Origin of the sequence: Shinella agrisoli (assembly GCF_046557955.1) — a bacterium.
In the GTDB taxonomy this organism is placed as follows: Bacteria; Pseudomonadota; Alphaproteobacteria; order Rhizobiales; family Rhizobiaceae; genus Shinella.
In genome coordinates this window covers 108,405-151,266 of the sequence record NZ_JBJIEP010000017.1, presented here as the reverse complement: position 1 = coordinate 151,266, position 42,862 = coordinate 108,405, and the positions used below count along the sequence as shown (strand labels likewise).

The 42,862-nt window shown below is 62.4% G+C and carries 49 protein-coding genes and 1 pseudogene (1 of these 50 running past the window's edge); 12 read left to right on the top strand and 38 right to left on the bottom strand.

Annotated elements, in window-relative coordinates:
- From ACIIOY_RS18625 to ACIIOY_RS18605, 5 genes and pseudogenes are all read right to left on the bottom strand, one after another.
- Positions 1 to 524, bottom strand: a pseudogene (locus ACIIOY_RS18625) (hypothetical protein); the annotation flags it as partial.
- Complete coding sequence (locus tag ACIIOY_RS18620) at positions 521 to 4,993, bottom strand: phage tail protein (protein WP_411036170.1); 4,473 nt, start codon at positions 4,991 to 4,993, stop codon at positions 521 to 523. The pseudogene ACIIOY_RS18625 and the gene ACIIOY_RS18620, both read right to left, overlap by 4 nt.
- A gap of 16 nt (positions 4,994 to 5,009) precedes the next feature.
- On the bottom strand, positions 5,010 to 5,453 hold the full coding sequence (locus ACIIOY_RS18615; RefSeq protein WP_411036169.1) for a GNAT family N-acetyltransferase: 444 nt from the start codon (positions 5,451 to 5,453) through the stop codon (positions 5,010 to 5,012).
- Positions 5,450 to 6,088 (bottom strand): hypothetical protein, encoded by a 639-nt coding sequence (locus ACIIOY_RS18610; RefSeq protein ID WP_411036168.1) that lies wholly within the window; start codon positions 6,086 to 6,088, stop codon positions 5,450 to 5,452. Before ACIIOY_RS18610 ends, ACIIOY_RS18615 begins: the two co-directional genes overlap by 4 nt.
- The gene (locus tag ACIIOY_RS18605; RefSeq protein WP_411036167.1) at positions 6,088 to 6,330 is read right to left on the bottom strand and encodes a hypothetical protein; all 243 of its coding nucleotides are present in this window, start codon (positions 6,328 to 6,330) and stop codon (positions 6,088 to 6,090) included. Before ACIIOY_RS18605 ends, ACIIOY_RS18610 begins: the two co-directional genes overlap by 1 nt.
- Before the next feature lie 75 nt (positions 6,331 to 6,405).
- Here ACIIOY_RS18605 and ACIIOY_RS18600 point away from each other — a divergent pair, with 75 nt between their 5' ends.
- Positions 6,406 to 7,059 (top strand): hypothetical protein, encoded by a 654-nt coding sequence (locus ACIIOY_RS18600; protein WP_411036166.1) that lies wholly within the window; start codon positions 6,406 to 6,408, stop codon positions 7,057 to 7,059.
- Here the strand turns inward: ACIIOY_RS18600 and ACIIOY_RS18595 are convergent.
- From ACIIOY_RS18595 to ACIIOY_RS18585, 3 genes are read right to left on the bottom strand one after another with little or no spacing between them, the layout of a single operon-like run.
- Positions 7,016 to 7,264: a hypothetical protein gene (locus ACIIOY_RS18595; protein WP_411036165.1), complete on the bottom strand. Its 249-nt coding sequence runs from the start codon at positions 7,262 to 7,264 to the stop codon at positions 7,016 to 7,018. The two genes, ACIIOY_RS18600 and ACIIOY_RS18595, sit on opposite strands and share 44 nt — an antisense overlap.
- A gap of 9 nt (positions 7,265 to 7,273) precedes the next feature.
- Positions 7,274 to 7,882, bottom strand: coding sequence for a hypothetical protein (locus ACIIOY_RS18590; RefSeq protein ID WP_411036164.1), 609 nt, complete (start codon positions 7,880 to 7,882; stop codon positions 7,274 to 7,276).
- Positions 7,883 to 7,920: 38 nt separating this feature from the next.
- Complete coding sequence (locus tag ACIIOY_RS18585) at positions 7,921 to 10,605, bottom strand: tape measure protein (RefSeq protein WP_411036163.1); 2,685 nt, start codon at positions 10,603 to 10,605, stop codon at positions 7,921 to 7,923.
- Between ACIIOY_RS18585 and ACIIOY_RS18580 the strand changes: the two genes are divergently transcribed.
- Positions 10,592 to 11,062, top strand: a complete 471-nt coding sequence (locus tag ACIIOY_RS18580; protein WP_411036162.1) for a hypothetical protein — start codon at positions 10,592 to 10,594, stop codon at positions 11,060 to 11,062. The genes ACIIOY_RS18585 and ACIIOY_RS18580 overlap by 14 nt on opposite strands.
- Here the strand turns inward: ACIIOY_RS18580 and ACIIOY_RS18575 are convergent.
- From ACIIOY_RS18575 to ACIIOY_RS18505, 15 genes are all read right to left on the bottom strand, one after another.
- Complete coding sequence (locus ACIIOY_RS18575) at positions 11,059 to 11,214, bottom strand: hypothetical protein (protein WP_411036161.1); 156 nt, start codon at positions 11,212 to 11,214, stop codon at positions 11,059 to 11,061. The two genes, ACIIOY_RS18580 and ACIIOY_RS18575, sit on opposite strands and share 4 nt — an antisense overlap.
- Complete coding sequence (locus ACIIOY_RS18570) at positions 11,211 to 11,627, bottom strand: gene transfer agent family protein (protein WP_411036160.1); 417 nt, start codon at positions 11,625 to 11,627, stop codon at positions 11,211 to 11,213. Before ACIIOY_RS18570 ends, ACIIOY_RS18575 begins: the two co-directional genes overlap by 4 nt.
- Positions 11,627 to 12,073, bottom strand: coding sequence for a phage tail tube protein (locus ACIIOY_RS18565; RefSeq protein WP_411036159.1), 447 nt, complete (start codon positions 12,071 to 12,073; stop codon positions 11,627 to 11,629). The genes ACIIOY_RS18570 and ACIIOY_RS18565 overlap by 1 nt, the downstream gene beginning before the upstream one ends.
- A 71-nt stretch (positions 12,074 to 12,144) precedes the next feature.
- Positions 12,145 to 12,612 (bottom strand): HK97 gp10 family phage protein, encoded by a 468-nt coding sequence (locus ACIIOY_RS18560; RefSeq protein WP_411036158.1) that lies wholly within the window; start codon positions 12,610 to 12,612, stop codon positions 12,145 to 12,147.
- On the bottom strand, positions 12,581 to 12,784 hold the full coding sequence (locus ACIIOY_RS18555) for a hypothetical protein (RefSeq protein WP_411036157.1): 204 nt from the start codon (positions 12,782 to 12,784) through the stop codon (positions 12,581 to 12,583). Before ACIIOY_RS18555 ends, ACIIOY_RS18560 begins: the two co-directional genes overlap by 32 nt.
- A 4-nt stretch (positions 12,785 to 12,788) precedes the next feature.
- On the bottom strand, positions 12,789 to 13,190 hold the full coding sequence (locus ACIIOY_RS18550) for a DUF3168 domain-containing protein (RefSeq protein ID WP_411036156.1): 402 nt from the start codon (positions 13,188 to 13,190) through the stop codon (positions 12,789 to 12,791).
- Positions 13,187 to 13,528, bottom strand: coding sequence for a head-tail adaptor protein (locus tag ACIIOY_RS18545; RefSeq protein ID WP_411036155.1), 342 nt, complete (start codon positions 13,526 to 13,528; stop codon positions 13,187 to 13,189). The genes ACIIOY_RS18550 and ACIIOY_RS18545 overlap by 4 nt, the downstream gene beginning before the upstream one ends.
- The gene (locus tag ACIIOY_RS18540; RefSeq protein WP_411036154.1) at positions 13,525 to 14,046 is read right to left on the bottom strand and encodes a head-tail connector protein; all 522 of its coding nucleotides are present in this window, start codon (positions 14,044 to 14,046) and stop codon (positions 13,525 to 13,527) included. Before ACIIOY_RS18540 ends, ACIIOY_RS18545 begins: the two co-directional genes overlap by 4 nt.
- 18 nt (positions 14,047 to 14,064) lie before the next feature.
- The gene (locus ACIIOY_RS18535; protein ID WP_411036153.1) at positions 14,065 to 15,243 is read right to left on the bottom strand and encodes a phage major capsid protein; all 1,179 of its coding nucleotides are present in this window, start codon (positions 15,241 to 15,243) and stop codon (positions 14,065 to 14,067) included.
- 27 nt (positions 15,244 to 15,270) lie between these two features.
- Positions 15,271 to 15,921 carry an HK97 family phage prohead protease gene (locus ACIIOY_RS18530; protein WP_411036152.1) on the bottom strand — a complete coding sequence of 217 codons (651 nt, stop codon included), beginning with the start codon at positions 15,919 to 15,921 and terminating at the stop codon, positions 15,271 to 15,273.
- On the bottom strand, positions 15,890 to 17,071 hold the full coding sequence (locus ACIIOY_RS18525; protein WP_411036151.1) for a phage portal protein: 1,182 nt from the start codon (positions 17,069 to 17,071) through the stop codon (positions 15,890 to 15,892). The genes ACIIOY_RS18530 and ACIIOY_RS18525 overlap by 32 nt, the downstream gene beginning before the upstream one ends.
- Positions 17,068 to 18,840 carry a terminase large subunit gene (locus tag ACIIOY_RS18520; RefSeq protein ID WP_411036150.1) on the bottom strand — a complete coding sequence of 591 codons (1,773 nt, stop codon included), beginning with the start codon at positions 18,838 to 18,840 and terminating at the stop codon, positions 17,068 to 17,070. The genes ACIIOY_RS18525 and ACIIOY_RS18520 overlap by 4 nt, the downstream gene beginning before the upstream one ends.
- Entirely contained in the window at positions 18,812 to 19,216 is a 405-nt protein-coding gene (locus ACIIOY_RS18515; protein ID WP_411036149.1) for a hypothetical protein, read from the bottom strand. The genes ACIIOY_RS18520 and ACIIOY_RS18515 overlap by 29 nt, the downstream gene beginning before the upstream one ends.
- Before the next feature lie 112 nt (positions 19,217 to 19,328).
- Positions 19,329 to 19,619 carry a hypothetical protein gene (locus ACIIOY_RS18510; protein ID WP_411036148.1) on the bottom strand — a complete coding sequence of 97 codons (291 nt, stop codon included), beginning with the start codon at positions 19,617 to 19,619 and terminating at the stop codon, positions 19,329 to 19,331.
- A 336-nt stretch (positions 19,620 to 19,955) separates the two neighbouring features.
- Positions 19,956 to 20,093 carry a hypothetical protein gene (locus ACIIOY_RS18505; protein ID WP_411036147.1) on the bottom strand — a complete coding sequence of 46 codons (138 nt, stop codon included), beginning with the start codon at positions 20,091 to 20,093 and terminating at the stop codon, positions 19,956 to 19,958.
- 230 nt (positions 20,094 to 20,323) lie between these two features.
- Between ACIIOY_RS18505 and ACIIOY_RS18500 the strand changes: the two genes are divergently transcribed.
- Positions 20,324 to 20,530, top strand: coding sequence for a hypothetical protein (locus tag ACIIOY_RS18500; protein WP_411036146.1), 207 nt, complete (start codon positions 20,324 to 20,326; stop codon positions 20,528 to 20,530).
- 336 nt (positions 20,531 to 20,866) lie between these two features.
- Here the strand turns inward: ACIIOY_RS18500 and ACIIOY_RS18495 are convergent, their stop codons facing one another.
- The 11 genes from ACIIOY_RS18495 to ACIIOY_RS18445 form a co-directional block, all read right to left on the bottom strand.
- The gene (locus ACIIOY_RS18495) at positions 20,867 to 22,339 is read right to left on the bottom strand and encodes a P-loop ATPase, Sll1717 family (RefSeq protein ID WP_411036145.1); all 1,473 of its coding nucleotides are present in this window, start codon (positions 22,337 to 22,339) and stop codon (positions 20,867 to 20,869) included.
- Positions 22,340 to 23,039: 700 nt separating this feature from the next.
- Positions 23,040 to 24,182 carry a hypothetical protein gene (locus ACIIOY_RS18490; protein ID WP_411036144.1) on the bottom strand — a complete coding sequence of 381 codons (1,143 nt, stop codon included), beginning with the start codon at positions 24,180 to 24,182 and terminating at the stop codon, positions 23,040 to 23,042.
- Between the two features lie 213 nt (positions 24,183 to 24,395).
- The gene (locus ACIIOY_RS18485) at positions 24,396 to 24,821 is read right to left on the bottom strand and encodes a hypothetical protein (RefSeq protein ID WP_411036143.1); all 426 of its coding nucleotides are present in this window, start codon (positions 24,819 to 24,821) and stop codon (positions 24,396 to 24,398) included.
- A 221-nt stretch (positions 24,822 to 25,042) separates the two neighbouring features.
- The gene (locus ACIIOY_RS18480) at positions 25,043 to 27,103 is read right to left on the bottom strand and encodes an AAA family ATPase (RefSeq protein WP_411036142.1); all 2,061 of its coding nucleotides are present in this window, start codon (positions 27,101 to 27,103) and stop codon (positions 25,043 to 25,045) included.
- 237 nt (positions 27,104 to 27,340) lie between these two features.
- On the bottom strand, positions 27,341 to 27,787 hold the full coding sequence (locus ACIIOY_RS18475; RefSeq protein ID WP_411036141.1) for a hypothetical protein: 447 nt from the start codon (positions 27,785 to 27,787) through the stop codon (positions 27,341 to 27,343).
- A 103-nt stretch (positions 27,788 to 27,890) separates the two neighbouring features.
- Positions 27,891 to 28,079, bottom strand: a complete 189-nt coding sequence (locus ACIIOY_RS18470; protein ID WP_411036140.1) for a hypothetical protein — start codon at positions 28,077 to 28,079, stop codon at positions 27,891 to 27,893.
- Positions 28,076 to 28,261, bottom strand: coding sequence for a hypothetical protein (locus tag ACIIOY_RS18465; protein ID WP_411036139.1), 186 nt, complete (start codon positions 28,259 to 28,261; stop codon positions 28,076 to 28,078). Before ACIIOY_RS18465 ends, ACIIOY_RS18470 begins: the two co-directional genes overlap by 4 nt.
- A complete protein-coding gene (locus ACIIOY_RS18460) occupies positions 28,258 to 28,467 on the bottom strand; it encodes a helix-turn-helix transcriptional regulator (RefSeq protein WP_411036138.1) in 210 nt (69 codons plus the stop codon). The genes ACIIOY_RS18465 and ACIIOY_RS18460 overlap by 4 nt, the downstream gene beginning before the upstream one ends.
- Positions 28,468 to 28,736: 269 nt before the next feature.
- Positions 28,737 to 29,909 (bottom strand): tyrosine-type recombinase/integrase, encoded by a 1,173-nt coding sequence (locus ACIIOY_RS18455; RefSeq protein WP_411036137.1) that lies wholly within the window; start codon positions 29,907 to 29,909, stop codon positions 28,737 to 28,739.
- Between the two features lie 239 nt (positions 29,910 to 30,148).
- Positions 30,149 to 30,340: a hypothetical protein gene (locus tag ACIIOY_RS18450; protein ID WP_411036136.1), complete on the bottom strand. Its 192-nt coding sequence runs from the start codon at positions 30,338 to 30,340 to the stop codon at positions 30,149 to 30,151.
- Positions 30,341 to 30,410: 70 nt separating this feature from the next.
- Complete coding sequence (locus ACIIOY_RS18445; protein ID WP_411036135.1) at positions 30,411 to 30,623, bottom strand: hypothetical protein; 213 nt, start codon at positions 30,621 to 30,623, stop codon at positions 30,411 to 30,413.
- Between the two features lie 224 nt (positions 30,624 to 30,847).
- Between ACIIOY_RS18445 and ACIIOY_RS18440 the strand changes: the two genes are divergently transcribed.
- The 6 genes from ACIIOY_RS18440 to ACIIOY_RS18415 all read left to right on the top strand — a co-directional run bounded on the left by ACIIOY_RS18440 (position 30,848) and on the right by ACIIOY_RS18415 (position 36,149).
- Complete coding sequence (locus tag ACIIOY_RS18440; RefSeq protein ID WP_411036134.1) at positions 30,848 to 32,113, top strand: class I SAM-dependent methyltransferase; 1,266 nt, start codon at positions 30,848 to 30,850, stop codon at positions 32,111 to 32,113.
- 128 nt (positions 32,114 to 32,241) lie between these two features.
- Complete coding sequence (locus ACIIOY_RS18435) at positions 32,242 to 33,282, top strand: cysteine synthase A (RefSeq protein ID WP_411036133.1); 1,041 nt, start codon at positions 32,242 to 32,244, stop codon at positions 33,280 to 33,282.
- A gap of 5 nt (positions 33,283 to 33,287) precedes the next feature.
- Positions 33,288 to 34,028, top strand: coding sequence for an alanyl-tRNA editing protein (locus ACIIOY_RS18430; RefSeq protein WP_411036132.1), 741 nt, complete (start codon positions 33,288 to 33,290; stop codon positions 34,026 to 34,028).
- 13 nt (positions 34,029 to 34,041) lie between these two features.
- On the top strand, positions 34,042 to 34,896 hold the full coding sequence (sseA, locus tag ACIIOY_RS18425; protein ID WP_411036131.1) for a 3-mercaptopyruvate sulfurtransferase: 855 nt from the start codon (positions 34,042 to 34,044) through the stop codon (positions 34,894 to 34,896).
- Positions 34,897 to 34,899: 3 nt separating this feature from the next.
- Positions 34,900 to 35,499, top strand: coding sequence for a GNAT family N-acetyltransferase (locus ACIIOY_RS18420; protein WP_411036130.1), 600 nt, complete (start codon positions 34,900 to 34,902; stop codon positions 35,497 to 35,499).
- Positions 35,500 to 35,588: 89 nt separating this feature from the next.
- Positions 35,589 to 36,149 (top strand): OmpA family protein, encoded by a 561-nt coding sequence (locus tag ACIIOY_RS18415; protein WP_411036129.1) that lies wholly within the window; start codon positions 35,589 to 35,591, stop codon positions 36,147 to 36,149.
- Positions 36,150 to 36,341: 192 nt separating this feature from the next.
- Here ACIIOY_RS18415 and ald read toward each other — a convergent pair whose 3' ends face one another.
- Entirely contained in the window at positions 36,342 to 37,460 is a 1,119-nt protein-coding gene (gene ald, locus ACIIOY_RS18410; protein WP_411036128.1) for an alanine dehydrogenase, read from the bottom strand.
- Between the two features lie 164 nt (positions 37,461 to 37,624).
- On the opposite strand from ald, the gene ACIIOY_RS18405 reads away from it, so the two are divergent.
- A complete protein-coding gene (locus ACIIOY_RS18405; protein ID WP_411036127.1) occupies positions 37,625 to 38,086 on the top strand; it encodes an Lrp/AsnC family transcriptional regulator in 462 nt (153 codons plus the stop codon).
- Here the strand turns inward: ACIIOY_RS18405 and ACIIOY_RS18400 are convergent.
- The 3 genes from ACIIOY_RS18400 to ilvA all read right to left on the bottom strand — a co-directional run bounded on the left by ACIIOY_RS18400 (position 38,083) and on the right by ilvA (position 41,113).
- Positions 38,083 to 39,330, bottom strand: coding sequence for a GGDEF domain-containing protein (locus ACIIOY_RS18400; RefSeq protein WP_411036126.1), 1,248 nt, complete (start codon positions 39,328 to 39,330; stop codon positions 38,083 to 38,085). The genes ACIIOY_RS18405 and ACIIOY_RS18400 overlap by 4 nt on opposite strands.
- A 160-nt stretch (positions 39,331 to 39,490) precedes the next feature.
- Positions 39,491 to 39,805, bottom strand: coding sequence for an HlyU family transcriptional regulator (locus ACIIOY_RS18395; protein ID WP_411036125.1), 315 nt, complete (start codon positions 39,803 to 39,805; stop codon positions 39,491 to 39,493).
- A 60-nt stretch (positions 39,806 to 39,865) separates the two neighbouring features.
- Positions 39,866 to 41,113, bottom strand: a complete 1,248-nt coding sequence (gene ilvA / locus ACIIOY_RS18390) for a threonine ammonia-lyase (protein WP_411036124.1) — start codon at positions 41,111 to 41,113, stop codon at positions 39,866 to 39,868.
- Between the two features lie 133 nt (positions 41,114 to 41,246).
- Here ilvA and ACIIOY_RS18385 point away from each other — a divergent pair, with 133 nt between their 5' ends.
- Both ACIIOY_RS18385 and ACIIOY_RS18380 read left to right on the top strand, forming a co-directional pair.
- The gene (locus tag ACIIOY_RS18385) at positions 41,247 to 42,701 is read left to right on the top strand and encodes a TrkH family potassium uptake protein (protein ID WP_411036123.1); all 1,455 of its coding nucleotides are present in this window, start codon (positions 41,247 to 41,249) and stop codon (positions 42,699 to 42,701) included.
- 69 nt (positions 42,702 to 42,770) lie between these two features.
- On the top strand, positions 42,771 to 42,862 hold the start of the coding sequence (locus ACIIOY_RS18380; RefSeq protein ID WP_411036122.1) for a hypothetical protein. 487 nt of this gene lie beyond the right edge of the window; the window shows 92 of its 579 coding nt (coding positions 1-92); it begins with the start codon at positions 42,771 to 42,773; the stop codon falls past the right edge of the window.

Genomic DNA, 42,862 nt, shown 5'->3' with positions numbered 1-42,862 from the left:
CGGCTGCCGAACGACATGGTGACGAGGTTGTTCCAGTTGTAGTCCTGGCACCACATGCCGACGGTGTTTTCGTGGATGCCGAAATAGCCGCCGCGCGCGCCGTTCGGCCCCGTCGTGCCGGTGCGCGCCTCGTACTGTTTGCGGACCTCGAATAGACCGGTCGCCCTGTTCTTCAGCTTGATGTCGAACATCGGCATCTGATACCGAACGCCCGGGAAGCGCGAGGCGCGGAACCAGTAGTTGGTATTCCCGACCGCGCCGCCCGAACCGTACGAATAGATGGCGCGGTCGAAGTTGCCGAAGCCGGTTCCGGGCGGGTCGAAAAACCACTCCTCGGAGGAACTGCCGAACGCGCGCTGGTAGCAGAATTCCGTGTAGGGCGTTTCGACCTGCTTTTCCCATTTCGTCGAGTAGTAGAACTTCTCGCGCTCGGCGTCCGGCGTGGTCCGGGCAGCGTAGCCGTCCTTCGTGATCTTCACGCAGGGCGTGTCGGTGTAGTCGTAGCCGATGAGAACGTTCTTCATGTCCATATCTCGATGGTTCCGGCTTCGACGTCGATCTTCATCTTGCCGTTCGCGCCCCGAAGGACGCCGGCGGTGACCGTGCCGAAACGGGCGAAAGTGCCCTTCAGCTCGCCGTTCTCGACGACGAAGGGGACCAGCTTGGTTGCGCCGTCGATCACGGCGAAGCGGGCGGCATCAATGATGACCTGGACGGGAAGCGCTGTGTTGGTCGGCACGTCGAGATAAATCCCGCCCTCCCGATAGTTGCCGGTCGTGCCGGCGCGCGCCATCCAGGCGATCCTGGCGTAACCGCCCGGCCCGCTGACAACCTCCATCTTGGAACGCGCGGAGGCGCTGAGGTCGCCCACGCTCGTCTGCAATCCCGTGATCGCCGTCGCCTGGGCCGAAATCGTGTTCCCCTGCGACGTGACGGTTCCCGCCAGTGAGTTGAGCGCCGAGACGCTGGCCTTGTCCGGAAGCGCATTGTTGATCGACGTGATGGCCGAGCTATGCGACGAGATCGTATTGCCCTGCGACGTGACGGTTGCAGCAAGGCTGTTGAGCGCGGAAGCATCCGCCTTGTTCGGCAGCGCGGCGTTGATCGAGGAGATCGCGGACGTGTTGGCGGAGATGTTGTTTTCCGCCGTCGTGACGCGCCCTTCAAGAGCCGTGACGGACGAGGTCGAGGCCTTTCCCGGCAAGGTGTTGTTGATGGTAGTTATCGCCGATGTGTTCGCCGAGATGGCGTCGCCTTGCGAACTGACCGTACTGGCAAGGGCGTTGAGGGCCGATGTGGACGCCTTGTCCGGAAGCGTGTTGTTGATGGCGGTGATGGCGCTCGTATTGGACGCGATGCCCGCCTCGGTATTCGTCACCCGTCCCTCAAGCGCTGCGAGGGCGGACGTCGAGGCCTTGCCGGGTAGCGCATTATTGATCGAGGTGATCGCCGAGGCATGGGACGCTATCGTGTCGCCCTGGGAACTCACGGTCCCCGCGAGCGAGTTGAGCGCTGCGACAGAAGCCTTGCCCGGCAGCTCGCCGTTGATCGACGTGATCGCAGAGGTATTCGCGGCGATGTTCCCCTCGGCCGCGGTCACCCGGCTCGTCAGGCCGTTCAATGCCGTCGAGGTAGCGAGCCCGGGAATGATCGCCTGGACCTGCGTGAGCGCCGAGGAAACCACCGAAAGCGAGGCATTGGTGAGGTCGATGCGGGTATTGAGCGCCTGCGACGCCTCTGCCAGGGCGATGGCGCCCCTGCGCTCGCCGAAGAAGTTCGCAAAGTCCTGGTCGACGCCTTCCATGGCCGAGGGAAGCAGCGAGCCGCGAATGGCCGATACCATGGAGCCCTGGTTGAGCAGCCCGGAGCCAAGTGCCTGGATTTCCGCCGACATCGCGTTGACGACGTTAAGGTCCGCCTTGTCCTCGACCTCCAGTTCCAGGGCGTCGAGCGCATTTGCGGTCGCGGTCAGGGTGTTACCGAGCGTCGTCACCTGCGTCTCAAGCGCCGACACGCCCGTTGCGAGGCCGGAAACGCCCGTCTCAAGATTGGTGGCGCGCGCCTGCAATGCGTCGATGGCGCTTGCATTCGCACCGTCCCCGTCGATACGGGCCTGCCGTTCTGTCGCAAGCTCGGCCCGAGATGCCCCCGGCGCCGGCGCGCCGACTGAAATCCAGTCGATCGTATAATAGTCGGTCGGCGTCTGCGCCGTCGACAGGTCGAGGCGGATGCGGTCGACCGTGCCGGACCACTCCGGGTTCCACGTCAGAAGGCCGATGCCGTTGCCGTCGAACACCGGCTCGGCAATCGACGTTCTCCGTCCGCTATCCCATTCCTGCCCGTTCCCGGCCCACCAGCAATAGCCCTCCCATACGGGACTGCCGTACTTACGCACCCGTGCCCGCACCTGCCGGTAGCTCGCCGTGGCGACGGCAAGGCCGGCGGGCGACATGACATAGGGATCGCTCGCATGGTCGGCCGGGCGCAGATAGCCGTCCGTGATGGTCGGCGTACCGTTCCCGGTCCACCCCTCGAAGTCGCCACCAAAGCCCCAGAACCGGTAGGGATCGAACTGGTTGTCCGTGCCCGCCGATAGGAGCGACATCTGGTAGGCCAGCGCGTTCTGCCCCTCGATGCGCGCCAGGTCGACGGTGACGATCTCCGCTCCGAGCTCGACAGTCCTGGCTTCGAGCGACGTCGTGCGCTGCGCCACGGCCGCAATCTCCGAGGCCGCGACCGTGATCCGCTCGTTGAAGCTGGCCGCATAGCTCTCGATCGAGGCAACCAGAGAGCGTTTGATTTCCTCGCGGGCCTTGAAGTCGGCAAAGTCCGCCTCCATCGCCCGGTCTCGGAGCGTGGTGATTTCGTCGACAAGGGACCGATACCGATCGCTCGCCTCGATCGCGCCGGCAACGCGCGCCGATTGCTCCGCGCCGATCTCCTGCACCCGCTGCGCCGCCTCGTTGGCGATGGCCTGGGCGCGAGCCTGAGCCTCCGCCGCAATCGCCTGGGCAAGCTCAATGGTATCCTGCACAAGGTTGTCGATCGTCTCGTCGTCGATCCACTCGCGCAGTTGTTCCAGCGCTTCGCGGATTTCGGCCGCGAGGTCATCGAGCGATACGGGAACGTCCGGCGTCGTGACGGGAAGCCAGTTCGACCATACGGTTTCCCGGTCACCGCGCGGGATGTAGCGCCCGCGCACTTCATAGGCCTGCGCCGGCAGGAGGTTCTGGCTGACGATGATCGAGCCCGCCCGCACATTCTCCGTGCGGCCGCGATAGACCACCTCCTGCGTGGCTGCCAGGCGCACCTCGAAGGCGACCCCCTCGACATCGTCCTGATCGCCGTCCCACGAGAGTTTCATGGCGGCGCGGCGCGGCTCACCCTGCCCATCGTCGAGCGTCCAGGGCTGCGCGAACCAGTCCACGATGGCCTGCGGCGCCGGCCGCGCGGGACCGATCGGCCCGAAGGTCGGCGGTTTGTAATCCGTCGCCGGGTTCCAGGAATAATCGGCCGGGTCAACCTCCGTGATGTCGAGCACGACATCGAGGTTTGCCTTGTCCATGACGCCGTCGACGCGCATCAGCTTCGTGACATAGCCGTTACGCGCCGACGTCCAGGCGACCACGTCGCCCGGCTCAAGCACCCAGGCAGACGGGCCGAGAACGATCGTATGGCGACGGGCCCGGCGGGCCTCCTCCAGCGCCGACTTCATGAGCCGCTGGACCTGCGAGGCCCGGCGAACCGCGTTCAGTTCGACATTCGCCATAAGGCGGCGATTGCCGTCCTTGGCCTCGTAGTCGGGCCGGTAGATGGAGGGAGCCGCCTTGGCGTTCCACCCTTCCCCCGGCTCCGGATAGGTCGCGCTGATGCCGTTGATCGTGTCGGCAAGGCCGAAGAAGGGCGAGAAGGTCTGCCGCTCGGTCGAAAGGATGTCGCCGTCGGAAAACGAGAACACGGCCGCATCGGGCGCGCCGACGCGGATCTTGTAGATGCCGCCGGAATCGATGAGCCGGCCCTGGCAGCCGGTCAGTATCGCCTCGGCCGCCGACGCGATCTGGGCGCTGACCTGGATTTCGAGGCCGGTCAGGTATTGCTCTTCCGTCCCGCCGCCCGGCTTGGCCACCTGCAGGCGGCACTTGCCGATCTGGGCCCGCCAGTCCGCCGCCGGCAGCCGCGCCGCCGACATGTTCTGGAGCCCGTAGAACCATTCCGAGGCATATTTGACGCCGAGAAGCAGGTTGTAGGCCTGAACGGCCGGCAGCTCGTCGCCGTCCCCGCCCCAGGTCGAGGGATCGGAGAGGCGATGCGGCCCGCTCCCACCGGCCGTGCTATCCTTGGTGACGTCGTAGAGCCGCAAACCAAGAAGTTCGAACTTGAAGCTGGGGAAACCGGTGAACAGGTTCTCGTCGATGCGGGCCGTGCAGATCGCGTAGGATACGCCGCGCCCGACGCGGGTCGCCTCATACGGCCGTTCGGCCGAGCTTGCGTGGTTGACGAGGAAGGAATCGGCCTGTGTCTGCGTCCCGTCGTAGAACTTGATCCAGAGATGGTCCTCGCCGTTCGACCGGTATTCGAGGACGGGAAGGCCCAGCTCCGCATGCGGCGTATCGGGCAATAGCGTGCAGCGCTCGCCGTTGACCCAGATGCCGGAAAGCTCCTGCGTCGGCAGATCCGAAAGCGCGATAACCTGCGTGAAGAAGGCGTTCGGCGTCTTGCCGGAATCGCCCCACGTGTTCGCATAGACGAGCGAACCGGCCGTTGCAGTGCGTCCGATGATGAACGAGCGCGGGATGTCGCCGCCCGCCTGGAGTTGCCCCTGAACGGCGAACGTATGCTGCGGCTGCTCGGGCTTGCCTGCGATGGCGCTGGCGAGCAGGTTGAGGCCGATGCCGACCGCCGCCTTGAGCAGGAACGTGCCGACGGCGCCGGACAGGAAGGTGCCGCCCAGCAAGCCGCCGATCGCGGTTGCGATGCCAGTGAAGATCGTCATGATGTCGTCCGGAAACCTAAAGCAGATGCTTCATGAAATGCCGCTCGGCGGGCTGATAGCCGCAGCGGGCGTAAAGACGGCCGACGGCGGGCTCATCGCCAAGGCCGACCAGGTGCGAGATTTGGCAATCGCGGGACCGCGCCCACATCTCAAAGGCGGCGATCATGTGCCGGGCCGCCGTCGTGCCGCGGTGCGGCGGATCGATCCAGAACATGAGCTCGCTCGCAAGCTTCACCGGGAAGAAGCCGTGCGGCCCCGCCTGCGCCGCGAGCACGCCCGTCGCAACCCCGCCGACTTCTAGGACGAGGCACAGACGGTCTGGATCGGCGAGCGTTGCGTCGAACACCATCGAGGCCAGCGCCGCCGAGAACGGCACGGCAACGCCCGAGGCGGCATGGAAGGCGCGCGCCATCGCCAGCACCCGGCCCTTGTCCCGGGCTTCCGCTTTCCGGATCGTCATCCGGCCGACCCGAGCTTGCCGCTCTTCTTGCCCCAGAAGAATTCGACCTCGCCGATGGTCGTCACATCCTGGTAGAAGTTGTCGGTCGCCGAGCGCCGGCGCTGGCTGGCGTCGGAACGGGTGTCCGCATTGGAGCGCGTCATCTCCTGCGTATGCGACTTGCAGACTAGCGTGATCTTGCCGACGCCGGCTTCCTCCGGCGTTTCGATCGGAGCTTCATCGACGAAGCCGACAAAGCGGCAGAGTGCCGGTGCCACTAGTTGCCGCGTTGCGGGATTGTAGAGACCCCGATAGATCTCGACACCGGCCTGCCGAAGGTCGTATCCCCGGACAATCGCCTCGCTCGCCGGATCGAGCTGTGACATTTCGATCGTCACGTCCTGCACGGTGAGGTTGGCGACGAGCGAAATGTCGCTGATGCTGATCAGCGTGCCGCTCCCCTCGAAGTTCCGCGTCTCGGAAAGGCCAGTGTTCGGGTTCAGCACCGGCGCGGAGACATTGCCCGCATCGGACCAGAAGCCGTGTTCGGATAGCGCGCCGGTATCTATCGTCCGGGCACGTATCCAGAGGAAATCGCGCGCGATGATGCGTCCCGCCTGGATGGCGGCGAGGTTCCGAGTCGAGATCGAGCGCATCAACGCATTCCCAGGAATCTGTCTGACGGGAACATGATCGTACCGGCGTCAAGGTCGACAACTGCCCCGCCCGGAGAGGTGATCCGACCGGCCTTGCCGTGTCCGATGTCGGCGACCTTGAGAGCCATCTTCTCGTCCTCGGCAATGCGCTTCATGGCCTCGCTGGGCGTTTCCGCGATCTTCGCAACTGCCGGAATTATAGGCGCGGCAAAGAACGCCGCGAGGAATGACCTGCGTTTCATGGCTATATCCTTTGGTTGTGGTGGACTCGACTCTCGATTGCCGCCGTGGTTCGATGCGGGAAAGAGGGGCAGGCTATGAAACCAGGCAGAAAACCGTGCGTTACGATCAGGCTTCCGGCTGTCCCGGAACACCCGCATGCCAATGACGTAATTGTCGCCTTGGGGCGCCTGACGATGGCTTGGAGCGCTTCCGAGTTCTATCTTGCCTTGATTATGTCTCGCTTGATGGCACGGGCCGACTTGAGCACGATGGAAAATCTTCTCAAGGCCATGGATGGCGAGGCGGTGATGATCTCCGACACGAATGCGGTTTTTGCACTTTTTTTCGCGGTCGAAAGCAGCCGTGGGAGACGGAAACTCGTCCTCGATCTGGCAGAAGCCCGACACGGCGAGGGCTACCTGTACAAGGCTTCCTTTGACGAGATCAAAGCCCTTTTGAAATCCCACGGAGATATCGCGCGACTGCGAAACAGATATGCCCACACTGCCATGGGGCTAGCAGAAGACGGCTCATACATTTTGCTGGATGGAAAGATGATACTTACACGCATTGACGGAACGCAAATGCAACGCAATGCGAAAATCCGGGCGAACAACAATAAGGTCAACCCCAAGATGATCGACGATGCGACAAACAGGATAGCGGATTGGATAGATGAGGCCCGCTCGGTTTGTTCCCGCATAGCTACTTCGATAGAGCCCGGTCCAAGCCCTCCGACAACCACTTGAGATCATGTTGTAGGTCCTCAAAACACGTCATGCTGTTGGATACGCCCATTTCGCTGTGTCCGTGCGTGTAGATCTCATCGACAGCCGCGATCTCTTCATAGCGCATCGTGTCGATGCGCCTTAAAATTGCCTGGGCGTCCTCAACGGCCGCCCGGAGGTCTGCGACCCACTGTATGTCATGTTTGTAGCCTTCGCCGTCGTTCATGACCCTCTCTCACCTCACCTCAATACCTTCAAAACTCACCGTTCCCCGCCCCGTAGCAGGATTGGCGGCGGTGGCGATGGAACCCGGCACGATCGACATGATGCACGATGGCTTGCTGATGGACACCGCCGCGCCGGTGGCGACGCCGGGCCAGATATGCGGGCGGACCTCGAAGAGCCCGGTCGGATTGCCGGCGGCAGACTCCATGATCCGGTGCAGGTCGGCCGCGCCGATCTGGAGGAGATCGCCGGCAGACAGGTTGATGCCCGCAAGCCCCGAGACACGGATCGTATTCCGGCTGGCGCTGATCGTGTGCAGCGTCCCGGCCGGCAGCGCCGACGAACCCGGATGCCGGATCGGCCGGCAACGCGACATCGGCCAGGCGCGAAACGACCTCACGACGCCCTCAAGGGCTTCCAGCCGCGCGCGCCAGTAATCCAGATCGTTCGGCGAGAGGGTGCGGGATGTCCAAACGCCTCGCCACAACGGAGATCCGAAGTCCTTGCCGATGGTCGCACCATTGGCCTGTCGGGAATATTCCTGCCGGTAGACAGGTTCGAACTCGGTTGCCCATCCGGGAAATTCGGAGAGCAAGTCGAGCGGATAGGTCAGCGCCATGGGCACCTCATGTCTATGTTCGTGAAATCGCCCGGGTGTCAGACCTTGACGTTGAGGCTTCGGGCTTTCCGGATCGCGCTGACAGTGCGCGCCTCAAAGGTCATGCGGTCTTCAGCCTGCGCGCGGCGTAGCTCGGCGATGGCTTTCGGGTCTGCGCCCTGCGCCACGTTGTAGACCGGGGCGTAGGAGACCCGGAGCGATTGACTGCCCCCAACCATCCCGGAAAGATTCGGCATGGTTGGCGCGGACGGAAGCTTCGGCACAATCGTTCCGCTTTGTTCAGGAACGAACAGCTCAGGCCGCTTCTCGCCGACGATATAAGGCTGGCCCTTCTTCACCGGGCCGCCTGCGGCGCGGAACATCCCGCCGAGTGCGTTGAAGATGCTGCCGAATATCCCACCCGAGGACGACCCGGATTTCGGCTGGAACAGCGCGTCGAAGGCGCTGTTCAGAAGCAGGTCACCCAGCCGCTTCGCGATATTGCCCAAGGCCTCGCTCAACGACTTCGCTCCGGTGATGGCGTCGATCGTTTCCGATTTAAACGCATCGTAAAACTCGTTCGCTGCATCTTCGGCGCGCTGCTGCTCTTCCTGCACGCGGCGCAGCACGTCCGCCTGCTCGGCATAGGCGGCCGACGCCTCACGGATCTTCGCGATCTGCTGATCCGAAAGACGGATGCTCTCAAGGTCCGTCTGCCCCTTGCGGCGAGCTTCTTCGCGCAGATCGGCAAGCGCTGACTGCTCGAGGTCGAGCGCCATCCGGCGCCTTTCCTGCTCCCGATAGGAGAGACCGACGATGCGCTGCTCTTCGATGAGCGCCGCCGTCCGGTCGCGCACAGCCTGGATGTCGGCGTCGAAGCGGCTGTCCGCCGTCTGCTTTACGCCCTTCGTCTTCCCGCTGTTGTTGCGCGCCGCGTCGGCCGCGATGTTGCGTTCGGCAAGCGCGCGGATATCGGCATCATTCAGGAACCCGCCCTTTGCGGCGACGTCCTTCTTGATCGTCGCGATTTCCTTCTCGATTGCCAGCTGTTCCTTGCTGAGGGAATTCTGGCGCGCGGCCTCATCGGCATAAGCTTTGCCGATCCGAAGCATCTCTTCGCCCTGCTGGCGGGACTGTCCGTACTGGCGATAGCCTGCCATCTGCTGAGGGGAGAGAGAGACGCCGCTTGCCCGGTCCATTCGTCCTTGAAGAAGGTCGAATGCTGCCACTGCGTTACCGACCGCCTGAATAAGTGGGCTCAGCTTGTCAGCGGCGATACGAAAATCATAGTTCGCGGTTGCCATCCGGTGGATGGCTTGTTCCGCGTCTTCCGCCTTGATCTTGCCGGTATCAAGACCCTCTGCAAGTTCACGGAGTTGGCGCTTTTGCTCATCAGTGGCGAAACTCATCGAGTAGTCGTCAGTGAAAGCGGCGAACATTTCGAGCGCCGCAGCCTTCGTTCGCGCCACCTCTTCCTGTGCGATTTCGAGAGACCTAATCAGATTGTCGCGAGTTTTGTCGTCAATCGCCTCGGCTGCACCCTCAATTGCAGGTGCCGCCTCCTTCGCGCGGCGTTCGACCTCCGCAAGGGCCTCGGCATACGTCTGAGCGCCTTGGGAAGCCTCCGCCGAACTGGAGGAAAAGAGCGCCAAGGCACCAACAACCGTGCCGCCGATCACCAGTCCCAAAGGACCGGCCGCGGCAGAAAGTCCGCCAATAGCCGTGGCGAGGCCGCCGACGGTTGCGGCGGCACGGAGAGCGGCGACAAACCTCACGACGACCGACGTCGCAAGGCCGAGCTTCGCAACCATGAGGCCGATCGACCTCCCGACAAGTGCCCCCGCAATGACGCTGGCGACTTTCAAGACGACATCTGCGGTCTCGTCGAAATTATCGGCCAGGGCATTCAGGCCCTGAACCAGACGCTGCGAAGCGCCAAGTCCCTCGTCCGTCTGCCCGATGTACTTCGTGAAGGCGTTGTTGACCTTGGTAATGCCTTGGTCGATTGTTTGCGTGGCGTTCGCGGCCATCTTCTCGACAGAAGGAAGGCCCTTGAGAAATGCCTGAAAGAACTGCTGGCCCGAAACCTTTCCGTCGTTGACGAGCTGCTTCAGCTTGTTCACTGAACCGCCAGCCTCATCGAGACCGTTCGCAACAGCAATAAGGATCGGCCGCGCGCCTTCGTTGACCGAGTTGAATTCTTCCGCCTGGACGCGTGCTGATCCGAGAAGCTGACCAAGCTGCGTTAGCGCGCCCGATGCCTGAGAGGCAGAGGAACCGGAAACGCGCAGAGCGACGCCCACGCCATCGGCAAACTTGAGAAGGTCTTCCTGGCTGGCGCCGAGATTGTCGCTCGCCTGCGCAGCCTTGCCGAACAGATCGGCCATGGCGCCGAGCGGCGTCGCGTTCTTCTGTGAGGACTCGTAGATGCGATCGAGCACCTGCACCTGGTTGTCGCCGACCACACCGGCAACGGCCAGGCTATTCTTGGCAGATGTCCAAGCGTCGGCGTAGGCAAGCACTTCCTTCACCGAAACGGCCGCTGCGATACCCGCTAGAGGCGCCGTCAGCGAACGCGCTGCGCTCGTCCCGATCTGCGCGAGACGACGGTCCATCTGCCGATAACGGTTTTCGATCGCGCGAGCTTGCGCGTTCGTTACACCTTGCGCGCGTTGCATTTCCCGCTGATATTGCTTGATGTCAGCGGAGAGCTGCACGACAAGTTTTTCAATGTCGGTTGCCATGATGCCTCAAATAAAAATAGCGAAAGCAGCCATGCTTATCGCCGCGACATGCGGCCTATCTTCCTGCAATCCATTTTCAGACCATCTGACTACTGTCTGCGAAGAAGCCATAATGGAGAGGCTGAGATCGCCATCGACCTACAAGCGGATTGACCTGAAGAAGCGTGAACAGCAGCTCACGCGGGACGAATACGTAAAGCGGCTGGATGATGAAAAATCTCTGCCAGATACGCGGGAATTCAAGCTCAGAGCATTTGATGAAGGCCGATATCGACCAGCGTTAGCGTCGATCTCCATCAGTTACGATGCGGCCAACGCATACGGGACGCCGGTGCGCGGGCACGCTGTATGCGAAGCATTTTCCGACACTGCCGACTATTCGCATGCCTCAGCGTGGTTCGTGAAGGTAAATGGAAAAACACATACAGAGTGGCTGCTCGAACAAATCAAGGATTAGCCTTCCTCCAGCCAATCCCATATTTCGTCCTTCTCCTTATCGGAGAGAACCTTGTCGTCGTCGATGGAGTTGGCCTTGATGAAGCCGTCCACCGCCGCGAAATACTGGAACATGGACATGGCGCGCACCTCTTGAGGAGTGAAACCCATCACGGCGCCGTTTCCGTAGATGGCGGCAAATCGGAGTCTTCCGTCGGGAAGATCGTCGAGGGGCTGCCCTCTGGATTTGCCGCCCCGTGCTCCCCCACCTTCTCATCCTCCGCGCCGACAAGGCCGGCTTGAAGGATGCCCTTGGCGAAGATCAGGTTCTCCATGGGCGGCCGAGTCTCGACATAGGCCCGAACCTTCTTCAGGGCATCGACCGGCTTCATCCCGCCGCCGATAAGGCCGAGCCGGATCGTGTGCGAGATGTCGCCCATCTTCCAACTGTCGTCATACAGCCGGTTGAGCACGACATAGGGGCCGACGCCGCAAGCCTCCTGCAGAAGCTCCAGCTCGCCCCAGCCGAGGCGGAAGACATAGTCGCCATCCGCCCACGGCAATGTGATCTGTGCATCACGGCTCATCAGGGCACCGGCGTCACGACACGGGTCATCTTGCCGTCGCTCTGCATCGTCACGTTGCCTGTAACGCGGCGGCCATCCTGCGCGCCGGCCTCGAAGTTCTCGACATGCATGCGCCCGGTCCAGGTGATGGTCTTGGCTGGAAACAGCCATTCGACCTTGACGGGAACGCTCTCAACGTCGTCGAAGGCGTCCAGCCAGGTCTCGACGCTTTCCGCCGCAAGCACGCCCTCGCCTGCGATCGTCATCGAAAGCGAGACGGCATCACGGCCAAGCCAGTTAACGGCGTCGGGATCATCGCAATCGGGGATATTCACCTCTTCCAGCCCCTTATTCAGCGTCACGGTTCGCTGGCTGAAGCCGCAGGGCGCCGCATAGACAATGGGGGAAGCATCGTTTCCGAGCAGCACCTTTACCTTGCCGCCCTTGATGGTTGTCGGTTCTGCCATGGAAATCTCCTTTTATGGCAATGGTGGAAGGCCCGCTTCTGGCGGGGTGGCGAATGCCGGTGATGTTGGAATCAGCCGCTCGATGCGACTTTGCGCGCAGCCGTCCGGACGGCCTTTCTCACGCGAGCCCTCGCTGGCTTCTTGTTCGTGCGCCAGCTGACGTAGAAGAAGGGTTGGGCGCGGGTGCCGGGATGTTTCGATCCCGCGAACATTCCAGCGTTTGCATGGTCCTTGGTGCCGAACTCCACCCATCGGGCATAATAGACTTCGGCATTGCCGGCATAGATCGTCAATGTCAGATCCGATGCCATGCTGCTCTTGACCGTGGCGATGGCAAGAGAGCCCCGCGGTGCCTTGCCCCATGTCCACGCGATGGAGTCATGCAGGGCCATCGTGTCGCCGATCGGAACAAGGTTCTGCATGGTCGCGACGATCTCATCCGCCGCCGCTTCCATCCCGGCCTTGATTTCCGCCTTGGCGACGGCCGGCAATCGCTTGAGCTTGCAATCAAGCCTCGCGAGGTTCAGTATTTTCGTCATCGACGGTGTCTTCCTTCGATGCTGACGCATTGAGGCGCATCGCCTTGTTGGCGGCAACCGCCTTATCCGCGCAGTCGCGTTTGACCGTACCGCTCCAGCCCGCCAGATAACCGACGGTGATGCGGGAGGTCGGCTTGTAGTCGAAGTCCTCGGTAAATCTCACTCGCGCCATGGCTCTATTCCTCAATCACTGCTGTAACCTGGACGACGCCGTGCGTGGTGATTCCGTCCGGGTCGGGAAAGACGCGGACAAGATCGACCCGCATGAGCACGAGGGCGCCAGCGGCTAACTCGCCCTCCGCATCGTGAAGGGCACCCTTGACCGCATCGACCAGCCGGCGGCATGGCCACTTCTTGCCAGCGTCCCGCGTCCAGCAGTCGAGTTGCAAGGTCTCCTCCCGGCCGCGGATGCAGTCCGCGTCCTCGGGTGTGAAGTCGGACGGGCCGAAGGTGATGTTCGGATAGGCAAGATCGTCGTCGTTGCCGTCCACGATCCGGTCGCCGACGATCGACGTCACCTCTGCGGAAGCAAGCAGCCTTGCAAGAACGAGGTCCTGGAACGAGACGGAAACACTCACACGGCCACCCCGCCTTCCGCGGTGAATTCTAGATATTGCCGATCATCTGTAGGGACTGGACCGGATCTAACATTGTAGATTTCACCCGACCTCGCATCCCGCATGCGCCAGGACGGCCGAACTGCCCGTGTCTGCGAATTGTCATAGACTGTGACGACAACCGGCTGGCGGCCGGATAGGCGCGAGGCCTGCACCGTCTCGCCGCCTCGCAGAAAGCGGAACGATGCATCGGCTGTCACCGGATCGCCCCACCCGTCGGTCCGGCCGCCATGCCCATCCGGAACCTTCATCGGTTTCTCGAACACGACGAGGTAATCCATCTTTCCGGGGTCCATCATGCGAATGCGAAGCTCCTATGCATGGCGACCATTGCCTTGACGCCCATCGGGACGCTTCCGGTCATGTCGGAGGTGACGTCGGCGCGGTGCAGGTAGAAGCTGGCGACGAGCATCAAGCACGCCTGCACCAGCTTGGGCGGGATGTTGCCGGCGCCGAGACCAGCCTTGAAGACGACGGTCGCTTCCGAAACCTCCGGCGCGTTCTCGATGTAGAGCGCGCCATCGCGGATCTCGTAGTCGGTCACCGTGCCGGCGACCCCGAGCGGATCGAGATAGGTGACGGACTGGATATCGGCGTTCGGATAGCCCTTGAATCTCAGGGAGAAATCCGTGCCTGTCGCGGTGAACTCCGTTTCCAGAAGCACCGTCTGACAGGCACGCTCGACCCAATCGACCGCAGCCTCAAGATATTGCTGCAGTATCGCATCGTCATCGGAATGACGGACACGGCAATGCTGCTTGGCGAGGGCAAGCGACAGGACTTCGCCCACCGGCTCGCCGGACTGCTCAATCTTCATCTTGCCCTCGCTGGGTGCTTACGGGGTCGGCTCGGTCAAATCGCCGTAGACGATGCCCTCCGGACGGAGGGTTTCGAGCTGAATGCGCTCCTCGATGAGGATCGTCACCTTGTTCGCGATGAAGTTGTCGCGGTCCTCTGTGGAGCGGCGGATCTCGATGCCCTTGCGCTGCCACAGGATGGTATTACCGACGAAGCCCCCGACAAGGAACTTGCCCTGGGCGAGGCCCTTGGTGCGGACAACCGGGAGGCCCCACGCCGTGTTGCCGGCGAAGGCCGGGTGCAGGTAGCGGCCGTCGGCGTCCTTCGCCAGGTCGAGCGCTGCGGCGTCGAGATGGTTCATGACGACGGCGGTTGCCACGAGATCGGCTTCCGAGACCTGCGCGATGGCCACGCGGATATCGTCCATGGCATTCGCGGGCGTGATGCCGGGAACGATGGCCGGATTGTAGACGGTGGAATTGGCAATGAGGCCGTCCACGCGGTTCGCGGTGCCATCGCCGTTGATGACCTCGCCTTCCTCCTTGAGCTGGAGGCCGTAGATGCCGCGCTGGTTGATATAGCCTTCCATGCCGTCCACGTCGTCGAGGGTTTCCTCGTTGACGCGGAACCAGTGCGCCATCTTGACCATCGGCGCCGACTTGGCGGAGAAGGTGAGATCGGACTGCGGCTTGAGGGCGCCAGCGGCAACCGTCGCGGCATTGTTGGTGTAGCCGGTCTCCTGAAGGTATTCGAGGACGGCGGCCGTCGTGGCGAGCGTCGGGATGACGTCGCGCAGGAACAGCGTCTGGTTGACTGGTTCGATAAGGCCGCGGTTCTGGCGGCGCACGCCGGCCGGCAGGGTAATCGTGCCGAAGGAGGCGGACGTGATGTCCTTGATCTCGACGGTTTCGCGGCTGCGCATCTTGGCGCCGAAATCCTTCGTCTCCGCGATGATGCGGCCGAGCGACTTCGCCTCGTCGCGGCGGGCGTTGAGCTTCTTGGTCAGGTCGGTGACGGTCTCGCCGAGCTCGGTCAGTTCCTTGCGGCTGTCTTCGACGCGGCCCTTGATGTCGGTGATGTCCTCACCCGACGCCTGCTTCGTCTGGAGCTCCGCCAGCTTTTCCGAAAGGGCCTTCTGCTCGCTGGTGACTTCCTTGAGCTTGTCGCCGATTTCCTTTGCTGCAGCATCCAGTGCGGCCTTGATTTCAAGGTCCATCATAAACTCCTGTGGTCGATGGAAGGTTTAGAAGCTGAGCTTTTCCTTGATCAGCTTCGCGATCTCCGAGGCGGGCGCGTCGCGCTGCCCATCGCCTAGAGCTTGTGGCGCAAAAGCCGCCTGGGCCTTGGCCAGCCATGCCGGGAAGCCTGCGTCTCGCAAGGCACCTTCCACCGCACGTTTGAGGGGCGCGTAGTCGCCGGACTTCGTCGCCAGAATGATTTCGTCGACGCTCTTCACGGCATCGATCGTCGCCGACTCCAGCACCGGAAGCGGCGTGATGGACACCTCAAACAGCGCCACCTCCTTCAGCAGCCGGGCCGCACCTTCGCGGCCTGTCTTGATGGCCTTGTAGCCGATGGACATGCCGTTGATTGCGCCCATCTTGAGGAGGTCGTAGACTTCCCTACCCTTCGCCGTGGACAGCGCGAGCTTGCCGTCCACCCGCAGGCCGACGCCGTCTTCCACAAGCTTCGTCCACATGCCGATAGGCTGCTGGATGTCATGGCTCCAGAGCATCAGCGGCCGACGCTCGCCAAGGCTCTTCGCGAAGGCGCCCGCAACGACGATATCGTTGTCGAGATCCTTTTCACCGAAGCGAGATGCATATCCCGAGATCGTGCCGTCATCGGCAACGGCATCCGCCTCAATCTTGGCGAACTTGGTTTCCAGGTCCATTTCCTGCCTCGCTTCGTTTCGGAAGTTCGTCGCCGCCGCTCACGGGGTTTATGCCCATCTTGGCGCGGATGTCGTTCTGGGTTTCCCAGGCCGTGTTGTTGCCGAGCGCCTTGGCGGCGTATTCCCCGAAGGTCTTCAGGTCGCCGCGGTAATATTGCGTCTCGTCGAGGTTCACATACTGGTTCGGCTCCAGCATCGAGAAGGCGATGCCGTGCTCCCATCGCCGCGCCCAGGGCTGAAGTGTGACGGTGACGTGATAGTCCATCGCATCGGCGATGCGGGTCAGAGATTGCCCGGCGGCATCATGCGCGAGGAAGATCGGATGAATGCCATAGGCGCGCGCGACCTCCTCGATGATGAAACGCCGCGTCTCAAGCAGTTGCATTTCCGCCTGCGTCGGCACGATGCTCTTATAGTTCGCGCCGCTGTCGAAGACTGGCGTGCCCGGTAGCCTGTCCTTCAATGCGGCCTGGACCGCAGCAGCCGCATCATCATCGAGGGTCTGGTCCGTCGTGATGTAACCGCGGACGGCCTTCTGCTTGCCGTCATCGACCTGGCGCTCTTCCAGCGTCATCGCCAGTCCGAGAACCTTCTTGATCTCGTTGGTGATGTCCAAGCCTTCGATGTCGTCCCATCGCGGGTTCGATATCTCGATGAAATCCTCACGCGTCAGTCCATCAACGCTGCCAATGCCAGGGATGGTGCCGGTATAGGTGACACGAGCCGTCTCAGGGTCTTTGACGGCGCGTACCTGTCCATCGACAATGGGGATCAGCCGATTGATGCGCTTCTTGTACCCGCGGTCAATGTAGGCCCGGCCGACGCCATCGAACACGGCATGCAACGTCAGGCACTCGACGAACTCGACGGGCGTCATGTAGTCGTTGGGCTTGTGGCCCAGCCGCTCGGCAAGGTCGCTCTCGATGACCGGTCGACGGATCATGCGGCCCAGGTCGTCATAGGACTTCAAGCCGGTGATGATCGGCATCGCGGCAACGCCCTCGGCGATCCGAAGACCGGCCGCCAGCGAGGCCGTCACCTTCAGGTGCTTCTCGGTCGCGGCGATCTCGCGCTCGATGATGTATTCCTGATAGAACCGGTTCCCATTAAGGTCCCAATCCTTTTTCCGGAAGAAGGACGGCCACCTCATGCCACGCGCACCCCGCGCGCCATGTAGCTGCCCTTGGCCTTCTTGTCCGATTTGGACGCCCCGACGGCCATAGCCTTCGAGACCATGCCGTCGATGCGGCCACGGCTCTTGTTCTTGTCGAACATCTGGTTTCCTATCCCGTCAGCGATCAGGACCACGTTCGAAGCGCAAACGTCGGTCAGTTTGTTTTCCTCGATGAGGACTTCACCCTTCAGGATCTTGTCCGTCATGCGGCTGATGGAGTGCGGCATGCAGAGCTGCCGGTCCTCGAAGGCGATCTTGGTGCCCTGTGCATGGGTGACTATCTTCAGGCCGGAGCCGGCGGGCTCCTTCGGCCCCATGTAGCGCCACACCGGGAGGCCTACCTCGGCGGCTGCCTTGATGAACTCCGAGATATACGCCGGGTCCACGGTCAGGCTGTCGACCTTGAACTCCGCCCGCAGCGAGGCGACCTGTTGAGCGACGAACGTGTAATCGATCGTCTCGCTTTCGAGGATCGTCACGTACTTGTCAGTTGCGAAAGCCGTGTACGGGATGCCGTCCTGTGCCTCGCGCCGGGCAAGGCCGCCTCTGGTCGTCCAGTACCAGGTTTTGAGCGTCAGCCTGTCGTCAGGCGCTCGCCAGCACGCCGAAAGCGCGGTCAAATCGTTCTTCCGCGACAGGTCCAGCGCAAGAAAGCACGGGAAAGCCTTCACTTTGTCGGTGAAAACCGGCCCCAAACACTTCCTCCAGGCCTGTTCGTCGGAAAGCCAGAAGCCCGACGAGCCGACGGGCTTGCCGAAATACAGGCGCTCCGTCGCCAGCCGTTCCGATGCAATGTGCTTGGCGGTCTCCACACGGCGCCGGACATTGTCGATCGGATAGGTGATCCCGAGCGCCGGGAGCGCCTTCACCCAGCAGGATTCGTCGTTGAACGGGTCGTCGTCCTCGTCGACACGCGCGATGTAGGAGAACGCGGCGTCATCGCTGATCACCCCTTCCGCCACGCGCTGGTAGAACTGTGAAAGATCGGTGGCGACCGTCTGGTCCACGGCCGGCGTGTTGGTCCCGAGCAGCATCAGCGGATCGCCCGGCATCTTGTCGACGGCGGCCTTCCACAACTGGATGGCCTTGTCCGTCTTCATTTCATGAATCTCGTCGCCGAAAACCGCAATCGGCTTTGGACCCGAGATCGTGTCGCCGGATGCTACCGGCAGGAACTTGGCCTCCATCGCCGGAACTTCGATCTTCCAGGCGTTGTCGCCGACGCCGCGGATGATCACGGTGCCGCGGCTCTCCAGCGTCTCGCCCTCCTTTCCGGGTATCTCCGCCCGGCAAAGCGCCACGGCGTCGGAGAACAGAACCTTGGCCTGGTCCTTGTCGTTCGCGATGGCATAGGCCTCGGCGCGGCGGATGCCGCAAAACCCGATCATGTAGACGCCGATCGCGCCCATGAGCGGCGATTTTGCCTGCCCCTTCCCGGTCTCGATCCACGCATGCCGGAAACGCCTGGTCCCGTCCTCGTTCCGCCAGCCGAAGAGCGAGCCGACGACGAACGTCATCCAGTCCAGAAGATGGAACGGCTGACCGACCTTTTCGCCGGCCGTCACAGTGAACATCGCCGGGAAGAACCGGAGAGCGCGGCCCGCCTGGTCGATGTCGAATTTCAGCCCTCGCTTGTGACCGCTCTTCAGATCGTTCAGATGACGCTGACAGGCGGCGCGGACGAACCGGCCGGCAATGATCTCTCCCTTGACGACCTTACTGGCGTAATCCGTTGTCGGGTCCAAGGAACTCGTCGGCGGCAACCTTTCCGGCGGCCGGCTTTTCCCTGCCCGCTTTGACTGTTGCTTCACCGAACATCGCCTTTTCCAATTTCAGCATCCGCTCGTTCAGCTTTTCGCAGGCGGACCAACGATAGTTGAAGTATTCGCCGCCCTCCGCGCCCTTGAGCACCGGTCCCTGATCGAACGCGGTCGGATAGAGGTTTTCGAACTCGACTTTCGCCCGGACATAGCGATCCGCGCGGGCAAGGTTCGGCGTCGTAAGGGCGCCCGCGTCCTTCAGCGCAGCGACGGTTTCTTTCCAGAGCACTTTCGCCAGTTCGGCAGCGCCTTCGTCATTCGCGAAGACCCGCCCATATGCAGGTTGGACTACCTTGACCACCGTACCCCTCTTTCGGGACTGGTTTCAGTGCAAATGAAGGGGGGACGCGGGTGCGGAGAAAGCGACCCCTCTTTAAACTTTGAGGGGGTGCCCCGTGAAACATCGATCCGTTTCACGCAATATTGTTGCGCGCCTTCCGACCCCTCTTGGCCTTTGGCTTCTCCGTCGGCTCGGCCTCGCCTTCCGACTGCTCGTCGGCTCCGGTGCCGTTGACCTTGATGCCCTTGCCACGAGCAATGGAAGCGCCGCGGCTGATGGCGTTGGCAAGCTCGTGGTCGACGACGATCTCTTTCGTCTCCAGACCCGCAAGCTTGGCCTCTATCGCATTGACGTAGACGAGCGCCTTGGGCTGCGGTGCCATGGTGCGCCAGTAGGCCAGCGCTAGCTCAAGCTCTTCCTTCATGGTGTACTCCGATTCCAGGGATGGTCGGGATCGCGGGGGCGTCCGTGCTCGTCATGGCCCGGGACATAGCCGCGGTGCGTCGCTCGCTGGGCGGCACCGTCATGGCACTCCTTGCAGACCGACATAAGGTTCGCCGGATCGAGGAAGAGCTTCAGGTCGCCCTTGTGGTCTTTCCTGTGGTGAGCGACCGGGCTGTCCGGGTCGTTGCCCTTGCCAATGAGAGATCTACCGCAGCCCGGCCATTGGCAGGTGTAGTTGTCGCGGAGGAAGATCGAGAGCCGAAGCTGGCGCCATGCCGGATGCTTGAAGAGGCTTCGATATTCCGGGCGATATCGCTTAACCACGTACCAGGCTCTCGACTTCAAGCCAGTGGTCGTTGATGCGGACCAAGGCCTTCCCGTCAGGCTGGACGGCTTGGGCGTCGACGGTACCGGCAATGCCAGTGGTGGCGCAGCGAAGGGTCATTCCGATCATGTTCTTCTCCTTGTTTGCAGGGTATCGACTCTCACGTCCTCACGTTGCATCCTGTCGCCACCTAACCCAGCGGAGATGTTGTGCGATGGCGCGGCAGATTGCGTATCTTGTTCTGATCGGGGCCATCGCCTTCGCATGCTTCTGGGCGGCGTGGACGTGGTTTTGATGTATCTGCCTCTACCCTCCACCAAGGATACAGAGAGAAGCATCTGAGAAGCCGGAGGCTGAATATGACCGAATTTACGCCAGAAGAGATCGTCACTGAATTGAAGCGGCGCAAGGCTGAGATCGAGCGCATCGAGAGCGAGCGAAGATCAGATGACGCGCGTCGCCAACGGGAGGCCGCGGACACGACCTGCGCCCACTGCGGGATTCCGATCAGTTCGGTTGGCCGCTTTGCTGATTTCCCGCTTTGTGACGCCTGCGACGGTGATTGACATGGGGAAACTCCTGATCGCTAAACGCCGGAACCTCATGTTCGAGCTAGAGGACTGCCGCATCCACGAAGCTCTTTATAGGCCGAAGTCCATCTACTTATGCCCCGAATGCGGACGCTATGTTCGGCCGCACACTCACTGGAAGGAAGGGCCAAGGTTCAAGCACATGACGGTGTCGCCTTACTGCAGCTACTCGGGACGTCGCAGGGTGAAGAGGTGATGGGTTTCGTTGGCGAGACGAGACCCATCGAGGCATTTGACGCCTGCTGAAGAAGCGCACCACGAACGCCCGGTGCCGGGAGAGCGCATATAGCGCCTAAGATGGCTGAGCAGAGATTACCCCTGCTGTGATGATGCGAGCCGAGTTTCCCTCAACTTGGCGTATTCCTTCAGCCCCAAGTGCACCTTGAATTTTGAGGCCGAGTTGTCCCATCCAGCGGATGGGTCGCTGTACCTGAACGACCAAGCGCTGCCGCCGTAGCCGCTTCGAGTTTCATACCCAACGATCGAAAACCTATGCATTAACTCCAATGCAAGGTCCCCATCTACTGGGTTATTGGGTGACTTGCGCTTCCCATACTGATCCTTGAATGCCTCACGCTCGAACGTGAGGGTGCTTATGTTGGAGCATGCGCCGAGAGCCTCCACCCACTGTGGCCAATGCGGTCCTACCTCATCGTCAAGTTCACTTTTCAAGTATGACGAGTACGCATCTCTTGACGCGACGATATCCTCGTTCTTGATGATGGTGTCCACAGCATCTCGACGCTTAGCTTCAGCCAACGCAATGTTGAGAAACTGGATGACGTCCCGAGGACGATCGAAGGTCCTCGCTAGCACGTGGTTCCACTTCGTTTGAGAGCCACGCATGAGTTCAGGAGCGCTCACGGTGTCCCATGTCGCGCCGGCGCCTAGCTTCGCTCGAAGCCTCTCATTTATAAGGTTCAGGAGTTCATGGCTCTTCCAGTTCAAGTGCAGCGTCAGGGACTGGCTAATTTTGTTCTTGTCCGAGAAATTCATCTCGTCCCATAGATCAGACCGCAAATAGACCACGGGGTTGACAGCCAGCCCTTCTCCGATGCTTTCCCGGCGCACTTCACGGGCGGCTAGGACTAACCCTACCAGCATGTGGCGGCGCTCATCGTTTAGGCGATCCAATCCCTGATCGAGTTCATCAAAGTGCAGGCTCAGGCTTTTGACGCCCATAGCTTTCGCCGCATCGATAATCGCGGTCATTATCGATTGAGATAGCGCATTCAACTCAAGACCAAAGTTATGGTCGCCTTTTTTCCTCTCCAACTCTACCCCGCCGAGCTGATTACCCATAATCGCAGGCGTAAACGACAGCTTCGAGAGCGTAATCCTCTTTGGCTGCAGGATTTTGCTCAGATCGGGGTTTGGGCCGCCGTAGTTTTCTTCGAGAAATTTCGACAAAACCTCAGTCTTGTAGGTTCGGCTGCTTCCGGGAAGAGTAAGGAGAAGAGATGCGAGCTCAACGGCTATAAGATAGCGCCAAGACGAGACATAAGCTTCGATCTCGGACGCGCCATAGTCTATCCGCTGAGCGTGTATGCTCCACGGATAACCACGCAGACTAAGAGGGCGCGAAGTTGTTGCGGCGCTCCCCTCAGAAAAATACCGTACCAAAGCGGTCTTGCCAGTCCCTTTTCGGCCCAAAACAAGGAAGACCTTGCCTTGTTCGATGCTCTCAACAGCATTTGTCGAAAGAAAGTACTCCAAGACAGCGTCGTCCTCGGCCGCCACATCGCCGAAGGAATTTAGTTCTGATAGCGGTTTCTGCACGGTCATACGTCTCCCAGGTCTTGGGAGTTCCTACGACCAATCCGTCGCCGATGCAACTATATCGTGTTTCGAGGTAGGGAATGACCTGCTGACCGCAGCCATCACAGATGAGAGCCCTTCACCTCGCGCTCGCTCGCCCAGTGACAAACGGCCCGGTTTAGACCCGGTACACGATAACAAAAGCGGCTGGGAGCAAGACGCGGCTTATCTAGCCGCCGCTCAACCAGCCGCACGATCGCCGCGCAGCGAGAGGAGGCGCGCGCAGCAATGCAAAAATAGCGAGCGGCCAGACGTCACAGGCTGAACTGCGCCATGGGAGCGACCCATGACCGGATTACGCGCTCTGGTCTACGAAGATGGACACACGCGCAAGTCAACGTGCATCAGTCGAGTGGCGTCCGCGCTTGCACTGCGGCTGATAGCCCAGACGAACACTGTCACCAGTGCCGCAGCATCTTCGTAAAGCAAGGAACGGCCAGGTACGAACCCCAACCTTCTCAGGGTGTACAAAGTCCTGCCTTGCTGTGTAGTTCGAAGAATCCTGGGTAACTTACCGGCCCAGCGCCCATCTTCGAAGAGTTAGGCCCGGCTCATCGCTGGCCGAGCCTCCGTCGCAAACATTGGTGCGCCCGGAAAGGTGCGGGGCGCGCAACGTAGTTGCGACACCCCTTCACCTCATAGGGGTTTGAGGTGCGGAAAACTTCCCTCAACCCTCTGCAGCGCACTTAGCGAGTTCCATCGCTGCCTCGAAGTTGTCGTTGGCGGCCACGAGTAAGCGACGACCGGCGTCGATGGCGTGCCGCCCCTTGAAACCACGCGCAACGCCGAGCTCACCGAGACTTTTCGCACTCATCGCTTCCGTCAGAAGTCGAACGTGCTCGTCTGCCATCGCGTCGAGCCCACGTTGGAACTGGTCACGGTTTTCCTTCTCCGTGTAGATGTCCTGCCAAGCTTGTGATCCGCTCTCGCCATTTTTTCCTTTCCTCCCGCCGATAAAAAGCTGCCGGAGGTTGGTTGGGCTGGCCGGGAAACCGTCAGGATATCGCTTGATCTCCGGCATGACCGCTGTGTTCGCGTATGCATCGGCGAGCATTCGCTTCGTTTCCTCGTGTGAGAAAGCAAGGCGTTCACCTTTTTTGGGTCGCAGTTTTGGGGTTGTGGCAACCCTGCCGGGGACCATCCATCGATAGTGCGCGTTGGTTGATGAGACGTCTGTCTCCGCTCCCTTCTCACGCGTCGCCTTCTCGCGGCACCCCAGCATTGCCCCGACGGGCATCCTTATGTCAGCCTCAACAACCTTGTCCATGATGAGCCTGTGGCCGCGCTCTGTCTGCGTCCCATCGCTGAACCGCAGCTTCCCAATACCGACGGTCACGCGGTGGGCCTTGCCTTCGTCATCGATGTGGGTGCCGAATTCGACATCACCGTCGACCGGTATCGCTTCTATTTCCCTGCTGGCTCGGCGCACCTCATGTCGACCACCTGCTAGCATCATCGGCGCCGCACGATACACCATCCTGACCTTTGCCATTGCAGTTTCGATCGCGTCGATTGACGGCACATATTCAACCGCCGCCTCCCTGTCGAAGCCCTCCTCCGGCGCACGATTGTCGTTCGCGGGTATCGTGCGCCAGTTCGAGGATACGGTTGGTGCTGGCTCGCCTGGCACGCCTTCCGCCACACCGATCGGACGGTTACGCATGGCAAGCAAGGCCGAGAGTTCAGTAAGATCGCGATGCCTAGGCTTGTCGGCCTTCAACCTTCGTCCGAAAATCTCGCTGTCGTTCCTGGGCGCCGTTTCTCGCCAAGCTTCCACGGCGGCGCGGTGTTCAATGGCAGTGCGTTCCATCATTTTTTTCCTCAAATTTCGCAAGTGCGGCGTCGCCTTTGGGTGAACGCCCGAGATACCACTCGCCAGATCGATCTCTTTTCCAGGCGAGCATCTTCCGGGATGATAAGATTAGTTCGGTGCGGTCGTTCACTCTTTCGTGGACAGAGCTATTACCTCGGCGAAGGTAGTCAGCCTGCGTTCGCGTGAGCCGGAGTTCCTTGGCTAACCAGATCATTTGAGAAGCCCCTGAGTTGGAGGCAGAGCCATCTCTTCGATGGCGACGCTGAGTTGCGTCGGCACACCGGGGCCATCCTCGAAACGCATAGCGATCCCGTTGCGGACACGTTCCCCGTACTGTCGCAGTCCGGCTTCGGCGTAGCCGATGGCTATGGTGCTTTTCCGCAGCGGTATCACCACGTTCCCGTGGCAAGATTCAAACCCGCGGCGAAATGCGTCGTCGGCAACGAATCTAATGGCGTCCCTGGCTGCTTCTGCGATCCACTCTTCGTAGAGGTATGCGGTGGGCGGTGCCTCTCCCAACATGCGGTCAAAGGCGCGTAGGTAGCGAGTGGTGTCGGTTTCAGCAGGGGTGTGGGGAATGTTACGGAGGTGGTCCTTGAACGAAGCCCCGGCCATCTCGTCATCGCAATAGGTCATATTTCCTCCTTCATTTCGGGGATGGCGTTCCCAGACGCCTCCCCTTCTGAAAGAAGGGAAAAGCCTGGGAACGTGGGAACGGCTTTGTTTTCAATAACTTAGCCGTTCCCAAAATTCTTGGGAACGCTGGGAACGGGAACGGAAAACTCAGCAGAAACAATTATTTAGCGTTCCCATTCCCACGGGAACGGACGTTCCCAACGCTCTCTGGGAACGGATATTCAGCGCGGCATTCCCGCGGTAAAGGTGCCAATCCCAGCTGCGAACATGCCCGTCGGTACGTCCAACCATTTGGCTGTTTTCTCGCCACGAGCTGCCGCCCGAACGATCTCGCCCCGCTCAAGTGCGTCAGATGCTAGTGCGTCAAGCCTGGCTTTCCCAAGACGCCTGAGCTCTTCCGGCAGTCGCTCGCGCAATTCGAAGAGTCCGCTCGCACCTGTTTTGGTGAAAGGCGCGCCTGCTGCTGCAGCCGCCTCTACCGAAACTACGAGCGCGGCGCGCAGATCGCCCTGCGCGGGTGCCGCCGCACCCAGACCGGCGCTCCTGTCAATCAGAAGACCAGTCTCGTTTCTGGCGTATATCGACATCATGCGCCGCGCTGCGCCGTTGGCCTTTACCACACCGCCGAGGACGATCTTATTGGGCTCGTGACCGATACCTAAAGATTTGCAGACCCGCTTCGCACGCGCCTCATCCGCCGGCCACATGGCATACGCAAGCCGCAAACCATCGACCAAGGCGGTGCTGCCGCGGATCGCCTCGCGAGCGTCAGACAGCGTCTCGATGGGCGTCTTACTCTTCCTCATGTGATGCGCCACGAGCACCGTCGCTTTGGTTTCGGACGCGAGCCGTGCGAGCGACGAGCACACAAACTGCCCAGCCGTCGGATCTTCATTGAGTGGAAGATGCGCAAACGAAGCCAGCGGGTCGAAGGTGACGAGTCGAAGATCGGGGATACTGAGAAGTTGGTCGCATATGCTTCTGAAGTCGTCTGTTTCGAGAAGCCCACTCTTTCGGTCCTCTCGCCAAAAGGCGCGCGCCCCGCCTGCCGACGGTAACGGGACGATGATCATGCGCTTCCCAGCCGCGGTGTAGCGCTGTTCCTTGTCGTCAAGGGCTGCGATGCGCCGGTGGACTTCATTGGCGTCATCTTCGCTGGTGATCATGACCGACGTTCCCTCGGAGACCACCTTTCCGCCAAAGATAGGCGAAGCGAGCTTGGTCGAGCCGAACGCGATCCGTCGATGCAGTTCCAGCAACGCGTACGACTTGCCAGTGTCGCCAGCGGCGGACACCATTCCTGGGACTCCCATCGGGATGACGCCCTCGACGAGGTATTCGACCGGAGGCGCGACGCCGACGAACCTGTCTGCCGTCCAATCGAAGATTGACAGAGCGCGCGTGGGTTTGTTGTCGTTCGCCGGCACGGGTGGTGCGCTCCGGCAAAGTTCTTGCAGCTGCTCCGCAGTGTGCCCAGCCTCCAGCCAGTCCGTCACATCACCCTTGTCTGGTAGGCCAGGAAGTTCGACACGCTTGACCGTTGCAACGCTATGCAGAAGCGCGATCACCTTTTCGGCCTTCTCCGCACCGGGCGCATCGTTGTCGGGAATGACATAGACAGTTCGACCTCTCAGGGGCGAAAGGTCGAGCGGCCATGAGCCGTTCGGGGCTGTTGTGGCGAGCAAGCCAGCGGCGATCAGATTGTCCGCGTCTTTCTCGCCTTCAACGACATACACGGACTCTCCCGGCCTTGAGGCGATTTCGGGCCATCGGTATATGATCGGATCGGGCCGTCCAGAAAGCCAGCCGCCGCTGCCATCTGGCTGACGCTGCATGAAGGTCTTGGATTCGGTGCCGTGCTCATAGCGCAGCACCTGGAATAGCACCTCGCCATCCGGTGTCGCGTAATCGTATTCGGCTTTCAGGGCGTACCCGCGCCGGATTAGATGACCGTCATAGAATGCTTTCCGGGTATCCTTGGATTTCAGGATACCCATGTGCGCGGTCGGCTCGCCTGACCGCTGGCCGGGGGCAAAATCGGGCTCGCCGCACTGTCGTAATATCCAGTCCTTGATGGCGACTGAATCTTCGCCGCTGAAGCAATTCACCAAGATGCCGCGAGGCGCGGACGGGTCGACGGTGATGGAGATTTCAGGAGCGCCTTTTTTGTGGCCGGGGGCATGCGCGACGACGCGATTTCCGCGGACGACCTTCCCGCCGATGCGGGAGGCAACATACTGTGGCGTCAGAAAACTAAGCTGCGTTCGATTCGATGCTGTCACGGCGAATATCTCCAAGGGCAATAGATGAGAGGCGGACCAGTGTAGCCGCGAGGTCAGGCGTGAGGGTCGCAACAGACGAGCCGTACGCGGAGGGCGCATGAATCCGCCGCCCGGAGGGGCCATCGACCAGCTTCAAATTGAACAGCCGCAGTCCATTGAGTTGGACATCGACGAACGCGATGGCCCGACCAGCGCCAGGAGGCGCCGGTCTGACTGCAATGATTGAAGGGTGAACCATCAGGCAGCCCTGGCCCCGCGGGCAGCGATCTCGTTTTGCTCCGCCTCGTACTCTTTCCGCCAGTCCTCAAGTGAGGCGAACAGATTGTGGTCAGAATCGTAGACACCGCCAGCGGGATCTATGATCACTACATAGTCGTCGGCACCTTCATTGTAGCCCTCGAAGAGTGGGTAATTGCCCGATGCGCGGAGTTGCCATGCGATTACTGAGCGGCGACGGTAGTGAAAAGTACCGTCGCTCAAGCGGTCGACAAACACCGCAACGAACCCAGAATTGGCCTTGATGACCGGGATGAACAAGTCGCGGAGGTCGTCACTGCACGTATCCACATATTGCTCTCCGCCCGTCGACAGCAGGATTTTTGTTTGGCCGTTCCGCAATGTGGTGAACTGCACGACGTGCGCAGGATTGATGTTCAGGCCTTCCTCGGTAGTAATTAGACGCAAAGTTCCTCCTCCCGGCGCGAGGCCGGTCCGTTCGATGGTGATGATGTGGATGCTAAGCTGACGCTGAATTCATTAACCTATTGACGGCGAAAACCGTCAAGGTTTAGGTGACTAGAAGCCCCTCACGCGCGTCGTCGACTGCGATTTCCTCCGCGATGGAGAAGCCGCGCATGAACTGCTCGTGCGTGATAGACGGAAACCGATCACGGATAACGGACGCTCGATGCCGTTCCGGGATATCGCGGTATTCCGCGATCAGGAACGAAGCGAAGGCGGTGGACTGGTCGCTCATGCTGCGGCCCTCAAAAGCGAAACCCTGTCCCGCAGTTTGTCGAGCCGGTGCAACGTGGTGAAATCAGCCTCGTTCAGATAGGCGTCAATCGGACCATCGTCTGGATCCAGGCCAATATCGGCAAGGAGTTTGGCCTCGAATGCGTCGAGCGCTGCTTCCGCCTGTTTCAGTTCAGCGCTCATGCTGCTGCCCTCGCCGAGATTTTTGCCTGTATCCATTCGGCCACCTCGGAGCGGACGAATGCAACGCGGCGGTCGCCCAGGTCGACGGCAATCGGAAAGCGGCCTTCTGAACGATAGCGATTCAACATGGATCGGCTCATGCTGGTCATTCGGCAGGCGTCGTTCAAGCTTACGAGTGTGGGCATGTTGTCGTTGGCGGGATTCATGGTGTCTCCTCTCCCGAGCGCGGAACGGAATCCGGGCGTCGGCTCAATCAGGTTAAAATCGAGAAGGTTCGGTGGGCCGGCCGGAAGGCCGGGTTAGGGTTGACCGACGTCCTAGACGCCGCGCCTCACCGGGGCGCACGGGCGGCAGAGCCGCGGCTGGGGGATACCTTACGGTATCAAGCGGGCACCACCCCGCACGCTCGAATCCACCACAGAAATTCGAACATACTCTTTATAGGACCATTTTACAAATTTGTCAATATGGTCAACTAAATATAATTGGCCCATTCCTGCATCAGCGCCCTCCTCCGCTCCAGAGCATCGGATCGCGCATAAGATCGCTCCACCGCGTCGCCGACCGCGTGAGCAAGTGCCGCCTCAGCAATCTCGCGCGGCGCATGAGCCACCTCGGTCGCCCAATCACGAAACGACGAACGGAACCCATGGACCGTGACCCCCTCCCCGCCTGCAGCCTTCAATGCTTTGCCGAGACTCATGTCGGAGAGAGGCTTCTTGTCCCGGACGCCCGGAAAAACTAGGTCGTTGTCAGCGAAACGCGGAACCGTCTTCAGCAGTGCGAGTGCCTTGTCAGAGAGGGGCACACGATGAGGCTTTCCGGGTTTGGTCCGCGCCGCTGGAATGGACCATATCTTCTTCTGGAGATCGATCTCCGACCACAGTGCACCCCTCACCTCGCCGCTTCGAACTGCGGTTAGAATCGCGAATTCAAGTGCCCTCGCCCCAACACCGGCCACCTCGGCCAGGTTCTTCATAAAGCCCGGTACGTCTTCATGGGGCATGGATGCGTGGTGCCGCTTGCTAGTCAGCGCATCAGGTTTGTGCAGAACGTGCTCGAGATTGCCCTTCCATACGGCCGGGTTCTCACCACTCCGGTGCCCTTCAACCTTCGCCGAATCGAGCACACGCTCGATCGCCTCCCGGAGCTTTTCAGCCGTCTCCTGCTTCGAGCCCCATAGTGGCCGAATCGCCGCGAGGACGTGATCGACGGCAATGTCGGCAATGGGCTTGTCGCGGAGATTGGCGGCATGGTTCTCTATCATGTTGCGCCAGCGCGCCTCAGTCTTCGCGCCGCGCCATCGCCCTACCCGGACAGCTTCGTCGATGTAGAAATCGGCGTACCTTCCGAAAGTCATCACATCTCGCGGGGGAGCATTCTCTGCTCTTCGCTGCTCAATTGGATCGACGCCGTCCCGAACCATCTGGCGAGCTTCGGCCGCCCGGTCCCTAGCCTTCGCTAAGGACGTATCAGGATACGAACCGAGGCCCATTTGCCGACGCTTGCCTCTGAAGGTAAAGTCGAGGATCCAGTAGCGAGACGTGCCTTTTGACACTAACCATAGGCCGCCGCCGTCGCGAAGCTTTGGCGACTTGCTCGCTGCTATGGCTTTTACGGTCAAAACGTTCCTGGTATGGCTCCCCATTTTTCTTCCCCGCAATTACCCCCACTTTCGGGTGTGTTGCTAGAGATAGACGATATGGTTAGCATAGACAAGAAGATTGAATTACCACGTATATTTAGCGACTTAGAGCGAATGCTATAGTCGCAAAAGTTGCTATCATTTTTCCGGCCCGGGGAGCCAGTTTTTCGAAGGGCTGCGCTGGTAGAGCGCGGCCCTTCTGCTTTTCAGACCCATGCACCGTGAAAGAACCCGCAGGCCCGCTATCGCGTGTTCTGGGGCGGGCGCTTCACGTTCATCTCGATCTCGTGACGGCTGGCGAAACGGCCGAGGAGAAGAAGGAGCTTGCGTTCCTCCGCCTTGTCCAGCCCGTTCTTGCGGCAATGTTCGATGACGTCGAGAACATGGCGCGTCTGGCGGGGGCCGAACTGGCGATTGTCGAGATGACGGGTCATGGCAGGCTCCTCCGTGCTGGCGGAGGAGAAATGCGCCGGACGGGCCATTGTTCCCCGGCGCTTCCCTCTCTCAGGGCACCATGCCGGCGCCCAGTTGGCCGGCATTGCGGGCCGCGCCGTAGTCCCGGTCGTGCGCCGTGCGGCGGAACGCCTGGCCGCGCTCGCGCGGACGGGGCGAAGGATCGTCCGGCATCATGCCGATCACGCCGTCCGCATAGGTGCCGGTGGCGATGTCGTCGTCCTGATCGGCCGGGTTCGCCTGAAAAAATCCGAAAATCATCATGGTCCTCCATCTTCCGCCCAAACGAGCGAACGGGGATTTCCGTTCCCGCCGCACGCCGGATAGACGCAAAATTAACCACGTTTGCTAACAGCTCGTTAAAACCCGGCCGTTTTACGACGGCGCGTCCCGCACCTTTGTGACCCATTCCGTCACGATTCACGTCTTGGCCTTTGCCGGCATTGACGCTAGCCTTCCCTTACGTCGGGTTGGCAGAGGGGCAATCGATGACGACTGAAACGATTTCGCAAACGGCATTCTCCCACCGCGATGCGCTGACCGCGGACAATTTCGCGGAGCGCACGAAGGGCCTGCCGTTCCGCGCCCAGATGGTGCTGCGCGGGCTCGTCGGCCTCGAATCCGGCGCGCTCGCCATGACGATACCGGGGGGACAAACTTTCGTGATCGCCGGCAAGACGCCCGGCCCGCACGCCGTCGTGAAGCTGCACAACTGGAACCTCGTGCACCGCGCCGTGAGCGACGGGACGATCGGCGTCGCCGAGAGCTACATGGATGGGGACTGGGAAAGCCCGGATGCCGGCGCCTTCCTGGAGCTCTTCCTCATCAACAGCCATGTCGGCCGCAACTATACGAACGGCCCGCGCGGCCTCTTCCTCTTCGTCGAGAAGGTGCGCCACTGGCTGAACGCCAATACCCGCCGCGGCTCGAGGCGCAACATCGCCGCCCATTACGATCTCGGCAACGAGTTCTATTCCCAATGGCTCGATCCGACGATGACCTATTCCTCCGCGCTCTATTCGCGCGGGGCCAACGACCTCACCTCCGCCCAAGTCGCGAAATACCGGGCGCTCGCCGAGGCGACGGGCATCGGACCGAACGATCATGTGCTGGAGATCGGCTGCGGCTGGGGCGGCTTTGCCGAATTCGCCGCGAGCGAGATCGGCTGCAGGGTCACCGGCCTGACGATCAGCCGCGAGCAGCTCGCGTTCGCGCGCGAGCGCATGGCGAAGGCCGGCCTTGCCGACCGCGTGGAGCTGAAATTCCAGGACTATCGCGACGAGACCGGCACCTACGACCGCATCGTCTCCATCGAGATGTTCGAAGCGGTCGGCGAAAAATACTGGCCGGCCTATTTCTCCAAGCTCAGCGAGTGCCTGAAACCGGGCGGGCGCGCCGGCCTGCAGATCATCACCATCCTGCAGGAAGCCTATGCCGAATACCGCGCGAACCCGGATTTCATCCAGAAATACGTCTTTCCCGGCGGCATGCTGCCGACGCGCGAGCACCTCTCCGCGCTCGGCCGCCAGTTCGGGCTCTCGACAACCTCGGACATCGGTTTCGGCCATGATTATGCCCGCACGCTCGCCGAATGGCGCCATCGCTTCTGGGCGGCGTGGGAGCGCATCGTGCCGCTCGGCTTCGACGAGCGCTTCCGCAAGCTCTGGGAGTTCTATTTCTACTACTGCGAGGCGGGCTTCAGGGCGCGGAACATCGACGTCCGGCAGGTGGTCTACACACGCCCCCTCGCCTGATGGAAGCGCAGTGGAAAAAATCCCTCTGGAAGCCATGTGTGCAGGAACACGATTTCTTGCCAAGCGGCGCTTGCCGGCCGAAAAGACGCTTCCTAATCTAGGCACATAACGCGCGAGGCTCGGATCCCATGGCAATTCTTCCGTCCGTTCTGGATGCAATCGGCAACACGCCGCTGATCCGGCTCAAGGGCCCCTCGGAGGCGACGGGCTGCGAGATCCTCGGCAAGGCGGAATTCCTCAACCCCGGCCAGTCGGTGAAGGACCGCGCGGCCCTTTCGATCATCCGCAAGGCCGAGGCGGCGGGCGAGCTCAGGCCCGGCGGCGTCATCGTGGAAGGCACGGCCGGCAATACCGGCATCGGCCTCGCGCTCGTCGCCAAGGCGCTCGGCTACCGCGCCGTGATCGTCATCCCGGAAACCCAGAGCCAGGAGAAGAAGGACGCGATCCGCAGCCTCGGCGCCGAGCTGGTCGAGGTTCCCGCCGCTCCCTACAAGAACCCGAACAACTACGTGAAGCTCTCCGGCCGCCTTGCCGAGCAATTGGCGAAGAGCGAGCCGAACGGCGCGATCTGGGCCAACCAGTTCGACAACGTCGCCAACCGCGACGCCCATATCGAGACGACCGCGCCGGAGATCTGGCGCGACACGGAAGGCAAGGTGGACGGCTTCATCTGCGCCGTCGGCTCGGGCGGCACGCTCGCCGGCGTCGCGGCGGGCCTGCGCTCGAAGAACCCGAACGTCAAGATCGGGATCGCCGACCCGGAAGGGGCCGCGCTCTACAACTACTATGCGCACGGCGAGCTCAAGGCGGAGGGCAGCTCGATCACCGAGGGCATCGGCCAGGGCCGCATCACCGCGAACCTTGCAGGCTTCACGCCGGACTATTCCTACCAGATCCCGGATTCGGAGGCCGTTCCGCTGGTCTTCGACCTCATCGAGAACGAAGGCATCGCCGTCGGTGGCTCCTCCGGCATCAACATCGCGGGCGCGATCCGGCTCGCCAGGGACCTCGGTCCCGGCCACACGATCGTGACGATCCTCTGCGACTATGCTAACCGCTACCAGTCGAAGCTCTTCAACCCGGACTTCCTCGATTCGAAGGGCCTGCCCGTTCCGGCATGGCTGACGGCGAAATCGGGGATCAAGGTCCCCTATCAGCCGGTCGAATAGGTCCCATGCCCGCCACCACTGCCCTCTTTCGCGACGATTTCTATCTTTCGACAAACGAGGCGGTGGTGACGGCGGTGCACGAGGACGGCGGCATCGAGCTCGACCAGACCTGCTTCTACGCGACCTCCGGCGGCCAGCCGGGCGATACCGGCTTCCTGGAGCGCGCCGACGGCAGCCGCATCGCGCTCGGCCCGGCCGTGACGGGCGAGACCAAGGACGTCATCATCCACCGGCCGCTCGACGGCGAGACCCAGCCGATCGTCGGCGAGACGGTCGTCGCCCATATCGACTGGGCGCGCCGCTACAGGCTGATGCGCATGCACACCGCCTGCCACCTGCTCTCCGTCGTCTGCCCCTTTCCCATCACCGGCGCGGCCGTCGGCGAGGAGGACAGCCGCGTCGACTTCGACATGACGGAGACTATCGACAAGGACGAGGTGACGGCGAAGCTGATGAAGCTCGTCGAGGAGAATCACCCCGTCTTCGTGCAGTGGATCACCGACGAGGAGCTGGCCGCCAATCCCGGCATCGTGAAATCGAAGAACGTGCGCCCGCCGATGGGCCTCGGCCGCGTCAGCCTCGTGTGCATCGGCAAGGATTCGTCCGTCGACAGCCAGCCGTGCGGCGGCACGCACGTCTCCGAGACGCAGGAGGTCGGCGCCATCCACATCGCCAAGATCGAGAAGAAGGGCAAGGAGAACCGCCGGTTCCGCATCCGTTTCGGGGCGCCGGGCTCCGAGGCCTGACAGGGAGAATCGCATGTCCAGTGAAAAGAGCAAATTCGTCGTCTCGGCGGATTGGGTGGAAAAGCAGCTCGGGGCGCCGCAATTCCGCATCGTCGACGCCTCCTGGTATCTGCCCGCGCAGAACCGCAACGGCGCGGCCGAATATGCCGGCGGCCACATTCCCGGCGCCGTGTTCTTCGACCAGGACGTGATCGCCGACCATACGAGCGGCCTGCCGCACACCATCCCCTCGCCCGAATTCTTCGCCGCCGAAGTCGGCAAGCTCGGCATCTCGGATACGGACACGATCGTCGTCTACGACGGGCCCGGCATCTTCACCGCGCCGCGGGTCTGGTGGCTGTTCCGCACCATGGGCGCGAGGAACGTCTTCGTCATGGACGGCGGCATCGACGGCTGGAAGAAGGAGGGGCGGCCGCTCGAAACCGACCTGCCGGAGCCCGCCCCCGCCGTCTTCCACACCAATTTCAACCCCTATGCCGTCACCTCCTTCGAGGAGATGCGCGGCATCGTGACGACCGGCTCGAAGCAGATCGCCGACGCGCGCGGCGCCGGGCGCTTCACCGGCGAGGAGGCCGAGCCGCGCGCCGGCATGCGCTCCGGCCACATGCCGGGTGCGAAGAACATGCCCTCCGGCAGCTTCTCCGAGGGCGGCAGGTTCAAGGACCTCGCGAGCCTGCGCAGGCATTTCGAGGAGTCGGGCATCGACCTGTCGAAGCCCGTCGTCACGAGCTGCGGCTCGGGCGTCACCGCGGCGATCATAACGCTCGCCCTCCATTCGCTCGGCCACGAGGACAACACGCTCTACGACGGCTCCTGGTCGGAATGGGGCGGCCGCGACGACACGCCCGTCGTCACCGGGAAGGACTGAGCCATGGCCAGGAAGGTCCAGTCGGCGCCCATCGCGGTGCACATCACCTCGCTCGAAATGACGGCGCCGCCCAAGCAGAGCCTGCCGGTGCCGGTCAACGTGCACACCGCCATCCTCAACGCGCCGGACATCCCGCTCGCCTTCTACCGTTTCCTCTACCGGCAGGTCGGCAGCCGCTGGCATTGGGTCGACCGGCTGCGCATGGACGACGAGACGCTGGCGGCGACGCTGCACGACAAGCGCAACAGCGTGACCGTGCTCTACGTCAACGGCGCGCCGGCCGGCTTCTTCGAGCTGTTGCAGGTCGACGGGGAGACGGTCGAGCTTTCCCATTTCGGCCTGTTCGAGCGGGCGCTGGGGCTCGGCATCGGCAAGTGGTTCCTGCTCCAGACGCTCTATGCCGCGTGGGCGCTCGGGCCGAAGCGCGTGACCGTCACCACCAACAACCTCGACCATCCGCGCGCGCTCCAGCTCTACCAGATGTTCGGCTTCTCGCCTGTCGGGACGCAGGATGCCGAGCTTGTTCCGCTGTCGGACGCGGAGCTGCTGGCGCTCGCCAAGCGCGACTGTCTGATGCCGCCCGAGCGGCGTCAGACACCCTGAACGGTGCCCAACGGCCGGTTCATGTTTCCTTCAGATCATCCGTGGCAGTTTCCGGCCGAAAGACGATCAACCGATAAGGAGACCCCGCCATGCAACGCCGCGCCTTCCTGACCGCGCTTGCCGCCACCCTTGCCGCCCCGGCCCTTTCCGGCCTCGCCTTCGCGCAGGAAACGCCGTCGGAAGAGATGATCCTGCGCCGCCTCGACGCCGCGCCTTCCCGGCGCATGCGCGACAGCGAGCGCGTGACGGTGCGCGAGTTCAAGCGCCGGGCGGACCTGCGCCGCGCCGCGCCGTCGATCGACATCCAGTCGATCAACTTCGCCTTCGCCTCGGCCGAGATCCCGCGTTCGGAATATCGCAAGGTGCGCCAGATCGCCCGCGCCATGGAGCGCATCCTCAGCCGCCGTCGCCGCGCCGTCTTCCTGATCGAGGGCCATACGGACGCCGTCGGCTCGGCCTCGTCCAACCAGGTCCTCTCCGAACGCCGCGCCGAATCGCTGAAATGGGTTCTGGTGCAGGAGTTCGGCATCCCCTCCCGCGCGCTGGAGACCGTCGGCTACGGCGAGGAATACCTGCTCGTGCCGACCCAGAACGAGGAATGGCGCAACCGCCGCGTCACCCTGCGTCGCATCGACGAGTTCGTGCGCTGAGCAAGGCGGAGCGCCGCCCCTCATCCGCCTGCCGGCACCTTCCCCCCGCAAGCGGGGAGAAGGGACGCGTGGTACTGTCCCGCTCCGTCATCAAGGTCGCAATCGTGGAAAGACGGTTCGACAAATTCCTTCTCCCCGCTTGCGGGGAGAAGGTCGCGGCAGCGGGATGAGGGGCATTTCACCCCACTGCCATCACGCAACGTTCAGCACCGCCTCCGGCGCATAGGCCTCGTAGCCCAGCGCTTCCGCCACCGGGCGGTTCGTCACCCGGCCCTTGTGCACGTTGAGGCCGGCGCGCAGGTGCCGGTCCTCGGCGATGGCCTTGAGGCCCTTGTCGGCAAGCTGCAGGCCGTAATGCAGCGTCGCGTTGTTGAGCGCATGGGCCGAGGTGACCGGCACGGCGCCCGGCATGTTGGCGACGCAATAGTGCACCACGCCGTCGACCTCGTAGGTCGGGTCGGAATGGGTGGTCGCATGCGAGGTCTCGAAGCAGCCGCCCTGGTCGATGGCGACGTCGACGACGACCGCGCCCTTCTTCATGCCCGAGAGCATCTCGCGGGTGACCAGCTTCGGCGCGGCGGCTCCGGGGATCAGCACGGCGCCGATGACGAGGTCGGCGGAGAAGACCTCCTCCTCCAGCGCGTCGATCGTCGAATAGCGGGTGTGGATGCGGCCGCCGAAAATGTCGTCGAGCTGGCGAAGGCGCGGGATCGAGCGGTCGAGGATCGACACGTCCGCGCCGAGGCCGGCGGCCATCTTCGCCGCGTGCAGGCCGACGACGCCGCCGCCGATGATCGCCACCTTGGCCGGCAGCACGCCCGGCACGCCGCCGAGCAGGATGCCGCGTCCGCCATTGGCCTTCTGCAGCGCCGTCGCGCCCGCCTGGATGGAAAGGCGGCCGGCGACCTCGGACATCGGCGCGAGCAGCGGCAGGCCGCCGCGCTCGTCCGTCACCGTCTCGTAGGCAACGGCCGTGACGCCGGAGGCGAGCAGGCCCTTGGTCTGTTCCGGATCGGGCGCAAGATGAAGATATGTGTAGAGAATCTGTCCGTCGCGGAGCTGCGCCCATTCGGAGGGCTGCGGCTCCTTGACCTTCACCACCATGTCGGCCTTGCGGAAGACGTCTGCGGCGGTGGGAACGATCTTCGCGCCGGCGGCGCGGTAGGCGTCGTCGTCCGCGCCGATGCCGGCGCCGGCCTTGGTCTCGACGAGAACCTCGTGGCCGTGGGCCACATATTCGCGCACGGCACCGGGCGTCAGACCCACCCGATATTCATGATTCTTGATTTCCTTCGGACAACCGACACGCATGCGCGTTCCTTTCCCAGTGATGTTCCCGTTTCTCTTGCCGCCGCTTTCGGCGGGAACACAATGGAACCAGAGGATGCGTGCAATGTCCTTGCAAAGCCGGTTTGCGAAAGCGGCGCCTGTCGAATAATCTTCGAAAATAATCAGGAATTCCGAAGGAAATTCGAATGCCGCACCTCGATGCAATCGATACTGCGATTCTGAAAACGGTTCAGCAGAGCGGCCGGATCTCGAACGCCGAGCTTGCCGAGCGCGTCGGCCTGTCGCCGTCGGCCTGCTCGCGCCGCCTCGACATCCTGGAGAAATCCGGCGTCATCACCGGCTATCACGCCCGCGTCTCGCCGAAGGCGCTCGACTACAAGATGATCGCCATCGTGCACATCTCGCTCTCCGGCCAGTTCGCCAAGACCCTCGCCGAATTCGAGGCGGCCGTGAAGCTCTGTCCCAACGTGCTCGTCTGCTATCTCATGTCCGGCGAATACGACTATATCCTGCGCGTCGCCGCCAAGGACCTGGAGGACTACGAGCGCATCCACCGCGACTGGCTGTCGGCCCTGCCCCACGTGGTGAAGATCAATTCGAGCTTTGCGCTGCGCGAGGTCATCGACCGTCCGAACGTCGGCATCTAGCGTGCGACCACGCGGTTGCGGCCGGCGTTCTTGGCCGCATAGAGGCGCGCGTCGGCGGCCGAGAGCAGCGCGTTCAGCGTCGTGCCGTCGTGATAACTGTTGGCGACGCCGATGCTGACCGTCACCGGCACGCCGTCCGGCCGGCGGATTTCCGCCTCCACGGTGCGCCGCAGCGCCTCCGCCCGCTCGGCGCCGACTTCCGGCACGATGTCCTCGCAGATCACCACGAACTCCTCGCCGCCGAAGCGGAAGATGCGGTCGGAACCGCGCAGCGCCCGCTGCAGGCAGGCGGCGGTGTCCTTCAGCACGCCGTCGCCGGCAAGATGGCCGAAGCGGTCGTTGACCTCCTTGAAATGATCGGCGTCGATGATCATCAGCGCCATCGGCCTGCCTTCCGCCAGCATGGCGGAGAGCACGCGCGGCGCCTCGAATTCCAGCCGGCTGCGGTCGTAGACGCCGGTGAGCGCATCGCGGCCGGAGCGGTCGAGCAGGTCCTCGTAGCGCTCGCGGAAGGTGAGGTCGGCGAAGATGTCCGAGATCGGCCGCGGCGAGACGGGAATGGCCGAGATGCGAGAATAGTACAGGTAGACCGTGATCAGCACCGCATAGGCGCAGGCCGCCATCATCTTGGCGATCCACCCGCCCCAGAACACCTCGACCGGCGCGCCGTTGAGGATATGCAGCGCGGCGAAGAAGCCGATCTGGTCGAAGGTGAGGACCACGACGCCGGACACGAAGAAGCGCATCGCCGTGCTCTTCCTGATGACCCGCCCGAGACGCTCGTAGAGCAGGATGATGGCGAGCGAATCCACATAGAGCAGCATCGTGCCCCAGAGCATCAGCCAGCCCATCTCGTCGATGAAGGCAAGGTCGGCGATGCGGCCGGGCACCACCCCGATGGTCTGGTGATGGCGCAGGAAGAGGCTGAGGCCCACCGTCAGGAAATTGCCGGCGAGCAGGCCGTAGATCGGCGCGCGGACCACCGCCGCATCCTCCTTCACATAAAGAAGGAGGATCATCATCAGCTTGCCGGAAAAGAGCACGGACGAGCCCGGCGAGATCACGCCGAACGGCAGCTCGATATAGAAGACGGCCGCCAGATAGGTTTCCAGGAAGTGCATCACGCCGAGCGCGGCGACGAAAACGCCGATGCCGATCTGATGGCGCAGGTGCAGGATGCCCACCATGAAGACGAAATAAAACCCGGCCTCGATGAGAAGCAGGATCAGATTTTCAATACCCATGGGCGGCCCGCAGATTCATCGACTGTCCGCCATCCGACGATGCCGGGAGAGTCGCGCCAAGTCGTTTTCTGCGGATACAGGCAATCGCGCCGGTTCTCCAGCGCTTTCATGCCATTTTACGAATTTATCACAACCGAAGCGGTTTCGCCTCGTCGCGCGATCAGACCTGCCGGCTCTCCACGCCGTCGCCGAAGAGCGAGGCGCCGTGCTGGTCGGCGATCTGCCTTGCCTTGCGGAAGGTCGAGGCGACCGTGTCGTCGCGCGAGGAGAAGAGGTCGGCACGGATGAACGTGCGGATCAGCACGCGCTCGCCGTCCCGCTTTTCGATGCGCCCGGCAAGGCGGTACTGGCCGCCTTCCTGGATGGGCGCCGCCACGAGGAGAAGGTCGTTGTAGGCCTCGGTTTCCTCCGCGACCTTTGCCGGAGAGGACGAGCCGCCGCCGCGACCGAAGAGTTTTGAGAAGAAAGATGCCATGGCCGATTGCTAGCACAGGCCGCAGCGACCTCCAAGAGGAGAGCGCCGGGCTTCGTGTCGCTAGATGATGAGGTTTGCGAGAATCTCGTTTTCCGTGATGTCCTGGTAGCGCAGGCCCGCCCCGTCGAAGGCCTTCTTGAGTGTGGCGAAGTTCTCCGGGGCCTTGGTCTCGATGCCGATCAGGATCGAGCCGAAGTTGCGGGCGGACTTCTTCAGGTACTCGAAGCGCGCGATGTCGTCGTCCGGGCCGAGCAGGTTGAGGAAATCGCGCAGCGCGCCGGGACGCTGGGCAAGGCGCAGGATGAAGTATTTCTTGAGCCCCGCATGGCGCATCGCCCGCTCCTTGACGTCCGGCAGGCGCTCGAAGTCGAAGTTGCCGCCGGAAACGACGGCGACGACCGTCCTGCCTTCCAGCCCTTCGCGGCCGAGCGCTTCCAGCGCCGTCAGCGACAGCGCGCCGGCCGGCTCCAGCACCACGCCCTCGACGTTCAGCATGTCGACCATCGTCACGCAGATGGCGTTTTCCGAAAGCAGCATGACCTGGTCGGCCGAAAACCGGCCGAGCGCGGCGAAATTGAGCGCGCCGATCTCGCCGACCGCGGCGCCGTCGACGAAATTGTCCACCTGGTCGAGCGTCACCACCGCGCCGCTCTCCAGGCTGCGCTTGAGGCTCGGCGCGCCCGCCGGCTCGCAGAACAGGAAGCTTGCCGGGCCGAGCGTGCCCTCGAGATAGCCGGTCACGCCCGAGGCGAGCCCGCCGCCGCCGACCGGCAGCACGACGAGGTCGGGCAGCCTGCCGCCGCCGAGCTGCGAAACGATCTCCGCCGCCACCGTCGCCTGCCCCTCGATGATGTCCTCGTGGTCGAAGGGCGGAACCATCAGCGCGCCGGTCGCCTCCGCATGGTCGCGGGCGGCCTTGTAGCACTGGTCGAAGAAGTCGCCGACGAGCCTGATCGTCACGAACTCGCCGCCGAACATGCGCGTCTTGTCGATCTTCTGCTGCGGCGTCGTCACCGGCATGAAGACCACGCCCGGCACGCCGAAATGGCGGCAGACGAAGGCGAAGCCCTGCGCGTGGTTGCCGGCCGAGGCGCAGACGAAGCTGCGCGCGCCGTCCGGCCTCGCCAGGACCTTGCGGAAGAAGTTGAACGCCCCGCGGATCTTGTAGGAGCGTACCGGCGAGAGGTCCTCGCGCTTGAGGTAGATGTCCGCGCCGTAGCGGGCGGAGAGGTGTTCGTTGAGCTGGAGGGGTGTTTCGGGAAAGAGCCCGCGCAGAGCCCGGCAAGCTGCGTCGACGTCCGGTTTCATGCCGTTCGATGCCATCCTTGAGTTTGGTCAATGCAAAGGCTATTGCATATCGCAGCGACGGACACCACCCGTCCCGGCCGCGCGGCCTTTCGAGACTTGACTTGAGCCCAGCCGGCACGCAGGACGACCTTCCTTGAACGCCACCATTTTCCGGTCCGCCATCAACATCGCCGCCATCAGCGGCATCTACCTCTCCGTGGCGATGCTCGTCCCGGCGTTCATCGACGTCTATTACGGCCATCCCGATTCGGAGATCTTCTTCCTTTCCGCCTTCTTTACCGGAGGCCTTTCGCTCGCCACGGCCGCCGCGACGCGGGCCGGCCCGCCGCCCTTCAACAAGCGCATGGGCTTCCTCGTCGTCAACATGCTGTGGCTGTCCGGCAGCATCATCGGCGCCATCCCGCTCTGGCTGTCGTCCCTCGACCTCACCTTCGCGCAGGCCTTCTTCGAATCGGTGTCGGCGATCAGCACGACGGGCTCCACGGTGATCGTCGGCCTCGACCATGCCCCGCCCGGCATCCTGATGTGGCGCTCGCTGCTGCACTGGCTCGGCGGCATCGGGATCCTCGCGCTCGGCCTCTTCATCATGCCGTACCTGCGCGTCGGCGGCATGTCCTTCTTCAAGCTCGAATCGTCGGACACCGCGGACAAGCCCTTCGCCCGCATCGCGAGCTATACGCGCGCCTTCCTCGCCATCTATGTGGCCATCACCCTCATCTGCGCGGTCACCTATGCCGCACTCGGCATGAGCCGCTTCGATGCGCTGAACCACGCCATGTCGACGGTCGCCACCGGCGGGCTTTCCACGCACGACGCCTCCTTCGGCTATTTCAAGAGCCTGCCGCTGCTGTGGGCCGCAACCTTCTTCATGACGCTCAGCAGCCTGCCCTTCTCGGTGCTCATCCTCATCGTCGTGCGCGGGCGCGTCGATGCCTGGCGCGATCCGCAGATCCGCGTCTTCCTCGGCTATCTCGTGCTGTTCTCCATCGCCGCCAGCGTCTACCAGCGCCTGGAGAACGGCGTCGATTTCCGCGAGGCGCTGGCGCATTCCTTCTTCACCGTCTCCTCCATCCTCTCGACCACGGGCTTTGCCAGCGACGACTATACGCAATGGGGCCATTTCATCGTGGCGCTCGCCTTCGTCGCCACCTTCATGGGCGGCTGCTCGGGCTCCACCGCCGGCGGCCTCAAGGCCTACCGCCTGATCATCCTCTTCAACTTCATCCGCACCGGCCTCTACCGCCTCCTCTATCCGGACGGCATCCATGCGGTGCGCTACGGGCCGATGACGGTCGATGCGGACCTCCAGCGCAGCGTCTTCCTGTTCTTCCTCACCTATGTGGCGATCTCCGCCATCGGCGCGATCCTCCTCGGCCTGATGGGCTATGACGTGCTGACGGCGATCTCGGCGGCCGCCACCTCGCTTTCGAACGTCGGCCCCGGCGTCACCCAGGCGATCGGGCCGGCCGGAACCTTCGCCGGCTTCCACGATGCCGCGCTCTGCCTGCTGTCGTTCCTCATGCTCCTCGGGCGTCTGGAAATCCTCACCGTCCTCGTGATCCTGACGCCGCTCTTCTGGAAGAGCTGATTTCGACCGTTCTTGACTGTTGTCACGCTTCTTCGCATCCTGCCCCGCATCCGGCTGGAGGAAGACTGAATGTCCGTGTCGAAGTCCCTGTTGCGTATGACCTTTGCCGCCGCGTTCGCGCCGGCATTCGCGCTTGCCGGCCCGCTCGCGGATGCGGCGAA

Coding starts and splice junctions, on each gene's coding strand:
- ACIIOY_RS18620 (WP_411036170.1), bottom strand. CDS start 4,993: ATGACGATCTTCACTGGCATCGCAACCGCGATCGGCGGCTTGCTGGGC.
- ACIIOY_RS18615 (WP_411036169.1), bottom strand. CDS start 5,453: ATGACGATCCGGAAAGCGGAAGCCCGGGACAAGGGCCGGGTGCTGGCG.
- ACIIOY_RS18610 (WP_411036168.1), bottom strand. CDS start 6,088: ATGCGCTCGATCTCGACTCGGAACCTCGCCGCCATCCAGGCGGGACGC.
- ACIIOY_RS18605 (WP_411036167.1), bottom strand. CDS start 6,330: ATGAAACGCAGGTCATTCCTCGCGGCGTTCTTTGCCGCGCCTATAATT.
- ACIIOY_RS18600 (WP_411036166.1), top strand. CDS start 6,406: ATGAAACCAGGCAGAAAACCGTGCGTTACGATCAGGCTTCCGGCTGTC.
- ACIIOY_RS18595 (WP_411036165.1), bottom strand. CDS start 7,264: ATGAACGACGGCGAAGGCTACAAACATGACATACAGTGGGTCGCAGAC.
- ACIIOY_RS18590 (WP_411036164.1), bottom strand. CDS start 7,882: ATGGCGCTGACCTATCCGCTCGACTTGCTCTCCGAATTTCCCGGATGG.
- ACIIOY_RS18580 (WP_411036162.1), top strand. CDS start 10,592: ATGTCGGTTGCCATGATGCCTCAAATAAAAATAGCGAAAGCAGCCATG.
- ACIIOY_RS18585 (WP_411036163.1), bottom strand. CDS start 10,605: ATGGCAACCGACATTGAAAAACTTGTCGTGCAGCTCTCCGCTGACATC.
- ACIIOY_RS18570 (WP_411036160.1), bottom strand. CDS start 11,627: ATGAGCCGTGATGCACAGATCACATTGCCGTGGGCGGATGGCGACTAT.
- ACIIOY_RS18565 (WP_411036159.1), bottom strand. CDS start 12,073: ATGGCAGAACCGACAACCATCAAGGGCGGCAAGGTAAAGGTGCTGCTC.
- ACIIOY_RS18560 (WP_411036158.1), bottom strand. CDS start 12,612: ATGACGAAAATACTGAACCTCGCGAGGCTTGATTGCAAGCTCAAGCGA.
- ACIIOY_RS18555 (WP_411036157.1), bottom strand. CDS start 12,784: ATGGCGCGAGTGAGATTTACCGAGGACTTCGACTACAAGCCGACCTCC.
- ACIIOY_RS18545 (WP_411036155.1), bottom strand. CDS start 13,528: ATGATGGACCCCGGAAAGATGGATTACCTCGTCGTGTTCGAGAAACCG.
- ACIIOY_RS18540 (WP_411036154.1), bottom strand. CDS start 14,046: ATGAAGATTGAGCAGTCCGGCGAGCCGGTGGGCGAAGTCCTGTCGCTT.
- ACIIOY_RS18535 (WP_411036153.1), bottom strand. CDS start 15,243: ATGGACCTTGAAATCAAGGCCGCACTGGATGCTGCAGCAAAGGAAATC.
- ACIIOY_RS18530 (WP_411036152.1), bottom strand. CDS start 15,921: ATGGACCTGGAAACCAAGTTCGCCAAGATTGAGGCGGATGCCGTTGCC.
- ACIIOY_RS18525 (WP_411036151.1), bottom strand. CDS start 17,071: ATGAGGTGGCCGTCCTTCTTCCGGAAAAAGGATTGGGACCTTAATGGG.
- ACIIOY_RS18510 (WP_411036148.1), bottom strand. CDS start 19,619: ATGAAGGAAGAGCTTGAGCTAGCGCTGGCCTACTGGCGCACCATGGCA.
- ACIIOY_RS18505 (WP_411036147.1), bottom strand. CDS start 20,093: ATGATCGGAATGACCCTTCGCTGCGCCACCACTGGCATTGCCGGTACC.
- ACIIOY_RS18500 (WP_411036146.1), top strand. CDS start 20,324: ATGACCGAATTTACGCCAGAAGAGATCGTCACTGAATTGAAGCGGCGC.
- ACIIOY_RS18495 (WP_411036145.1), bottom strand. CDS start 22,339: ATGACCGTGCAGAAACCGCTATCAGAACTAAATTCCTTCGGCGATGTG.
- ACIIOY_RS18490 (WP_411036144.1), bottom strand. CDS start 24,182: ATGGAACGCACTGCCATTGAACACCGCGCCGCCGTGGAAGCTTGGCGA.
- ACIIOY_RS18485 (WP_411036143.1), bottom strand. CDS start 24,821: ATGACCTATTGCGATGACGAGATGGCCGGGGCTTCGTTCAAGGACCAC.
- ACIIOY_RS18470 (WP_411036140.1), bottom strand. CDS start 28,079: ATGAGCGACCAGTCCACCGCCTTCGCTTCGTTCCTGATCGCGGAATAC.
- ACIIOY_RS18465 (WP_411036139.1), bottom strand. CDS start 28,261: ATGAGCGCTGAACTGAAACAGGCGGAAGCAGCGCTCGACGCATTCGAG.
- ACIIOY_RS18460 (WP_411036138.1), bottom strand. CDS start 28,467: ATGAATCCCGCCAACGACAACATGCCCACACTCGTAAGCTTGAACGAC.
- ACIIOY_RS18455 (WP_411036137.1), bottom strand. CDS start 29,909: ATGGGGAGCCATACCAGGAACGTTTTGACCGTAAAAGCCATAGCAGCG.
- ACIIOY_RS18450 (WP_411036136.1), bottom strand. CDS start 30,340: ATGACCCGTCATCTCGACAATCGCCAGTTCGGCCCCCGCCAGACGCGC.
- ACIIOY_RS18445 (WP_411036135.1), bottom strand. CDS start 30,623: ATGATGATTTTCGGATTTTTTCAGGCGAACCCGGCCGATCAGGACGAC.
- ACIIOY_RS18440 (WP_411036134.1), top strand. CDS start 30,848: ATGACGACTGAAACGATTTCGCAAACGGCATTCTCCCACCGCGATGCG.
- ACIIOY_RS18435 (WP_411036133.1), top strand. CDS start 32,242: ATGGCAATTCTTCCGTCCGTTCTGGATGCAATCGGCAACACGCCGCTG.
- ACIIOY_RS18430 (WP_411036132.1), top strand. CDS start 33,288: ATGCCCGCCACCACTGCCCTCTTTCGCGACGATTTCTATCTTTCGACA.
- sseA (WP_411036131.1), top strand. CDS start 34,042: ATGTCCAGTGAAAAGAGCAAATTCGTCGTCTCGGCGGATTGGGTGGAA.
- ACIIOY_RS18420 (WP_411036130.1), top strand. CDS start 34,900: ATGGCCAGGAAGGTCCAGTCGGCGCCCATCGCGGTGCACATCACCTCG.
- ACIIOY_RS18415 (WP_411036129.1), top strand. CDS start 35,589: ATGCAACGCCGCGCCTTCCTGACCGCGCTTGCCGCCACCCTTGCCGCC.
- ald (WP_411036128.1), bottom strand. CDS start 37,460: ATGCGTGTCGGTTGTCCGAAGGAAATCAAGAATCATGAATATCGGGTG.
- ACIIOY_RS18405 (WP_411036127.1), top strand. CDS start 37,625: ATGCCGCACCTCGATGCAATCGATACTGCGATTCTGAAAACGGTTCAG.
- ACIIOY_RS18400 (WP_411036126.1), bottom strand. CDS start 39,330: ATGGGTATTGAAAATCTGATCCTGCTTCTCATCGAGGCCGGGTTTTAT.
- ACIIOY_RS18395 (WP_411036125.1), bottom strand. CDS start 39,805: ATGGCATCTTTCTTCTCAAAACTCTTCGGTCGCGGCGGCGGCTCGTCC.
- ilvA (WP_411036124.1), bottom strand. CDS start 41,113: ATGAAACCGGACGTCGACGCAGCTTGCCGGGCTCTGCGCGGGCTCTTT.